The following is a 54,430-nucleotide window of genomic DNA, read 5'->3' as shown; positions in this document are numbered from 1 at the left end:
ACTGACCGGCCTGCCCGTCGCCGTCATCGGCGCCGGGCCCGTTGGTCTGGCTGCTGCCGCGCAGCTGCTCGAGCGCGGCCTCGACGTCATCGTCTACGAGGCGGGCGAGAGCGCTGGCGCCGCCGTGCAGCAGTGGGGCCACACCCGCCTGTTCTCGCCGTGGGAGTACCTGGTCGACGCGGCCGCCGGGCGCCTGCTCGACGCCGCCGGCTGGGAGGCGCCCGCGGCAAAGAAACTGCCCACCGGGCACGAGTTCGTCCGCGACTACCTCGCGCCCCTCGCCGCGACCCCGCAGCTCGACTCCGTCATCCGATACCGCTCCCGCGTGCTGGCTGTGACCCGCGAGGGCATGGACCGCACTCGCTCTACCGGACGCGCGGGCACCCCGTTCCTGCTGCGTCTGGACACTGTGGAGGGCGCCGTCGACGTCACCGCCCGCGCAGTCATCGACACCTCGGGCACCTACTCCACGCCCAACGCCCTCGCCTCGGGCGGCCTCGACCCGATCGGCGCCGCCGACGTCGCCGAGCATCTCAGTCACGCGCTGCCCGATGTGCTCGGCGCCGACCGTGCCAGGTTCGCCGGGAAGAGCGTCCTCGTCGTCGGCGCCGGCCACTCCGCTGCGAACACCCTGATCAAGCTCGCCCGACTCGCCCGCGAGGAGCCGGAGACGAGGATCACCTGGGCGATCCGCGGCACCAGCCCGCTGCGCGTCTTCGGCTCGGGCGACGACGAATTGGAGGAGCGCGGCAAGCTCGGCGGTACCGTCCACCAGCTCGTCCGCGACGGCGCGATCACCCTCCTGGACCGCTTCGAGATCGACCGCCTCGAGAAGACCACCACCGGCCGGGTCGCCGTCCTCGGGCGCCGCCGGAAGGAGCGCGAGAGCGTCGAGGCGGATGTCGTCGTGCAGGCGACCGGGTTCCGGCCCGACCTCGACATGCTGCGCGAGATCCGCGTCTCCCTGGACGAGATCGTGGAAGCGCCCCGCGCGCTCGCGACGCTGATCGATCCGAACCTGCACTCCTGCGGCACCGTCGACCCGCACGGCGTCGCGGAACTCGCCCACCCCGAACCGAACTTCTTCATCGCCGGCATGAAGTCCTACGGCCGCGCCCCGACCTTCCTCCTGGTCACCGGTTACGAGCAGGTCCGCTCTATCGCGGACGAGCTCGCGGGCGATCACGCCGCGGCCCGGCGGGTGCAGCTCGTGCTCCCCGAGACCGGCGTCTGCTCGACTGACATCGGATCCGCCGGAGGAAGCTGCTGCTCGTGATGGCGGTCCGGGCGATGCTCCCCGAGGACTGGGCGGCGGTCGAGGCGATCTACCGAGAGGGCATCGCGACCGGGCACGCCACCTTCGAGGCCGAACCGCCGACGTGGGAGATGTTCGATGCGGGGAAGCTCGACGTCGGGCGCCTGGTCGCCGTCGACGGCGACCGTGTCCTCGGGTGGGCGGCGCTCTCGCCCGTGTCGAGCCGGCCCGTCTACCGCGGAGTGGTCGAGCACTCCGTCTACGTCGCCGCCGCAGCCCGCGGCCGCGGCGCCGGCGCGGCACTCCTGCGGGCTCTCATCGAGACCGCGGACGCTGCTGGTCTCTGGACGATCCAGTCGAGCATCTTCCCCGAGAACACCGCCAGCCTCGCCCTCCACGACCGCGCCGGCTTCCGCCGCGTCGGCACCCGCGACCGGATCGCGCTGATGACTTACGGACCAGCCGCCGGTACCTGGCGTGACACGATCCTCATCGAACGTCGACGCCCGTCCTGACCGTCGCGGTAGGGGATCGCCCAGTGCGACACTTCCCACCCGAAGGTCAGAGGGTGGGAAACCAGCTCGAGTTGTCCACGATCCACAGCGACACGGAGTTCCAGAGCCCGGTGATGACGAGGACGCCGATCGCGATGAGGAGCACGGCGACGGCCTTGTTGGCGTAGGCGCCGATGCGGCGCAGCCAGCGGCGTGAGCGTGCTGCGCGGGCGAGGACGAGTCCGAGCAGGAACAATGGAGTGAGCATGCCGAGGAAGTAGACGAACCCCAGCGCGACGCCGAGTCCCACGGTGTCGATGTTGGAGGCGAGGCCGTAGGCGATCGCGAGGGACGGGCCGAGGCAGGGGTACCAGACGGCGGCGCAGCTGACTCCGAGCAGCAGTGCCTTCGCGGCCGAGCCGCCCGGAGTTGACGTTCTCGTGATCCAGGGGATCCGGAGGACGCCGAGGGAGTAGAGGCCGGCGGCGATGAGCAGTCCGCCGGCGATGAACGTGTACGGCGGCCGGGCGAGGTTCACGTTCGCGCCGAACGCGAGCAGCAACGCCACCGACCCGATCAGCACGAGAGCGGCCCCGACCGCGAACGCGAGGATCGACCACACCTGCCGAGACGGTCGAGCCCGTCCGTCCCCTGTCGAGGTGAGCGCGCCGACGATGCCGGGGAGGATCGGTGCGGCACAGGGGGAGAGCAGAGCGAGCGCGCCCGCGAGGAACGCGGTGCCGAGCTCGGGGAACATCCCCTCACCCTAGTTTCCGGAAAGGGCGCGCCCTGGTCCCGCGCTTCCTAGGCTGACCTCGTGACCTGGACAAGTCGACCGCGCAGCATCGCAAGGGTGACCGCTCGAACCCTCGCCATCACGGCCATCGCTGCCGCGGGCGCGGCCTCGCTGAGCGGGTGCTTCACCACCGCCGAGCGGCCGCCGCTCACTTTCGCGGACCTCGACCGGGCGGCGACCGACGCCGATACGTTCCCGACGCTGCCCCCGCGGGCCTCCTGGTCCGAGATGGACGAGACCAGCTCCCGGCTCGTCGGCCGAGTCGGAGACCGATCGCTGTTCCTGGCGCGCACGAGCGATCCGGAGACGACGTGCCTGACGAGCTTCGCTGACGAGGACACATGGGGCCAGAGCTGCGGGGCCGGCGGGTTCGACAGCGCGATCGGCCGCGACACGGTCCACGTCGTCCCGGACGGCGGGGGAGTCGAAGAGACGTGGACGCCGCTCAGCGAGAACGTCTACGTCGACAGCCCTGGTGCGCGGTGACGACGATCGAGGAGCTTCGACTGGCGCTCGTTCCCGTGTTCGAGGAGATGCTGCACGAGGACGAACGCTCGTCACTTCGGCTGCACTTCGTGCGGCTCGCAGAGTGGCCGGACGGTTCTCCTCTGAGTCCTGCAGATCGCCTCGAGGACGGCAGCGTCATCGCGCAGTGGGCTGTCCTCGACGAGATGGGCTCATCGCGAGAGCTTCAGAGCGGCGTCTCCGTGTCCGTCCTCGCTCTGGCCGTGCAGAGCGACCTTCAAGACTTCATCGCGGAGAGCTTCTTCGGGTGGGGACAGCTCAGGGGTACTTAACGCTCCTGCCACCTTCTGGCACCGGTCAACTCCGTCGGTAGAGGCCAGCGGCAGGCCACATCGATGAACTATCGAGACCTGGCCGCCTCCTCGATGAACCACTGTCGTCGTACGGTCTGGTCATGGGTGCATTGGTTCGGCGTCGCGTTCGGTGGTGGTGGCTCGCGATCGCGTTGGTTGCTCTCGTCGCGGTGGTCCTTCTCGCCGGTGACCGTTCGGGTAGCTGCGTGGAGTACGTGAACTCGCCAGGCGTGTGCACCAGCGTCAACGAGGATCCCCGTACCTGGGTCCTCGTCGGAATCGGCAGCCTGATCGTCCTCGGCGCACTGTATGGAGCGTTTCGGCGCCGGTAGTCGAGCCCCGGAAGCGGAGCGCGGCCGTCCCGTACGGGGGGGCGGTCACAGACGCATCCTGACGCAGCGGCTCCACCGCGGAGAGCGAGTGCGGTCGGGGATAGCTCTGCGATCCTGGACCGCTCCTGCGATCGGACGAGCCGCTTAGGCTGTCGCGCATGCGAGGGCGTGCAGTGATAGTGGTCGGGATCTGTGGGATCGGGTTGCTGATGCTCGGCTGCGCACGTGCCGAGCCGCAGAGGCTACCGGGGCTGGGGTCGAGTGAGCCAGCTCCAGAAGGGGCGGTGTATCGCTCCTTCTATCGAGGTGGTGTCGAGGCATTCGAGGCGAGTCGAGTCCGCTGGCTCGATGACGGAGATGGCTTTGAGCTGACCCTCACGGGAAGTGGGAACTGCCCGGTCGTCCCCGTCACGATTGAAGTCCTGGCCCCGGACCGCCTGCTGATCGAGACGAAGCAGCAGGTCGACCCCGCCGGATGTCAGGAGGACGCCGCGCTGTGGAGCTTCGTGCTCGATGCACCCGAAGGTCTCGACAGCACCGCGCCGGTCCAGGTTGACATCTCCGGCGAGCGGATCGCCTCTACCGAAGAAATGGCACCGCGACGATGAAGCGGAACCCGCCCGGAGCAGGACATCCCGTATGGGGATCGTCCACCGAAACGGTGATCTTGTAGGGAGTCGCTGGGTGCCTATGCCCCTCCGGCGTTGTTATCCGAGTAGGGCGTCCGCGGCGAGTTCAGCGAGCCGGTGGTCGCGTTCTGGCTCGTCGGCGGTGATGGTGATGACGGCGTCGAGTGCAGCGTCTACAACGACGTACTGTCCTCGTGCACCGTCGAGTCGCCAGCAGTCACGCGGTCCGTCCCAGCCCGCTAAGCCGTAGCGCGTGAACGGAGCGGGGCCGCCCGTGTCGATCCACGAACTGTGCATGCGGTCGATCCGTTGTGCACTGATCAACTGTCGGCCGTTCCACATCCCGCGGTCGCGGAGGAGCTGGCCGACGCTGGCTAACTCCTCCGTTCGCAGCTCGAGGCCGCTGCCGGCGATGATCCATCCGTGCGGGCATCGGTGCCACTCGGGATCGTCGATGCCCAGCGGTGTGAACAGCCTGGGGATCAGCCAGTCTCGGACGTCGCCGACGATCGCGCCCAGCATCCGCATCGCGACGTACGTGCTGGCGTCGGAGTACTGGAAGACGAGGCCGGGCCCGCGGGAAGGCTTGCTGAGCATGGCGTGTGCAAGGTCGGCTTCCGGCCAGGGGTCGCTCTCGAACCACGGGAAGTCGATACCGCTGGTCATCGACAGCAGGTGCTCGATCGTCACTCCGTCGACGTCCGCTCCGAGGGAGGCGGCTGGTAGCAGCTGTCCGACCCGCGAGGCAGGGGTCAGCAGTTCCTCATCGAAGGCGAGTCCAGCGGCCAGGACCGACACGCCCTTGGAGACCGAGTAGATGTTCGTGCGGTCGTCGTTGCGCCAGCGGTGTTGTCTCTGCTGATCACCGACCCGTATGACGACGCCCAGGGCGCGGAGCCCCTCTGCGTCGACTCCGCTTACGAAGCGGCTCAGTGCCAGGTCGACGTCGATCATTTCGCCATTCTGACGCCCCTGAGCAGATGAGCAGTGATTTCCTCGACCGTCCAACCGCACCAAGGTGCCGGGAGCGTTCCGTATGGGGATCGCTCATCGGGCGGCTGAGCGGACGCGTGCTCCTCCTGGCCGCGAGAGGATCCTCAAGCAACCGGATCCCGCCTCGCGTCACCCTGTCGATGGGCTCACATCGAACAGGAACACTGAGTTGAAGCGGAACTCTTTCACCGGGCTGTTCTCCCACGCTTGCCCGGCGGAGCTCAGCAGCCGCCGGAAGGTCGCTCGTTCCAGCGGTTCGTCGGCGAGGATGAACGCGGCGTGCTCGATGACGGTCAAGTAGGAGAAGGCCTGGAACCAGGACAGGTCGCGGATGTACTCGTGAAAAGCCGGCCAGTTCTCCACTGTGGTCGGGAACGAGAAGTGACGGCCGTACACGTCCCAGAGTTCGTCCGCCGTCCGCATCGCCCGCGCGTCGAGGCGGACGAGACCGCCGTCGTCCTCTGCCGACTCGATTGCGGTATCGAGGTCGGAGCTTGACCCGAGCGCATCGAACACCCAGGGCCGCCCTGTGAATGCTGGCATGACACGGATGATCCTCTACTGCCGGGAGCGCCGCCCGCCGGACGACTGCAACTGTCCTGCGTCCCGTATGGGGATGGTCGACCGGACGGCCGGTAGGGGTCGTTCTCACATGCTCGTCCGCGCGGTCGACGTGAGGAACGGGGTGGTTAGTACCGGCGGATAGAGACGTTTTCACCGAGGCTCGTCCAGTCGAGGCCATCAGCGTCGTCCGGACCGGCGCCATCGGTGTGTATCTGAACGACCCATGCTCCGTTCAGCGACAACTCATCCCCGCAGCCGCTTCCGTCTTCGTTTTCGCCTTCTCCGTCCACGATCACGCACCGGCCTCCGGTCGTGATCTGCGACCCGATCCAGACGTCCAATCCGTCGGCTGAGCCGACGTAACGGATCGAGGCGGGGTCGTAGCCGTCTCCTACAGTGCCGACGTCGGGAAGAGCGTCTCGCTCGTCTTGTGCCCGCTTGAAATCGGAGTAGGCCTCGGTGTCGGGGCCGGAACACCCGGCCATGAGCGTCGTCGTGAGCGCCATCACTGCGGCTCCGGTCACCCACCTCAGGCGCGTTGTCGATTCCACCGCATCCCCCTGTGCCTCGTCAGCACAACGTACCGCGCTGCGAAGGAGAGGAGCGCTGGCACTGTAACGATGGGTCTTCTTCCGAGTCTCGCACCCACGGGAGAGTCGATGGAGCGTTCCGTATGGGGATGGTTCACCGGCACGCAAGGTTCTAGTTGTCCTTGACTCTGCGACCCGCGCCGCGCCCGTCTCCGCCGGCAATCCAGTCGTTGACCGCTCGAGCTACGTGAGTGTTGTGACTTGCGGCCCATGAGGGATCGTTGGATGCGGACGTGAAGGCGATCATCGGTGTGTGCCGGATGCGGCCGTGACGGTCGCGCCAGTGCAGGACCATCAAGCCGGCTTTTTGGCGCACTCGGATGGTCTGGTCGCGAGGGACGCGTCGGGACCACCAGACCCCGTGGACGGTGAGGTCGTTCTCTCGCAGGCTGACGCCGCTGAAAACAACCCACCGCGCAGCGAGCGGTATGACGACCGCGAAGATGACGATGAAGACCAGCTGCTCGTCCAGCGCGAGGCCGGGCTTCCATACTGTCGCTGCCGGCACGCAGATCAGAGCTGCGGGCAGGAGTATGCCGAAACGGAGCTGGATATTCGGGCGAAACCGCACGAGCGCTGATTTTAGGGGGCGCCCGCCCGTTCGTCGTTCCGCACAGGGGTCATTCAGTGGCCGGTGAGCGGGCGGGTGCTGCTCTCGCCCGCGCTGTGCGTCGCGGCCCAGAGCAGGGCGGCACCGGCGGCCCCCGTCGGTCTGTCGCGTGAGGCGTCAGCGAAGTCTCCGTTTCTCGACCGCATCGCCACAGGCCGCGTGTCCACAGCGCGTGACGCCCCGGCTGCGGATTACGGCTAGCAGCTAGCGAACGCCGCGGGCACGCTCGTAGCACCGGTAGAGCACGATCGCGCCGACGGCTGACACGACGAGTCCGATCAGAAAGCCCACGAGCAGGACCGGGCTGAGTTGGCCCCCGGTCTGATCCAGGTCCGCACGAACGCCGGCCTGAAACCCCGACACCGAGCAGAGGAAGGCGATCACGACACCCGACGCGAGCAGGCTCACGCCCTTAAGCACTTCCACCATGACCACCCCCGGTCGTGAAGCTACCGCAGAGTGTTCCACCCCGCGACCGCCTCGCCCCGTAGGAGGATCGATCAGCGGGACGCTTTCAGCGGACCGCTCGAAGAGGCTTGGCGTCGTCGTCGCGTGCTGGTGATGCCGCCAGGGTTGACCGCAGGTCTTCTCGTGCTCGTTGATAGCGGGTGCGTGCGGTGGACGCGGGGAAGCCGAGGAGTTGTCCGGCTTCGGTGATGGAGAAGCCGTCCCAGTGGATGAGGCGGACGAGCTCGGCCTGTTCTGGCGCGAGCCTGGCGATCGCGTCGCGCACGTCGACTCCTTCGTCGGCGGGGCGTCCTTCGGTGGGAGCGGTCGCGAGGACGCCGCGGAGCCGGCCGGAGAGGTCGGTTCGTCTGTTCGAAGTGCGGGTGCTGTTCGAGAGGACGTTCCGGGCGATGCCGAAGAGCCACATCCTCGACTCCTCCGCGGTGCGGGGGAGGGCGCCGACACGGCGCCATGCGGTGAGCATGACGTCCCCGAGCGCGTCGGCGGCGTCCTCGAGAGGGAGGCGGCGTTGCAGGTACTTGAGCAGGTCGGGCGAGGCGACGCGCAGAGCCTCACTGAGTCGCTCCGCCTCATCGGACTTCTGGCGGGTCACCAGGTCGCTCCGGGGCAGTGGGCCTCTCCGGCGATGCTGAGGTTCGCGGCGTCGACGGCGACGTCCTGCGCAGCAAGTTCGGCGTCGAGAGCGTTGCTGATGATGCGCCCGACGGCGGTCGAGTACTCCCGGTCGGCGTTGTAGAACTCGGTGCCGTAGCCGGCCGGCGTGCGGGATCCGTCAGCGTTGATGAAGGATCGGTCCTCGGTACGCAGCTGCGCGATGGTCGCCTCGAGCGCGCCGTCGCTGAGGAGGGCGTCGACGTCGGTCGTCTGGTAGAAGTTCTCGACCACGGCGACGGCCGCCGGATCGGTCCCTTGAACGTCTCCCATGCGCTCCTCACACTGGACGCCGCTGGGCAGCGAATAGGTGATCGAGGCGTCCGGCGTCTCCGCCCACGGCGACCACGCGCCCGTCGCCGCGGCGGCCGCGGTCGCCATGCCACCGAGCAGTACCAGCGACGCCACTCCGGCGACCGCAGGACGCGCCCAGCGGTGACGGTTGACGCGGGCCTCTGCCGCCGCGAGCTGCTGAAGCTCGGCCAGCTCGACAGCGACGTCGTTCGTCACTGTCGATGTGCGGGGGCTGGACTCATCCAGCAGGACGTCCAGGGGGTCTCGGTCAGGGGCGGCAGTCATGACGGGCTCCTTCGAAAGCGGGTTCATCCTGTACATGTCCACCCCACCCGCAAACGTCTGCCGCAGCATGAAACCGGCTCGCCGCCCTCGTCGCGGTGCCAGCGCCGACGCCGGACGTCAGGTCGCGAGGGAAGAAGCGAGTTCGGCAGGCGCTCCTGCGGAGCGGGGCTGCCACGACTCGAAGACGCCGTAGGCGATGATCCGCTCCGCGGTCGACAGCAGCGGATTGCAGCTCGTCATCGTGATCAGACGATCCGTCGGAACGACGTCGCTCGTCCAGGGGACCGGATCGATGACCTGCACTTCGGAGGGCTGCACGTATTCGAGGTTCCGGAACCGATAGGTGTACCAGCCGTCGGCGGTCTCGATGTAGATCGCGTCACCTAGTTGCAGCTCATCGATGAGGTGCATTCCTCCGCCGGCGGCGGAGCGGTGCGCCGCGATCGCGAAGTTCCCCATTTCGCCGGGCATCTGCGTTCCCGGGTAGTGGCCGATGCTGCCCACGTCGAGCACGTTCTCCGCGTCGACGCCCTCAGCGATCGTGCGCACCCACCCCTCGCCGTACCGGGGGATGTAGAGGTTGCCGAACGTGGTGTCCAGAGCTGCGACCGGCGCGATCACCGGGTCACCGGGGACGGCCGGCTCAGCGGTCGGCTCGGACGGCGCCTCCGCGGACGGCGCGTCATCGCCCCAGCTCTGGCGCAGCTCGGCCGCTTGATCTTCCTGCCGCCCTGCGATCACCGCATCGTTCCACCACAGCTGCCAGGCGAGGAACAGCAGAACGAGCACCCCTGCGGTCATCAGCAGCTCACCCAAGACGCCGAAGAAGGACAGGCGGCGACGAGCCGGACGACGTCGGCGCCGCGACACGTCCACGGATGACGAAGCAGTCATGCGCAGGAGTCTAGGTGTGCCGCTCTCACCCGCATCGCTGCTGGAGATCGTTCACCGAACGAGCGATCGCCCTAGTGAAGCTAGCTGCGCGGAGAGGCGTCGTTGTGCCAGTACGCGGCAATTGCCGAGGTTCGCCGCACTACCGCGTCCGCCGAGGCAGGCGCCGGCCACAGATACAGCGCGTACCGGTCAGGCGCCGGATGCGCTTCGTCGGCGACATCTTGTCGCCGGCCCTCTTCCATGCCGGAAGCGCACCACCGGGCCCGATAGGCGGACGCCGTGAGCTGGAACGACGCGGCGGAGTCCCCAGACCATCCGCTAAGCACCGCATCCGGTCCTTCGGGCTGGAAGCTCGCCTCGACGATCTCCTCCCACAAGCCGAGCTCAGGCGCTGTGTCCAACGTGCTGACTCGAACCTGTACGTACCCGGTGTGGATACCTGTCCGCATGAAGAGGGCGCCGGGCAAACTCGCTCCGCACAGCCCATTCTCTTGTCCGTCGAACGCATCACGAGGATCCTCAACCGACGCAGCGCCGGTTGTGAGTTGCAGCTGGGAGTAGTGCGTCCACACGGTTCCATCGAAGACGACTGGCATAACAGCCATCCTCCTCGACGTTCCCAGCGTCGCGTCCCATATGGGGATGGTTCAGCGGGCTGCTGAGCCGGCGGGTGCTGCTCTCTGCCGCGCTGTGCGTCGCGGCCGAGAGCAGGGCGACACCGACGGCTCCCCGCCGGTCTGGCGCGTGCGGCGTCAGCAAAATCCCCACTTCTCGACCGCACCGCCACAGTGGAGCCACCTGCGCACTGCCCGAGCGTCATCCGAGCTGGATGCTGCTGCGCAGTTCACCGCCACTCCGCGTCTCGAGCGTTCACCGGTCAGGTCCGGGCGATGCTCCTGGGGAGTGATGCCGTGTCAGCTGGTGGGGGAGACGTCCGGTGCGACGGTTTCCGGGAAGTCTGCCGGGGTGTGCGCCGTCTCGTGGGTGAGGGTGTCGACTGACCAGGTGCCCGCGTGTAGGCGCAGCGTCGCCTCCTGCGGGAACGAGTAGGCGTACTCCGGAGCCGCTTCGCCGGTCTCGTACGGGCTCCGCTGAAGGGTCGTGCTCTCGGTGAACGTCACCGTGGCCGAGTCGCCCGTGATCTGCACCGAGTCCAGCGACACGTCGGTCTCGAACGCCGTGAAGGACTCCCCGAGCTCGAGGTAGCGGTCTCGCTGAACGCGCAGCCGGGCGTCATCCTCCATGATCACCGCAAGCCGCCCCGGCGTCGAGGTCGATTCCGGGACGCCGAGGCCGGTGAGCTGCGGCGATCCTTCGACCAGGCTCTGAGCGTTCCGGTGCTCGAGGTCTGAGATCAGTGCCGTCGAGATCGCCTCGTTCTGCGACGACGAGGATGCGAGGCCGGCGATCACCGCTGCGCCGGCTCCCGCGACGCACACAGCGCTCAGGGCTAGGACAAGCACTCTGGCAGGGCGCACAGCTCTCTCCTCACGGGAAGCCGATGAGCGGCTGCAGCGAGCCTATCCACCACGGCGTGACTACCCGAGGAGGGACAGCGTCGTCGCCCCGATGAACGGGCTATGACGACGTCGGTTCGGAGGGCGTACGGTGACGGGCGTGGACGACGCCAGCGACCGAGCGAACCGGTGGGCGGTCGGCCGCGGTGTCGTCGTGCTCCTACCTGCCGCTTTGTGGACGATGCTGAGCAGCGTCCTAATGGGCTTCGCGACGGACTCGTGTGCAAGCGCGAGGCCCTGCGACCGCGGACTGGCTGATGCGGGCATGGCGGTCGGCTTCTTCGGCGCCCTCGGCGTCTCCGTGGCTGTGATCGCGGCGTTCCTCTTCAAAGTCGGGCCGCGCGGGGTCAGCGCGTGGATCCCGTGGACGGGCGTCGGGCTCATCGTCCTCACTGGCATGGCTGCCCAGCTCCTGGTTCAAGCTGCCACCTGAGCATTGTCGCGGCCTTGAATGTGCACGCTGCGGTCCCTGCCTGCCCTAGCGTTGCCTCATGGTCGCGTCTCGGCCTGAAATGCGCAGCGCCGTTCCGAAAGGGGAGTGTCTGTCGCGGGTCATCAAGAAGCCCACCGGCTCTTAGGCTGACCCGATGAGTTCCCCGGCACCGACCCGCCCGTTCGTGGGCGCTGCTCGCGTCGCCGTCGGTGCAGCGGCGATCGCGGTGATCCTCCACACCTACGCCTTGAGCATCGCGGCCGGCGATCCGAATCCGTTTGACTACTTCGGCTACTTCACGAACCAGACCAGCCTTCTCGCGAGCGCGGTGCTGATCGTCGCCGGATCGGTCGGGCTCGCCCGCCGTTCGACTCCGGTGTGGCTGAGCTACGTCCGCGGCGCGGCGACGGCCTACCTGATCGTCGTCGCCGTGATCTACAACACCCTCGTTCCCGGTACCGGGACGGCTCCGCCCTGGGTCAGCGCCGTCCTGCACGTGGTGCTCCCCGCGTTCGTCCTCCTCGACTGGATCGTCATCGCCGACCGCGGACCGCTCTCGTGGCGGCGGCTGTGGGTGGTCCTGCCCTACCCGATCGTCTGGGTCGTCGTCGTGCTCGTCCGCGGAGCGACCGACGGATGGGTGCCGTACGGCTTCCTGCTCCCCGAGAATGGGACGCTGTCGCTCGTCCTGCACGTCGCCGGCCTGACATGCGTGGTACTCCTCGCCGGCGCACTCGTCTGGGCACTGAGCCGACGCCGCACCTTCCACCTCATCTAGTTGATGTCCCAGCGGAGCAACTTCTTGACTCAGCTCAGTTCACAGATCAGACACTCACCCGCAGGTAGGGGCGCTGACCGGCCGCGGCGATTGAGGCGAGTGTCGAAGAGAGATCCTCGACGAGGCGGTGCACCTGCTCGGGTGACCATCCCTCGAGCTCGGACGACGCATCCTCCCACTGCCGCGCTGCGGCGGCACGACCCGTCTCACCTGCGGCGTCTAGCGCGCCACCCAGGCCGGTGCTGACTGCGATGACGAAGCTCTCGTAGTCATCGGTCGCCGCAACCGGCTGGTACTGCGCCGCGGGAACCTCGAGCGCTGGTGTCGAGGTCAGGATGCCTTCGAGCTCCCAGAGTTCGGTCGGATCTATGTCGCAGACGAGACCGTCCGATCCCGACAGCGCCGCGCCCGCCTCTTCATCGGAACCAGCACCAAACACACTCGCAAGAATTCCCATAGCAGTCAGCGTCTCACATAGCACCCAGCGTCTCACGTAGCACCCAGCGGTGCGCATGTGGCGGGGGACACGCGGTCGTGCGGTGCTACCTCACCTACGCCGAGGAACCAGGTCCGCAGGCTTCGCACGGCGGCTAGCGGAAGCGGTGACCCACCGTTCGTAGCACTGGAACAGCTGAATCGCGCCGACGGCTGAGACGACAAATCCGATCAGAATTCCCACGAGCAGGACTGGGCTGAGCTGGCCCCCTGTCTGATTCAAATCCGCACGAACGCCGGCCTGAAACTGCAACAGCGAGCAGATCACGGCGATCACAACACCCGACGCGAGCAGGCTCGAGCCCTTGAGCACTTCCACCATGACCACCCTCGGTCGTGAAACTACCGCAGAGTCTCCCACCCGACACCGCCTCGACCCTTATGGAGATCGTTCAATGGGCCGCTCCCGGCGGGTGTTGATCTCAGCCGCGCTGTGCGTCGCGGCCGAGAGCAGGGCGACACCCCCCCCCGCCGGGCTGTCGCGTGCGGCGTCAGCTCAGCGATGCCAGGTTCTGGCTGGCGAGTGGCAAGCGCGCTAGGTCTCAGGCGGGTATTCTCCGCGCGTGGACCTGAATGACCGATCGAGCGCGGAGTTGGAAGAGATGATCACGGCAGTGTGCCGTCGAGTGCGTCGACGAGCGCGGGCCAGTTTTGACTTCGGTCTGGCGGCCGGTCTCGCGGGAGGCCTGCTGCTGGGCAATCTTTTCTTCGGGGGCCCCTCCACGCAGGCTCTTACCCCGATTTCCGTCGGCTTGCTCGTCATTACGGCGCCGCTCGCGGTAATCGCTACCTACATGAACACGGTGAGGCGTGCCCCGGACTTACAAAGCATCCATGACCTGCAGGAGATTCTCTTGCGCCGAGAATCTGCTTCCTGAGCGCGCCAGGTCCACATCTAATCGTTAGGCTTCTCACCTGCTGTCTGGCGCCCCTCCTCTCGGCCGCGGTTGTTAACCAGTAATAGGGTCGGCTGGTGGTCGTGCCGTGCCGTCATGCTGAGCACGTGTCCATCAGTTCGCGGGTGTTGCGTTACGCATCCGCCCATGCGCTACTGCTCGTCGTCGTCGCGATCGTGTTGCTGAACACGTGGCCCGACTTGTGGGACGAACCGCTCGTTCTCGTCGTCCTCGTTCCACTCATGGTCATGGCAACGGCTTACCCGAGCTTGCGTCACCAGCTTCCTCCTGAGAGGAGCGTGCGCGAAGGGCAACAGGAGGGCCGTTCCATCCGCGCCGCTGCGTCCAAGGGCGCTCACTCCGCTGACCTAGAGCCGGCCGAAGCGCCGGGGCTTTTCGACTCGCCCGCTCGCCAAGCACTCATGGCAGCAACAGTCACCGCCGCCGTGGTGATCGTGCTGGCTCTAATCAGCGTCGTGCAGCCGGCGCTAGATCGAGGGTGACGTCACTGTCGCTCCTAGAGCCAGGAACGTCCCGTCGCGGGATGGTTTACCCGACAGCGAGCCGGGTCATCCCGCTTAGGGTTGTCTGGGCGACGGTCACCCGCCGCTCGTGACTTGCAAGACGGTCGAGGAGTGTACGTGTCTCGCGCGGGCGTAGCGCTGCCCGTGCCGACCACAGACTGGACAGTCTGTCGTCGTGCCGCGATGTCATGGTCGCTAGTAACGGTTGAAGCCACTCGATCGAAGGGAATACGTGTCTAAGAGGCCACCACCGCAAGACCGGAACTTGTCCGACATCGAGTTCAAGGCCGCCCTTGTGCGGATGGGTCATCGATTCGCACGCCATTACAGGTTTTGGCTCGAAGGAGAGATTGGATCGGACGAGGACTTGGCCGCGATCCTGCGGACGCTCATCGACGATGACGTGCTGGGGCGAGCGATCAGGCAGTTCAAGCTCACGTCGCCACTGGTGGCGGTCGGCTCTGACGCCGACGATCAAAAATCTACGTTGTTCTCCGTAGGCGCCGTCCTCATCCCGGAAGGGTTCGATGAGCTGCCCGAGATTACACACTCGCAGATTCCCTACTCCGTTTGGCGCAACCGGACATGCCTGGTTGTCGATGGGGTGCCAGGTAAACGGGTTAACACTTGGAGAAGTACAGTGTCGATGATCGCAAACACATTCGGCTCGCACACCTCACCAACTATCTCGCCCGTCCTCGATCGAACAAGACTCAACGTCTTTGGCGACAGCTCGATCGCTGACTTTCTGTTAAAGAATGCCGCGGACGTAGCCCATGTCGTGCTGTCATCAATATTCGAGCAGCTCTCGCTCAAAGCGTCTGGTATGGCGGACATCGATATATCGGAGCAGAGGCCTGTCACCCTGGCATGGCTGCGCGCGCACGATCTCGGATCACAGGGCGAGGTGCGAGTCATTCCAGGAATCAGGGCCGGCGTAAAGCCGGGTCTGTACCCGGTGATCGATCTGCTACTGAGAGACGAGGCGCGCATGCATATGTCCGTGTTCGTCTCTCCGCCCGCACCGCCGCTCCTCGTCACGGACGTGCGGGGAATCGATACGCCGGTTCTGGCATAACGGGTACCCACGCCTCCAGCGCCCGCGGGAGCGGCAAACGTCGTGACGTCATCGGGTCTGCGCCGTCACTGCCTCGTCCTGGTGCCGCCGACGTTCGGGCTGCCACCGAAGAACGCCCGTCAACGCGTCTGCTGTCGAAGAACCGAGGAGCACCGAGGCGCTGTCGAGCGTGAGCTCCGTTATGACCTCCGTGGCCAGAGCCAGACGGACGGTGGTCACTCCTCCAGCGATTTGTATAGCTTGTCCTTTAGCTGTTTCGACGAATCAAATTGCTCTACTCGACCAGCAACTGAACGACAGGTTTCCTGGTGGAACGAGGTGGCATGAGCCGACTGCCTCAATCGCTCAAAATGGATCGCTCTCGCTGCTTTCTCCGAATGTCAATAATCGCAAAATGAGTTCTGGCTCCTTCGAGGCGGGTTCCAAGTTTATCGTGGCTTCGACTGCTACACGGCGTACTGCCCCCACCTCGACATAGCGTTCATTCAAGTTTCCCCAAAACTCCAAGTCGGCACTGTTCTCTAGGATGTACCAGTCCGAGGAGTACATCTCACCCGTGATAGATAATTCGACAGCTTGCGAAGCACGGTGAGGTGACGAGTCACTGACTATAGGCCCGCCAATAAGATCCACGGCAACGATATGAGCATTTTCCAGTTCTCTTGGAAGGTCTAGGTCGCCATATTCACTTTCTACGACGCCCCCCTCGCGCGGATCATACTGCCATCCCACCGACTTACCGATTAGAGTAAGCGCAAGGGAAATGATCTTATTGGAGACGTCGGCCCGCTCTTTGGTAATTTTTGTCTTGATCTGCTCGATCCGAATGATGGCTTGTTGAAGTGTCTGTGCTTGCATTACACGACCGTCGTTGCTGCCATCGTCGCGAAGGTCTGATTCTAAATCGGTGTGCAGGCCACTTTTGTCGTCATTCAGAAATCCTTTGTCGTTGGAAATAAAGATCAACGTATCATCGATGTTGAGATCATTCGCGACCGCGCGGACGCCTTCCCAGATAATGTAGTCCCTGAATCCGATGGACTGTGTCGTTCCGTGTACTTCGACTTCAAGGAAAGGGCGCCGCCGCTCTAATTCGCGCTTCACAAGTACGTCAACTTCGACTCGTGGGTACGAGTCGATGACTACATGATCGGCAGCGAACGTCTCACTCAGGCGGTCGTGGATTTCCGCACGAAGCAAGTTCAAGCTACTGGACACTTGGCCAGAAATCTTTCGCATTTTCTCCGGATGCCCGCGACTTCGCTTGCGCACGACGGTCTCAACCGACTGCTCAACCTCGGCTACGTCGTCCATCTCCTGGCGGCGAAGTTCTGCAACTACGACCGGTGAAATGCGCAATTCGCCCCCAATGGTCTTGAGTTCGCCAAGGAGCTGCTGGGCCTTCCCCTGCAGATAGGGGTTGCCGTTCAATGCGTTTGCATCCGGGTAGACAATAATCACTCGGCCATCATGCCGTGTAATCACGTACGACGTGGCGAGCAGCCTCCGTAGAGGCTTCGGAGGGTGGTCGCGACAAGGGGTCGTCGCGCGGACGTTCGGCGTCGGCTTCAGTGTCGCTTCTCGTAGATGCCTGCACAACGCGTCGCGCCACCCCGGCACTCGTGCAGACGACCGTGAACATTCAGATGCTCAAGGTCCCCTGCACAACTGACGCGAGCGCCGCCGAATTGTTCCGCAGAGGGATGGTTCACCGGGCGCGCGAATTTCAAAGCGAGCACGGTCCGCGGTCGACCCGGGAGCCTCGTCGTGACTGCTCGTGCACCTCACCGTCCCGAGTGTCGCCGAGGACCTCTGGAAGGTTTCGGGGGATGCGCAACACCCATCCCCTCGTGAGTAGACGGTGAAGAAGTTCGGTGCAGCTCGTTAGAGGTCGGTGAGGGCTCTCGTGCCGGCCTCGATGTTCTTGTAGCGGCAGACTTCAGTCACGGTATCGAGACGAGTGACGAGCCGCTTCTCGCGGTCGACTGTCATGGTTCCGAGTAAATGGGCATCGGCCGGGTGTTGAAGCCGGATCACGGTTTCACGGTCCGCTCGGGTCGCCCCGACCATCCGGTAGGCGTCGTTTGGCCGGCCCCAGACGGGCAGGTTTAGAGGAAACCCCAGGCGAGCGGCGAGAGGTTCTGGCATCAGCTGGTTCGTCGACAGGTCCCGAGGGTCACCTGCTGCGATGTACCGGCCGGTCGTCGCGTTGAGCGAGTCGGTCACGCCAGTCCGGTCATCAACGCACAGGTACGACGCCTGCCCGGGCCAAAATTCGAGCTGATACGTCTCGATACGACCGCGCTCCTGGCGGGTAGCAGTGCATCGGTACGAGAATCGCTTTCGCCAGTTGGTCATGATGGCGATCGCCTCAACGAGGACGTCGAACTCGCTCCAAACCCTGGAGGACACCCCCGATCGATCACCTTCCCGGGCCTCTCGGCCGCCGACGTGTCCGAAGCTCGAGTCAGCCTCGCTCATGGATCCGTTCAGTTGTTCAGCGCCCATCTCTCGACCCTTGCACGATCGTCCGTGGGCGTCCTCTGAGCCACACTCTCCGTCGACCTTCAATCAGCGACACCAGGGTGCTGCGGGTTGTCCCGTATGGGGATGGCCGACCGGACGTTGGCGAGGGGGATCCCCCTCCCCCCGGCACGGCGGCTCCCTGTCATCAACTTGCGTCGAGTTCCGCCGGCGATCGCCCGTGTGGCTCGAAGGTGATTTCGGCAACGTCTGCGCATTCGGCGCTGATCAGGTCGAGGGAGTTCCAGAAGTACTGGTTCTTTGACTGGTCGCCGCCGAGGACGGCTAGAAGGTTCTGTTTCCCGAGTCGAGCCGCGTCGGTGGCGGTGTCCGTGGAGGTGGAGTAGTCGAATGAGTCGAATGCTTCGTTGAGTTGGGTGCTCGTGGTGGGTGAACGCTCTGCCGCGAAGGATGTCCAAGCGTTCTCGAGCGCAAGACACGGGGTAGCGTCCTGGTCGTCTGCTAACTGCGCGCAGCCGCCAGCCGCGAGGATTGCTGCGAGGAGGCCGAGGGTGAAGCCGACCGCTCGACGGTGCCGCTTCGGCGGGAGGTGGATCGGTCTTGCCTGGCTCATAATGCCCCCCGTCGCGTTCAGGTCACCCTACTTCGACGGGTACGGGTTCAAGCGAGGTCCGAGTCTCGCGCCCAGGGGAGAGTCGATGAAGCGTCCCGTATGGGGATCGGTGACCGGTACACGCAGACGCGACATCGAGCGCCGCGAAAATCCGCGGTGCTGAGTGTGTGAATTTCGACGTTTGGTGGCGGCGTTTTGATGCCGTTCCGTGTCGTATGAGCTCAGCGGTTGTGCGTGGTTGCGTGCGGGTTCGTGGTGAAAGGTGAGCTAGCGGGAGGGTGAGCGCCGGTCGTCGTCGTGTGGGCGTAGAGCTATCCAGAGACCGCAGCGGCGACACACGTACGCGGCGCCTCCATTGAGGGCGTGGACGTGACGCCTGTTGCGGAGCTTGCCGCAGCAGGAGCAGACGACTCGGCTGTCAACGGTCACGGGAGCTGATCGTGTCGGCGGTCCCAGCCCTCCGGCAGAGGCGGTTTACGTAGGCGAACGCTGACGCGAGTGGGTCGCGTCTCGCAAGCATCGATGGGCATGGTCCGATCATCCTCCCGGCGGGTTCTCCCCGCTCGGGTCTGGTGCGGAACGGGAGCAGCTAGAGCATGGAGCCGAGGTCGGAGCCGAGGGAGGGGTAGGTGGCGGTCATCGATTTGAGCTGTCGGGTGGTGAGGCGGAGCTTGATGGCGAGACTGAGGATGTTGATCAGTTCGGCGTAGCCGGGGCCGAGGAGGTGTGCGCCGAGGATCGTGTCGGTGGCCTTGTCGATGATGATCTTCGTCGCGGCGGTCGTCTCGCCGATGCGGTAGTTGGAGTACCAGTCGCTGGTGTCGAGGTGTCGCACGGTGATGTCCGCGCCGCTGGCTCTCGCGTCGCGTTCGAGCGCGCCGACGCGGTTGAGTTCGGGGATGGTGAACACGGTGGTGGGCACGGCCGTGTAGTCGGGGGTCGTGGTGGTGCCCTTGAGCATGTTGGAGGCTGCGACCTTGCCCTCGAACACGGCGACCGGGGTCAGGGGTCTTCCTGGCGTGTCGGCGCAGTCGCCGGCCGCGTAGACCGCGGGGTTGGTGGTGCTTTGAAGGTGTCCGGTGACCGTGATTCCGCGGGGGGTGGAGGCGATGTTCGCGGCGTCTAGGTTCAGGCCGTCGAGGTTCGCCACTCGCCCGGCGCCGTGCACCACGAGGTCGGCGCCGATCACGAACGTCTCACCGTCGCGCTCGAGCGCGACGTCGAGACCCGCTGCGGTGGCAGTGACGCTGCGGATGGTGGTTGCGAGCTGCACGGAGATGCCCGTGCTCCTGGTGCGCTCCACGAGCAGGTCGACGAGGTCCGGGTCGAATTCCTTCAACGGGTGCTCGCCGTGATCGATGATCACGCAGCTCGTTCCGGCGCGGGCGGCGATGTGCGCGAACTCGAACGAGATGAACCCGCCGCCCACGAACACGATCCGCTCCGGAAGCCGATCGAGCTCGAGGAAGTCGCTGCTGTCGATCAAGTGCTCATGCCCCGAGAACGTCAGCGGCCGCGGGCGGGCGCCGGAGGCGATGAGGAACCTCTTCGCCTGGTGTCGCGTCCCGTCGACGTCGATCTCGTTCGGGCCGGCGAACCGGGCGCTGCCGTGGAATGTCGCGACCCCGTTCCCGACGAGCTCGTCCTCCATTCCCTGAGGGACCCCATCGGTGAATCCTCGCTTGTGGGCCATCAGCGCCGGCCAGTCGATCGACACCGCGCCCTCGGTGATGCCCTTGCCGCGCATCAGGTGGGCGGCGTCGATGACTTCCGCTCCACGCCGGAGGATCTTCTTCGGATCACAGCCGCGCAACGCGCACGTCCCTCCGTAGGGAAGGGCGTCCACGATGCCCACGCGCCAGCCCTGAGCGGCGCACTTGTTCGCAGCCGTCGTGCCGGCCATCCCGGCACCGATGACGAACAGGTCGAACTCCTCGCTCATCGCATGCTCCTTCCCGCCGGCAGCGTTCGTCGCGGTCGCACTCCCCTCGCTCATGCGGCGGAGAGGGCGGAGCGCAGCTGCTCCATCGTCGGCGCGCCCGCGAGCCCGTCGGGTGTGACGTAGATGCGGCAGGCGAGCCCGACCGTCGCGTTCGGGTCGGGGAACAGGTCAGCGCCGTCCACCACCAGGCTCGGCGAACCGTGGAAACCGATCGCTTCCGCCTGCTCCACCGACTCCACCAACAACGGCGTCACAGTCAGATCGGGCCGGTCCTGGGCGAGGTCCGCGAGGCGCGCAGCGGCGACCGTCCAGTTCGGGCATCCATCGAAGTACTGCAAGGTGATTTCCACGACCCGACCGTAAACCCTGCACCCGACTACAAGGTCAAGTGGTGGAATGAGGTCATGCGAATCGGAGAACTTGCCCGCACCACCGGAGTGAGCGCACAGACGATCCGGTTCTACGAACGCGAAGGACTCCTGCCCTTCCCTGAGCGGGAGACGAACGGGTACCGGCAGTACGACGACGACGCCGCTTCTCGGTTGCGATTCATCCGAGCGTCCCAGACCGCCGGCCTGACCCTCACCGACATCAGCAGCGTCCTCGCCCTCCGACAGGCCGGAGAGACGCCCTGCGAGCACGTCACCACCCTGCTCACCAGCAGGCTCGATGACGTCCGCGCCCGACAGCGGGAACTCGCGATCCTGGAAACCGAGCTGGAGCACGCCCTCGACGCGAGCCGTGCACTCGACCCCGCCGACTGCACCGCGAGCAGCGTGTGCCAGATCATCACGGGCTCTCACAACGAGCTCCCGTAAACGAACGTCGGTGGCACACCGCCCAGGACCACTCCACCGTCCGGCGAGTCGTGTTCAACGGCTCGTGTCCGAGAGCTACGTACCGCGAGGCACGTCCACAGTACAGTCGGCCCATGGCATCGATCGGATACGCCCGAGTCTCGACCAGGGACCAGAACCCGGATGCGCAGACTGACGCGCTGACGGCCGCCGGCTGCGAGAAGGTGTTCGTGGAGCACGCCTCCGGGGTGCTCGCGAAGCGACCCGAGTTCGGCAAAGCGCTCGACTATCTGCGTGAGGGCGACTCCCTCGTGGTGACCAAGCTCGACCGTCTCGGCCGGTCGGTGCGGAACCTGAAAGAGGTGGCCGACGATCTGCAGCAGCGGGGGGTGGGCTTGAAGGCGCTCTCGCAAGGCATCGACACGACCACTCCCGGCGGGCGACTGTTCTTCCACATGCTCGCCGCGATCGCAGAGTTCGAACACGACCTCATCGTGGAACGCACCCACGACGGCCTCGCCGCCGCTCGCGCTCGCGGACGCAAGGGCGGCGGGCGTTTCAAGATGACGCCCACGAAGGCGAAGCAGGCTCGCGCGATGTACGACGAGAAGACCTACACGGTCCAGCAGATCGCAGACACCTTCGGTGTCTCTCGCGGCACCATCTACCGCCACCTGACCGAAGACCGCTGACGCCGAACTGCGCCACGAAGCGGCGTCAGAACGCCGCCACTGAGCGGCAACATCCACAGCTGAGTGTCCCGTTAGACCCGTCCGGTGATTTGTTCGGTAGGGGGGCGTCAAACGGGATACTGGTCCAATGGCTGAGCTGATCGGATACGCCCGCGTCTCGACGGACAAGCAGGACGCGCAGGCGCAGCGTGACGCGCTGCTCGCGGCCGGTGTGCCGGCGGAGCGGATCTACGTCGACGCCGGCCTCACCGGCAGCAACCGCGAGCGGCCCGCGCTGCGCGAGGCCCTGGCCGCGTGCGACGCTGGCTCGACTCTGTTCGTGACGAAGCTCGACCGCCTCGCCCGTTCGATCACCGATGCGCGCGACATCGTGGACGAGCTCACGCGCAGGGGAGTGCGCCTGAACATCGGCGGGTCGCTGCACGACCCGAACGACCCGATCGGGCGGCTGCTGTTCAACGTGCTGGCGATGATCGCGGAGTTCGAGGGCGACCTGATCCGCGCGCGCACGAAGGAGGGCATGCGGGTCGCCAAGGCGAAGGGCCGGCTGCGCGGCCGCGCGCCGAAGCTCTCCCCGAAGATCGAGGCGCACCTGGTCGCGGAGTACCGCTCCGGGAACTACACCGTCGCGGAGCTGTCGGAGCAGTTCGGTGTGACGCGCTCGACGGTCTACCGCGCAGTCGAGCGGGCGACCGTCTCGGAGTTCCGCGCTGTGGACGTCACGCTCCCGCTTCCCGCAGCGGAGTAGCCCTCAGCCGCGAGTGACCAAATGGGCATCTAAAGCGGCGTGTCGCGTCGCGCTAATCACAGCCACAGCTCTACGTTAATCACATGGCTACGACGCGGCGTCCCCGAGGAACGATGGTGGAACCCACCAACGTTGCCTGGACCGTCGAGAAGCAGGCGCGAGATCGCTTCAACGACATGGCGTCGCACGCCAACGTGTCGTCGGCGGTGTTCTTCGAGCGCCTGGTCGAGCACGTGCAAAGCGAGCTGACCGACGAGGGTGTTCCCTCGTGGTGGCCGTCGCAGCCGACCCTTCTTTCCGATGAGGAGCTGCCCATCGACACCCGTTAACGCATTAGGCCCGTCGCTCTCGCGACGGGCCTAGAAGCCTTGGCTTCCCACCTCGCACAGTTTGGCGACTCAGAGGTGTGAAGCAGTCCCACCCAAGAACCGGTTACCAGCCGGGCCTTTGGTGTACCCGCCGGAACGTACCCGGAAGGAATGACCACATCGTAACAGCGGAGTTCGTCTCCGTGCACTCCCGACCCACCCTTTTTTCAGGGGAGCGGTCGGTCGAGCTTGCATCCGAGACGTCACAGGCGGCCGCGTCGCGGCCGAACAAATCGCGGTCGGGCTCGTGGAGCCCCGAGCCGGCACCGGGCGCCTACGCGCCGCTGCCGTGCTGGACGTCCGGTAGCGCGTGGTTCGACGCCGTGTTGGACGCCCTGGCAACGCCCGAGGGCGAAGCCGTGCGAGCGGCTGTGAAGGTCGCACCGCACACGCTGCTGCTCGTCGCTCAGGAGGACATGCGCTCGGCCGACGTCGGTACGGGACGCGGCGTCACGACAGCGCACCAGACGGTCGCGGATCGCCTGGGCATGTGCAAGAGGACCGTGCAGCGCGCCCGAGAGATCCTGCTGCTGTTGGGCCTCGCCGCAGTCGTCATCGAGGGCCGATACCTGTGCGAAGGTGAGCGCGTTGCCGCGCAGCTCGCGCACGGTGGCCGCCAGCTCCGCATGGCTTCCACGCGGGCGCTCGTGATGCCCCGTGCGGCTGCCCTGCGCGCCGCGTGCGCGGCGCCGGCTCCGGTTCCGTCCCGCGTCTCGCAGGGCGGCCGGATCACTCGATCTGTGGAGAATGTCCACCTACCCCGTAGGCGCCACGTTCCTCCTACAGCTCCAGTTAAGAAGATCCCACCAACGCGCGGTGGACCGCGCTTGGAAGCCGCTTCGCGGCAGCCCGGACGAGGAAGTGACACACGGCGCAGCTCGATCGGTCGGCCGGCGGTTCCGAGACCCATTGAACTTCAACGCTTCGCCGCTGCGCTGGCTCAGCGCATCCCTTGGCTTGCTCGCGGTGTGCACGTCGGTCACGTGGTTGGGATGCTCGAGCGGTCAGGGATCGACGTCTCCGAGTGGAGCGTCGAGGGGCTGATGTTCGCTATCACTGCCTGGCTGACGCGGGACGGTCGCCGCGTGCCGGACACGTTCACCAGTCGCAACGCTCTCGGGTTCTACGGCTGGGCGATCCGCCAGGTCATCACCGAGCACTCGCGGTTCGACCAGGCTCGTCGTGACGCTGCGGCGGAGCGGGCCGCTGACCAGCAGCGACGCGCCGCCGAGCGAGCCGCGGAGGCTGCACGGCTGGCGAACATCGACCAGGACGAAGTGGATCGGGTGATCGCTCAGATGAAGCGCGATCAGCACGAGTACGAGCGGGCAGCTCGGGAGCGCGAGGCGGCACGCAAGCGCGCCGCCGCCGAGGCTCGCGAGGAACTTGCGATCCGTACCGCGGAGCTACGATCACGGGGCTGAGCACGCACCGAGGCCATCCATCCGATAAGCGGCGCGATGCCGGAGATGGGCAGCCGTCAGGAGTGCCCCGCAGGGGCATCCCGAAGGGACGCGGAGCGCTCTTGACGGGTGATCAGCGTAGGCAAGAGTGAAGCGTCGGATGGACGGCCGGACCGCAGTCGGCGCGATCAGCCCGGGAACGAAGAAGCCCCCGCGAGCTGTGCTCGAGCGGGGGGCTCCGACGCGAGCGAGGGGGGTCGCTGCGTCACGGTCGACGTTACGTGTTCCGTCCTACCGCGGTGGGGGCTTGCGGGACCGACGAAGGCGATCGTCCGGTCGCTCAGGCTGCGTCGTCAGTCGATTCCGTAGCGCTGTTTTCCGTCGAGTCGCCGGGAGCGCTGTCGCTCCCCGGTGAGCGACGCGAACGAGGTGCACGGCCGCGGGACTGGTCGGGCCGCGGTACTCCGGCTGCGCGGAGTTCCTTCTCGGACCACCCGGTAGCGAGCGCATCGGCCCACGCCCTCGTGTGCCGACTTTGCGCGTCAGTGAGAGCCGCGCGTGCAGTGTCAGTGTCGTTCGCGGCGGTGACGATCGTGCGCACCGCTGCGACTCTCTTCTCGACACTCGCTTCGAGCAGCCGGCGTGCGGCGTCGGCGGCGTCCTCTGGGTTCCTCGTGTTGTCGCTCATGGGATCAGGCTACATGCCCAAATGGGCATCCGGAAGGCGCCGCAGCGTCGCCCATCCGGAGGCTGTTCCTTCCCGCGACGGGTGCCCGTTCGTGGAGCCGCTTTGCTGCACCATCGCTACGCTCGGGCAGAGCGGTTTTTGGAGCAAGCTGTCCGTTTACCGCTGGTAAATGGCTTGCCGGGCTGGCGCTGCGTTGGCTCCGGGTGCACACTAGAGGTGTGGTCCCCGCCGGGTGGCGGGTTCGCTGCGCTGGCAAGGGAAGGGCGGGTGGTTCGAGTGTCGGAGTCGACTCCTCGACGGTTGTTCGCTCGGAAAAGGCGCGAGAACGCACCCGAGGGGGCACGCGAGAAGTACTACCGCGTGTACGTCACCGCCGAAGAAGATGCGGCGTTGCAGGCTCGCGCAGTTGTGGCCGGCGACATCACGGTTCCGCGACTCTTGTTCGAGTCTGCGATGAACGCGCAGGTCCGCACGGACGCCGAGTGGAAGAGCGCAGTGGCCGAGCTGATGCAGGTTCGCGCTGACCTTGGCGGCATGGCTCGTAACCTCAACCAGCTCGCGCGGTTCGCGAACACCGAGGGGCAGTTCCCCGCACAGGTCGAGGACTTCCGAGCGCAGTTCGCGGCACTTGTCCCGCAAATCAGCGCAGCGTGCCGTGCAGTGGCCGGCAAGTGATTCCTAACGTCACCTACGGCTCGCAGATGGGCGGGCTGATGACCTATCTCGCTGGCCCCGGTCGCTCGAACGAGCACACCGAGCAGCACCTGGTCGCTGGCGACTCCGCGATCATGGCGCTGTACGGCTACGAGGTGCTGGACCGCGACGCAGCTCTCGCGATCGCACGCGATCTTGACGAGCCGGCCGAGGTGTACGGCACGAAGGTCATGCGGTCCGTGAAGCAGTTCGACCGTGCGACGGGAGAGCCGATCGTGGATCCGTCGACGGGCAAGCAGGCCGTCGTGAAGCAGGACGTGCACGTGTGGCACTGCTCGCTCTCTCTCAGTGCCGAAGAGGGCACGCTGACGGATGAGAAGTGGGGAGCGATCGCCACCGATTTCGTGCAGCGCATGGGGTTCGCCGGCGACGACATCGGGAAGGCGAACGCGCGATGGGTCGCGGTTCGTCATGGCGCGTCGAAGAACGGCAACGACCACATCCACATCGCCGTCTCCCTCGTGCGCGAGGACGGGACGAAGGCGCACATCCCCTACGACAAGCGGCTCGCTCAGAAGGTCAGCCGTGAGCTGGAACGCGATCACGGTCTGACGCAGCTGCACCCCGAGGGGCGTGAGCTCGGAGAGCGCGGGATCGTCCCCGGAGCCCGCGAGGCGGCCCGCACACGCAACGCGGTTGAGCCCGACGTGCGCCGCCTCGAGCGCAGCGTCCGCGCTGCTGCATCGTCCAGCGTCGATGAGGGCGAGTTCGTGCGTCGGATGCGTCAAGAGGGGCTGCTGGTGCGCCCGCGTTTCGCGGTGGGCCGCAACGACGTCGTGCAGGGCTACAGCGTGGCGCTGCGCCCCGAGAAGCATGAGCCCGTGCGCTGGCACGGCGGCGGGACCCTCGCGCGCGACCTGACCCTCCCGCGACTGCGCGAGGGGTGGCCGGACGAGCCGTTGAAGGCGACAGAAGCGGCCGAGGAATGGCGCGCGACGTCGAAGAACCCGTGGCGCTATCAGCCGGTGAACCCGGGCCGCGAGGTTGCCGAGCCCTCGCCCGATCTGTTCGCGAAGTACGCCGCCGACATGGACCGGTTGCACCAGTACATCAACTCCGTCGACCCGTCCGACCGGTCGACGTGGGCACACGTGGCGCGTGAGACGGCCGGCGCCTACGCCGCGTGGTCGAGGCGCATGGAACCCACCCCCGGACCGCTCGCGGACGCTGCGCGATCGCTCGCGCGGTCGGCACACCTGCGCGCCCACGAGACGCGACCGCGACCCGCAGCGATGCCCTCGAGCGCGCACACCACTGCGCTGATCCTGGCGGCCGCCGGCAAGAAGAAGAACGCGGCCGCTGAGCTGCTGCTGCTGCACCAGCTCGCCCGCATGACTCACGCGATCGCTTCGGCGCACAAGGCCGCCGGTGACGCACGTCGGATGAGCGAGCTGTCGCAGACGCTCCGCGGTCAGTTGACCGCAGTGCGAGACAGCTACACGAAGCAGGACACCGCGAACAAGGCCGAGGCGTGGGAGGCCCAGCGGGCCGCTCTGCCGCCCGAGCTGCGGCAGTCGCGCGAGGCGGTCGCCGCGTCGTTCCCGACCGGGAGCCCGGTGCCGACCAAGCTCACGCCGCGCGAGCAGGAGAGCGCCGACGCGCTCCTCGCCAAGCGCGCCCGAGACGCCCGCGAGAAGCCCGGTCACGACCGCGGCGGACTCGACCGATAACCAGGCACGACAGCCATAGGGGGAGGAAGTCATGAGTGACGATGAGGTCGGCCAGGAGGTCGGTCAGAACGTTCGAGTAGCACTGACGATCGCGATGCAGATGGGCGAGAAGTTCGCCCGCCTGCGGGAGGAGTTGGCGCGCGACGCGCAGGCTCGATCGGCAGCTCAGGCGCGCGAGCTCGCTGCGCGGTTCGACGCCGAGCGGGGTGCCGCACGAGCAACGTTGCAGGTCGTGGACCGGCCGGAGTGGTGGGATCGCGCGAGCATCCAGGACGTCGCCCGCGTCGCGGAGACGGCTCAGGCGTGGAAGGGCCAGGACCCCATCGCGGAGCGTGCCGCGGCCGTCGTGCAGCGCGAGGTGATGGAGCGCTACGGCGTCGACACTGCCGTCCTGCGCGACGCCGCCACCCGCGGAAAGTCCGAGCTGGATCTGGCGAAGGAATGGGCGGCCACGTCTGCGCCGGAGCACTACCACCGCCACGACGAGGACCGTCTCACCATGCAGGTCGGGGACCGCACGGAGCCGGACACCGGCGCGCAGCGCGCCCTCATCACCGACTACCGCGCCGCTCTCGCCGGCGACGTCGCGACTGTCGAGCTGTCGGTGGCCGAGGAGTGGAAGCGGGACACGGACCCCGCCGGGTTCCAGGGATACCGCGTCCAGACGTCGATCGACTGGAACGACGCCGGCCAGGTGTCCACGCCGGACCCCGCGACCGTCGCAGCCGCTCGTGCTGCACTGGTCGAGGAGTGGAAGGACGCTGTTGCTCCCGAGCGCGCGCGTGCCGGCACCGAACTGACCGAGGCGCAGGTGCTCATCGCTGAGGCGGACCGGCTCGACCGCGCCAACGACGCCCGATCCGACGCAGCAGCTCGAGAGGTTCCCGGCGCGGCCGACGTCGACAACGGCCAGGCCGTCATGGCTGCCGAGCTGGAAGCGCGCGCCAACGACTACGACCGCGATGCCGCCGCCGGCGGCACCGAGCACGCGAGCCCGGACGAGCTGCGCGAGCTCGCAGCCGACGCCCGGGCGCAGGCGCAGCTCTACCGCGACACCGCCCCCGCCGAGCGCCAGGACGCCGCTCAGAGCGCCAACGGCACCTCAGGCGACCCCACGACCCCGGCGTCCGATCCTCGTGCGTCAGCGGCGCGCGAGGCGGGCGAGGTGGCCTACGACAGCTCGGAGCGTCGACAGGCCACCGTTCACGCGATGGAGTCCAAGGGAGTCCCGCCGCACCTGATCGAAGCGCGGATGAGCGCTGACAGCGCCCACGCGACCCCGGCCAGCTCCGCTGTTACCTCGAAGGCGGCCACGAGCACCGTCCCGTCGACGCGGCGCACCCGCGGCCGCGGCCAGGGCGCCGACCGTGGGGACCTCAGCAGGTAACCGCCACCACGCGCGAAGAAGGGGAGCACCGACTGGTGCTCCCCTTCTTCTTTGCCGTTCAGGCGTTGGTGCCCGCAGGCTCTCCCTCGGTCGTCCGCTCGGTGTAGAGCGGCGGCTGACGGTCGGGCTCGAACAGGCCCTCGACGGGACGCTCGTAGGGCAGAGGTTCCCCGACCCGGTTCTCGTCCTGCGAGTCCGCGAACGGCCCGTCTGGGGAGAGCAGAGCGGTCATGTGCGGATCGCAGTGGTTGATCCACCAGGTGCTCATCCCGGCTTTCTCGTCGGCTCTGGCGGCCTCCCACGCTCGCCACAGGGCCTCGATGCGCTGCTGCGCCTCCGCGCTCGACCACCAGGCGGCTTTCCAGCGCAGTCCGCTGCCGGAGCCACCCCGGATGACGCGGCGCCGGTAGGTGCCGATCAGCTGCTTGCGCACGAACTCATCCGCTGACCCAAAGAACGTCGTCGGCTCCTCCTCTGCGCCCTCGTAGGCTCCCGGGGTGAGGTCGTCGTCGTCCACGCCGCCGTAGATGTCGCTCATGATCCCTCCACCGGGGCGAGCGGCCGGTCAGCGCCCGGCGCCGGTGCTGGTGCTGCCGGTGCAGCGCCGCCGGGCTGGTTCCGCGCGATCGATGCGTTGATACCCGCGACGAACTCCTTGGGGCCGTCGAACCACGGCACCGTGCGCAGCATCGCTGCACGGGAGCCGGAGGACATCATGATCGCTCGACCGGTCTTGCGTCCCTTCCGCGGGATCGGGAGCGTCGCCAGCTCCGCGACGTCGAGGATCTTCTCTCGCTTCAACGCGGTGGTGGTCGAGCGCACGCCCTTGTTCATGCTCGCGGAGGTCGTCTCGCGGTCGTAGGTGCCGATCAGATCGGACACCATGCCCAGGAACTCCGGCTCGGAGATTCCGCCGGCGTAGAGCTTCACGTTCGCGGCCGACCAGAGCTTCAACATGCCCTCCTTGCCGAATACCCCGATGCCCTGCGACCAGGACTGGAACACCGACATGATCGGGATGCCCCGGGAGCCGTAGTGGCTGTAGAGGTCGGGGAGGTCCCGCCAGCGGCAGACGTTCGCGGCCTCATCGAGCACGCCGAGCATCGGCGTCTGCATCCGGCCGCCGGGCGACACCGCTGCCAGCTCCTCCGCCGCCTCGACCGTCGCGGCGGTCAGGGCAAGGACGAGAGGGCCGGCGCTGCCGGCGCCCTCCTTGGACAGGCTGTAGAGCGTCCCGGTCGAGCGCACGAACGCGGCCGGATCGAACTCCGGGCGCGGGTCGTTCTCGCCCTGCCGGTTCACCCACTGCCGGGTGCCGGAGTCCTTCAAGCAGGACGCCATGCGGCGGGCTGTCGAGTAGACCGATCCGCGCTCCCTGTGCTCGAGGCGGGAGGAGCCCTGCACGCTGCGTGCCATCAGGGTCCATTCACTCGCTGCGAGGATGTCGCCGGCCGTCTCGTCGCCCGGGGTCGTCGTCCACTCGTAGACGTCGGTGATCGGGCGGCCGTCGATCGCCGCCGCCAGAAGGAAGCCCGCGAGCAGTTCGCGGCCGGAGGGCTCGAAGTGCGCATCGGTTCGTGCGCCGAGCTCGCTCGACCCCGACGCGAAGTGCTGCGCGAGCTTGGCCGCCTTGGTGTCGTCGGTGACGTAGGACAACGGATTCCACCACCAGGACGCCGGCTCGACGGCGACCCGCTGCGGATCGAACACCCAGACGTTGCCGGCCTGCGCACGTAGGTCCCGCGTCGCATAGAGCACGTCCGGCTTGTTCGACGTCGTGACGACCGCGCCCGGCGCATTGGCGATCGCCGGGATGACGAACGATGTCGACTTGCCCACACGGGGACCGGCGAGCAGCAGCGTCATGTCCTCGAACGAGGCGTAGAGCGGACGGCCGTCCGTCAGCAGCGCCCCCACAGGGACGCCGAAGGAGTCGGGCACACCGAGACGCGCCGACTTCTGCTTGGCCTCCTTGCCGCGCATCTGACGCAGCTCGTTCGGCGTCGCCATGTGGCGGGCAGCCCAGTCGAGCGGGGTGCGGTGCTTGCCGCCGCTGGACTTGATCAGCAGGAAGAACACGACCAGCACGACGAGAACGGCGCCGATGCCGCCCGCAATCCACGTCGCAGTCGCAGGCCAGACGAGGCGGCCGCGGAACACGTCGACCACGACGCTGACGAAGTTCGAGGGGTCGGTGCTCATGTCGGGGTTGACCCCGTCCGCCTGTGATCCGACGCGAATCGCGATGTATAGCCCCAGGATCACCACGAGTGCACCGCCGGCCGCGATCGCTATCCCGAACCCGCCGCCGGCCTTCCCCGGCTCTCTGCGGCGGTTGTTGGTCATGCTCATCAGTTCGTCCTCTCGGTCGTGTAGATCGGGCCGACCCACCGCGGGGTCGGGTCGTCGTCGGGTGCCTGTTGCGTGGTGCCCCAGTGCACGAGGGCAAGACCGCGTTCTACGAACTCGATCGGAAGGTCCGCGGCGTGGAACTCATGCCAGGGCGAGCTGGTGACGCAGGACCACAGGTAGCCCTCGAACGCGAGGGTCGAGGGGCAGGTCATGGCAGCGCGGGAATCATCACGGCGGCGACGGTCGCCGCGCCGGCTGCGGTGAACAGCCAGCCGGCGATTGAGAGCGCGTGTGGCCGGGTCAACGTGCGTTGCGTCCAAACGTCGGTGCCCTGCACGACGACGTGGCACAGGCTGCCGAGGCCGAAAATCACGACTCCGACGAAGCCCAGCCAGAGGTTCACGGCAGGATCTCCACCACGACCGGATCGGTCGCCAGCGGCTCGTTCGCGCGTCCGGCACGGGAGGTGGTGTGCCAGAGCTTGTTGGTGTCGTTGACGTCGAGCTCGGCGCTGGTCAGCTGCACCCGGATCGGAATACCGGGCCGGCCGCCCACCTTGATCAGGAACCGGCCGCGCCCGGGAGGCTCCGACTCATGTCCCGATACCGGGTCCCACGCGGGCGGGTCCTGCCAGCTCGTCAGCATCGCTTGTTCCGCGTTCGACATCGGCACTGCGGAGGTCAGCAGCGGCATTTCCGCGCCGGGGAGCCCGCCGCAGATCACCATGCCGGAGCGCTCCACGAAGCCCTTGGCCTTCATCTGATCCTCCTGCGAGGACAGGGCCAGCAGGTCGCTCATCGTGTGGCTGATCATCGCCAGGCCGACACCGCGGGCACGGTTCAGGCGGGTGAGCGCGTCGACGCGATCGACCATGCCCTTGCCCGCGCGCAGCGCCCGCCACAGCTCATCGAGGATCACGAAGTAGTGCCGGCGCGGTTCCAGCCCCGCTTCTGCGAGGGCGGAGGCGACGTTGACCGTTCCGAAGCCGGCGGACCAGCAGGCGAGCAGGATGCTGGCCTGCAGATCGCCTTCGGAGTCATCGATCGAGGACACGTCGTAGACGACGGGGCGGTCCCGGCGCATCGGGGTGGTGGTCTGGCGGGAGAAGATTTCGCCCAGCCGGCCGCCGGTCGTGAGGCCGATGAGGGAGGCTTCGAGGTTCTCGGTGATCGCCTTGTAGCGGGCGAGGTCGCCGCGGTCGAGGGCGACCTGGCGAATCTCGTCGGGCGCTGCCTGGATCACGGCCAGAAGATCCGCTAGGACGGGGATGCCCTCGTGCGTCTCGTCCAGGTACTTCAGCGCCCGGTCGATGATCGTCTCTTCCCGGTCGCTCGGCGGCTCGGAGCGGAGGATCGTCAGCAACGCGGCGATCATCGTGTGCCGGCGGCCGTGAGCGTCCGCGAGCACCTGCGACGCGAGGCGCTGCGATTTCACCGCGTGCTTGCGCTCCTCCGCCGAGTTCTCGCCGCGAGCGTCGAGCTCGGAGGCGCGCTCGAGGGCCTGGTCGGCGTCGTCGCGGAGTCGCTGCGCGGCGACCGTCGCCTCGCCCGGGTCGAGGATGTTGAGGTAGCCGCGGCCGCGGCCGAGGGTGATGACCTGGCCGTCGAGGGCGCGGATCAGGTCCACGTAGTCGGGCTTCAAGTCACCGAGGACCAGCGGGAGGGTGCCGTATCCGGCGAGCCCGGTCGCCATGCGGCGGGTGAGCGAGGACTTCCCGAGGCCCGGCTTACCGAGGACAAACATCGACGGATTCGAGATGAGCTGCGCCCGCTGGAACCAGCTGATCGGATCGCACAGCACCGACGCCCCGGTGGCGAGGTTCTTCCCCAGCGGCACGCCGATCATGGGAGTTCCGGTGCCGACCGAGAACGGGTACAGCCCGCACACCTGCACGGTCGTTGCGCGGAACTCATCGGCGGGCTGGATCGAGACGGCCTGCCCGCCGCCACGTCCCAGCCACCCCGTCGAGGTCGGGCGCATCGGCCGGATCGGCGCGACGTTCTTCTCGACCTTTTGCTTGCCGCCCTGGTGCGGGATCGCCCGCTTCTTCCGCGACCGCTTCGAGGGCTTCTCGCGCGCCAGCGGTGATGCCGCAGCGCGAGCCGCAGCAGCCTCCTCCTCCTCTTTGCGGGCTCGGCGGGAGCCGGCACGGCTGTACGTCGACGCCGACGCGGCCTCCGCCGTCGACGGAGCGCCGACCGCACCCGTGGGCACGGCCGTGTCGAACACGTCGACGTCGAGAGCTTCCTGCTCCTCATCGACTCCGCCGGCGCCGGTGGGCAGCTCGTCGGCATCCGTGGAGACGTCATCGGGCGTCTCGTCGCGGTGGCGAGAGAAGAACTTGGTGCTGATGATGCTCACTGGGAACCTCCGGCAGTGATCGGGGCGGGGCGGTGGGACTTAAGCGGGGACGGCACCGGACACTCGCCCGGTGCCGTCCCCTGCGCGCTCATCGAGGTCACAGCGCTTCTCGGACCTCGTTCGGGATGCGCAGGTGTCGCGGGAGGACCAGGCCGAGCGGGAGCGCGGCGGCGAAGGCGGAGTCCTGCGATCCGTAGGCCGGTCGCATCCGCAGCCGTGCGGCGGAGGTGAGGGAGTCGACGGCGGCGCGCGCTTCGGGCTCCTGCGTGCGCTGCATCGTCGTGGCGGTGACGATCAGGCCGAAGTTCATCAGCCCGGCGCCGGAGGCTTCCTCCGCGGCTGTCGCCTGCGCCGAGCGCGTCGAGAGCGTCGAGCGGGCGGTCGGCTTGGTCGACGCGGAGGAGTTGAACTGCGCGGCGTTGAGGTCTGCCTCCACGAGCGCTGCGGCGCGGGCGGGGTCGATGGGGCGGTAGAGCAGGGTGACGCGCTTGCGGGCGATGTCGCGGTGCGGGGCGAGCAGGCGGGCGAGGATTCCGGCCTGCACGACGCCGCGCGGCGGGGCGGTCATCGTCCACGACGTCGACACGGCACCGTCGTGCCGGTACGAGTCCCAGTGTGCTTCTGCCGCGGCGGGGCCGACGTCGGTCCAGGACAGGTCTGCCGTCTCGCCCGCTGCGCGGGCCTGGTCGATCAGGACTGCGGCGTCGGGGTCGTAGGCGGTGCGGATGACCTCGCACAGCTCCTGCGCGTTCAGAGGCCGAGCAGCGCCGGCGCCGGTTGCTGCGAGGGAGTTCGTCAGACCGGGAATGCGCGCGGAAAGATCCGCAGCCACTTCCTTGGCGTTTCGGCGCTTTCCGCCGATCCGAGCCGTGGCCGTGAAGGTCAGTGCGATGTACGCGCGGATGGTCGCGGAGCCGACCGGGTAGCTGTCCACGACCTCAGCGAGCATCGCTCGAGCGAACAGCGGGGCGTCTGGGTCCATCGACCCTTCGACCTCCCCGCGCAGCCGGGTGCCGGTGTCCGGAGCCGTCTCGACAGTGACGGAGGCGGCTTCGATACCGGGCTCGTCTCCGAGGTTGGCGAGCCAGATGCCGTACTCCGCGACCTGGTTGTTGATCTGCTCCTGATCCACCAGCGCGGCGCCGTCCGGCTCCGTCGCCAGGACCACGGTGAAGTGCTTCGTCATGGGGGTGCTGATCAGGGCGAACCGGCGGCCGTGGGAGTCCTCGTGCTCGGTGAGCTGCGAGGGTGCGGCCAGGCCAGGCAGCTGGAACGTCCCCCACTTCGCGCGGCCGATCGGGCCGGAGCGGTAGATGTTCGCTCCCTTGCTCTTGGTGCGCCACCAGTTCACGCGGACCACCGTCCTTCCTAGGGCTGACTGCCCGTGCTTGTCCTTGACCGAGACGGTCAGGAGGATGCCGCCGAAGACCCCGGCGACGATGAGTGCCGGCCCGAGGCCGGCGAACATGGACGCGACGATCGAGGACAAGATGCCCACGAACATCACGAGGGTGGCGAGCTGCCCGAGCCCGCCGAGGCCGGCGGTCTGGGGCTTTCGCCAGTTGCCGTAGGTGCGAGCCTTGACCGGCTCGGGTGCGGTAGTGGTCATGGTCTAGCTCCCGTTCTGGTTGCTGCCGGTGGCGTCGTCGGTGGCCGACTTCACGGCTCCCGCCGCGTGCTTCGCGCCTTCGGCGGCCTTCATCGCGACGGCGACGCCGGCGCCGATCGGCCCAGCGGCGGCCACGCCTCCCGCGGCCGCTCCGCCTCCGGCTGCCGCTCCGGCACCCGCTCCGGCACCCGCTCCGCTTGTTGCAGCTCCCGCACCGCCGGTAGGCGCCGCACCCGCGGCACCCGTCCCGGATGACGACGCTGGCGATCCCGGAGAGGAGTTACTTCCGGTCGGTCCGTTCGTCGACGAGCCGCCGCCTCCGCCTCCGGACTTTCCGCCCCCGTTGCTAGCCCGGATCGCACCGGTGGCAATGTCTCCGGCCCCGCTCACCGCTGCTGCGCCGAGCAGGAGTCCTGCGCCGCCGCCGCCACCAACCGAGGCGATAGCAGGAACGAGGAAGCGCATCAGCGCAGGTAGGGCAATGAGCGCGATCAGCATCAGTGCGAGGCCCGTGACAATCTGGAAGAGGCCAGTGCCGTCCGACTTGAACAGGTCGGTGCCGGTCATCCGGAACGCGATCGCGTAGACGATCGCGGCGGCGGGCTTGTAGAGGATGAAGGCGAGAGTCCAGGCCATCGCCTTCTTGAACCACTGCTGACCGATTTCGGTGTTCGTCGCGGCCGCGGCGATGGGGAAGATGCCGGCGAGGACGACGAGCATCGCGCCGCGGAAGATCATCAGAGCGATCTGGATATAGGTCATCAGGACGGCGAGCATGCCGAGGAAGAACAGACCGATCAGGCCGATGGGCGCGGTCGCGGTGAGGCTGATCATCGCGAAAATGTTGGTGCCGAAGCAGTTGCTCTCACCGTTGGTGACGTCGCAGTTGGTGGAGTTGTTGAGGATCCAGATGGAGAAGGCGTCACCCGCCTGCGTGGCGAGACGGATTACGACGAGGCCGGCCCCGGCGACAGCGATCAGCGTCAGCACGGAGCGGGCGAGGGTGCGCAGCTCGCCCGCGCGCTGCGTCCAGACCATGCGGCCCGCGGCGACGAGGATCGAGAGGATTGCAAGGCCGCCGGCGTACCACTCGAGCTGCCCCTGCACCCAGCCGACCACGCTCGAGGATTCATTGAGGTGCATCGCCAGCGGGAGGAACCCAGCTACGAGCGCGGATGCCGAGGAGAGCAGGAACACGGCGAGGATGATGACGCCGATGCGGCCCATGTGCGCCTCGCCGTCGCCGTGGCGACGACGGCTGCTCATCATCACGCCAGCGATGATGAGCGACATGACGGCGAGGCCCGCGGCGACCCACGTCACGTAACCGAGGATCGTCTCGAATGCCTCAGGCAGCGGCGGGGTTCCGCCGCCGTTGACGCCGCCTCCCCTGTCGACCACGGTCACCGGGGAGGGGACGTTCACCCAGAGGGTGCCTAGCGAGACAATCGCTTTGCCGTAGCCCTCGAGGATGTTGTTCACGAATTGCTGCAAGGCATCGTTCGATGCCTGAGAGACGATTTCACCGAGGCCCTGACCGGCCTGGCATCCGAGGTCCCAGAAGTCGCAGGGGGCGTCCGTAGCGGCGGCGGGGTTCACTCAACACCCGCCCATGGCACGTAGCCACCCAGGCTCTGCAGGGTGACCGGGCGGTAGGAGCTCTGGCCGTCGTCGGTGAGCTGGACTTTCCAGTCGCCCTCCGACCAGCGCAGCTCCGTTGCGATACTCATCTGTACTCCCGTGTTCAGGCGGAACGCGATATCGATCGTCGCGGCGTCGCCGGTGTAGGCCAGCGTCTTGAAACCGATGATCTGAGCGCTCAGTCCGTTGCTTGTGTTGGAGCTCTGGCGAGCCATTGCCGCATCGCGGCCAGGCCCGGGGACCGAGAGCTTGTCGGTGATGGAGTCGCCAAGGCTTCCGTTGGTACCCATCGCCCAGATGTTCGCCGTGGCGAACAGGGCACCCTCCACCGTGTGCGCGTAGCAGCGGCGGAGCCCGTCGCTGTCGGTCGCACCCGGGCCGACGTCGGCGCCTCCGGGAGCGGCCATCGTGCCGACGATGGTCCATTCGGTCACGGGGGCGGCGGTGAGGGTGCCGCTCTCTTCGTACCCGGGAAGTCCGCAGACGCTTGCGGCGTCCGCGTCGGCCTCGGGCGTCGCCGCGCTCGTCGGCGTCGCGGTGGTGGCGGGCGCGCTCTGCTGCCCGCCACCACCGCCGAGGGACGTGACAGCGAGCAGAATCGCCGCCAGTACGAGGACTCCGAAGATGATCGCTCCGAAGATGAATCCTCGACTGGTGAAGGGGCTGCGGGATCCCGTGTCGCTCATGACGTCGTGCCTTTCGTTGATCGGTTGGTTTCCCCGGGACGCTACGCGCCCATCAGGAAGCCAACGATCGTGAACGCGGCGGACACGATGATCACGCCGACGAGCAGGCGGCCGAGCCAGCCGCCGATTTCTCCGCCTTCGCCGCGGCGGGCGGAGACGGTCATGGTGACGCCGAGGATGATCAGGCCGACGACGGCGACGCCGAGGCCGACCCACTTGGCCCAGCCCATGACGGTGGTGAAGGCCTCGAACCCGGGGGGCATGCCGCCGGGGCCCGGGTCGGGCACGACACCGGCGAGGGCGCCGGCGGCGGTGATCAGCTCGGAGGAAAGAGCGAGAACAGACATGGTGTGCTCCGTTTTCTTGGTTGGTGGTGCGGGGTTATCGGTGCCGCCGGTTGGGGCGCCGAGAAGGTCCGGTTATCCGGCGAGGGTGAGAGGGGCGTCGGTGAAGCCCATGTCGAAGTGCAGGTGGTTCGGGGTGTCGTAGAACCCGCCGATGTTCGTGTAGTGGGTCGAGCGGCACTGGATCTGGCCGGCCCGCGAACCGTTCGGCACCTGGGGGTCGAGGACGCTGAGCAGCTGCAAGGCGTTCGCGTCGCAGCCCGTAGTGGCGGTGCCGTTGAATGCGGTGAAGTCCACCGCGTGACCGCCGCCGTCGATGTAGTGGGAGGAGGCGGTGCCCGCCCCTAGCCCGGTCTCGTTCGTGCACTTGCGGTTGAGGTCGGAGACGCCCACCGTGTCGAACGTGTTCAGCGCAATGGTGATGATCTGGAGGATGCGGACGTCGAGGCCGCAGTCTGCCGACGCGGTGCCCGCGGCGACGTCGCGGACCTGCTGCGCGTAGCGGTCCTCGAGGAAGCGCAGACGCCCCTCATCCATCGCCTTCACGAGGCCCTGCGCGAGAGCTTGCGCATCGCCGGAGATAGCCGCGCATCCGGCGGCCACGGGGGGCGGCGTGGCCGTCGACGTAGACACGGGCACTGCGGCCCCGGTCGTCGGGGCCGGGGTGCTGCCGAGGCCGGCGAGGTAGGCCATGATCGCCACGGCGTCGGCGCGGTACTTCGTGTAGTGGTTCGGGTCGGCGTTGCGCTGGACTTTGTTGATCGCGATGGAGGGCTCCATCGTCTGCCAGCCCTCGACTGCCACGAGGCGGTCGTAGAAGAAGCCCGCGGAGGTCGTGGGGTCCATGCGCTGCTCGACGGTGCCCCAGCTCGACTGCTGCTGGAACAGGCCGATCGAGTCAGCGACCGAGCCGTCCGGGTTGATCGCCCCGTCCCCGTAGTTGATGTTCACCAGCGAGGACTCACCGATCGCCGTCTGCACGCCGAGCGTCTGCCCGTCCGCGCCGAGGCCCTTCGCGGCCCCGGCGTTGACGATCAGGCCCGCGTTGACGAGCTGATCATGGCCGTAGCCACCGACTCGAGCATCTGCCGGGATCGCGGCCACGTTGACCGGTCCCCCGCCCGGCAGACATGCCGCAGCGGCCGAGCCGCCGAAGAACAGCACCCACAGGAGCATCGCGATCGCGACGACGGGCACCATGATCGCTGCCAGCACCCCCACTCCCCCCTTCGCCACCGGGTTACTCCGATGCCAAGGGGGTGATCTGCTCGACAGCCCACGGAGAGGTGTCGAGGGGGCGGTGCACGTACACCGAGTAGTCGCCGGCATCCGTGGGGACCAGGACGCGCGAGGTGTAGGCACCGTCGGTGTCCCGAATCTGCGCGGTACCGGTGACGCCCGTGCAGGGCACGTTCGCCGGGTCGACGGTTTCGTAAGCAACCGCCGCAGCCTGCGACAGCACCGGGTACAGCTCAGCGATCCACGTGTCGTAGTCGAGGGACGGACGACAGAACAGTGTCACTGCGCGGGTCGCGAGAGCCGTCGAGTCGGTTTCGACATCCGGGTCAGCTTCGGCGTCGTGGTCGTGCGGCACCGACTCGGCATCGGGCGTCTCCTCAGCGGATGCCTCAACGGAGGGCGTGGCCGATACAGAAGGAGTCGAGCCTGAGGACGTTTGCACCGCCGGTTCGCTGCTCGAGCAACCCGCCAAGGCGAGCCCGACTGCGACGGCGACCGCGCCGAGCTGAACGCTGTTGCGCTGCCGTGTGTGCTTCATGCCGGTGGTCCCCTTCATCGCCGTGAGCACCAATCTAGACCAGAACTGCCCGTTTGGACACTCGAAAGTTGCCCAAATGGGACACTGCCTGTCTACACTGACGGCAGGCGACACCCGCCGACCTAGAATCGTGGTGTGGAGGTGGACTCAACGAACGTCAATGCCGCAATAGGCGAGGCCGTCAAGAGCGCCATCTACGAAGCCGGTTTCAACGTGAAGGCCGCGGCCGAAAGAGCCGGCCTCCCCTATCGGACCGTCCTTCGCTACATCAAGGGCGAGCGAGATATGCCGGTACCGGTACTTCTTGCCCTCGTGCACGCCACCAACGCCGACCTGGATGCACTCGTGAAGCAACTTCGCGGGCGCGTAGCCTTCAAGGAGTTGGTTGGCTACGTCGTAGACGGGAACACCACGGGTGAAGAATCCAGCGCACTCCGGCCCGCCGAACTGGCGCGCCGTCTCTCGCTCGTTTTCAACTCACGTGGCCTCGATGCGACCTCTTCCCGCACCAAAATCTCCGAGATCCTTCTCCTCAGCGGGGCCTCGATCGACCGCCAAGAATGGGGCCTGCTCATGACCGGGCAACTCCCCTCCGCGCCGAGAGTCGACGTACTCTTCGCCGTGGCCGAAGCACTCGACATCGACCCTGACTACCTACTTCGCGACGATCCCGAGCTGGTCGAAGCCGTGGAGGCGCGGCTGGGATTCGACGGTGCCATGCGCACCCTCGGCATCGAGCGCGTCGCTGCGCGCTCCCTCGGCACGATTGAGCCCGCCGAGCTGCGCGGCATCGCTGCCGTCGTCTCCGAAATCGTCACCGAGCTGCGCCGCTAGCGCACGCTCCGCCCCGCCGGGCTCGCAGCTTCGCCCTGCGCGCAATGCCGTCTAAAGTGGATGAGCTTGTCCCGGCCAGGCGAACGGAGTCCATCTATGGCGTCAGACTCCACGGAACGAGGCCGCGGCCGGTGGCGGATGCTCCGCCGCAACGGCCAGGGTCGCAGCGGCTCCATCGTCCAAGCCGCCGACGAGTTCGTAGCGCAGCTCGCCCTTCCCGCGGCCGCGACGTGGGATGACCTGCAAGCGGCTGTCGAGAAGGTCTACGGCAAGCCCATCTACTTGATCGCCTCCGCCAGCACTGCCCTCAAAACGGTCACCGGCTTGTGGATCGACACGGCCGAGTTCGGCACCGTCGTCTGCCGAGAGAGCGACGAGCTGCACTACCAAAGCCAGAACGCCTGCCACGAGCTCGCTCACATCCTCTTCGTCTACGCTCCCGACGCCTGGTTCAGCGAGCAGATCCCGCGCCTGGTGCACCCCGACCGCAGGGTCGGCGCCACGCACCTCTGCGCGCCTACCGACGATCCGGACAGTGTGGAAGCCAAGGCGGAGATTGCAGTCGAAGAAGTAGCCTTCGCCATGGTCCGCCGCATCCAAACACTCAATAGGACGAGCGAAGAAACGTATTTCGGATGATCCAGCAGGTATGCCTCGCGCTCCTCATCGCCCTGGTGATGGTGCGCGCGCCCCGTGCCATCGCGTCACCCGCCGGTCGCCCCGCGTTCTGGGCCACCGTCAGCGGCATCGTCGCCCTCTCCACCTACGGCTGGCCAGTCCCGTTCGACACCTACGACACCTTGTTGGGTGGATCCAACGTGATCACCCTCGTCCGCGACCTCGCGGCCACGTCCGCATTCTGGTTCTTCCGTGAAGCTCTCGGACGTCGCGCCGGCGGCGAAGGCCGCATCGGCAGCCGGTGGGGCCTCGCCCTCATGTTCGGCTCTTACATCGTCCCGTTCCTGCTCATCCGCGACCGCGGAGACACGAGCAAGGACTTCATCATCGATCGCCTCGACCAGACAGCCGTGTGGCTCTACGGATCGGCCTACATGGCGACTCTCGTGTGGTTGTCCGTCTCCTCGATCATCAACGCCCGCCGCAACTGGCGCGGAGTGCAGGTCGTGTTCACCACCGGCTTCGCCGTGACAACCGTGGGATGCCTGATCGAAATCGGCTTCCTTACCGCCTCGCACTTCGGATACGGCGGAGACGCCTTCCGTTACTCCGCATGGAACGCTGCAGAGATCCCCTTCTTTGTCGGGCTGCTCATCATCATGCTGGGCATCGGATGGACCGCGATCATTCTCCCCATCCGCCACCGCCTCGTCGTCGCTCGCGCGTCGCGCTACGCCGTCCGCCACAACCTCATCGAGCGGCCGACCATCACCACCTATCTCGGAGAGCGCCGACTCATCGCTCACGCTCAGCAGGTGCTCGTGAGCACCAAGAACGCTCAGGTTCGAGGGGACATCGACCTCACCCCCGCCGCGTGTGCTGCGCTCGAGCGCCTGCGGGCGCTCATCTCACCCGACCGGGCATTCATCCCTCGGGTCATCGGCGGCAACGGCATCGGGAAGGCCGCGTAGCCCCCGTGGGAGCCCTCTGGATCGCGATCCCCGCCGCCGTCGTCGGTGCCGCCGGCGCCGGGATCGTCGCGACCGTGGCCGGCCGCGTCATCCGACCCCAGCGCAGCAAGCCGACACCAATCGCCGCCGTTCCGGCGCCCGATCGCATCGTGCTCGCGCCCACGCCGATCACCAAGCAGGACGGTACCCTCGGGCTGCTCTACGACGACGAATCTCGGCACGCTGTTCTCGGCCCGATTCTGCGCACCGGAGCGGACGGCATCGAGCGAACGCTGACCGTCCCTCCCGGCAGCCCCTCCCCCGCCGCCGGCTCCGTCAGCCGACCAATCGGCAACGTGTTCGCCACGGCGAAAGAACTTGACCCCGAGGCCCGGGAGGTTCCGGTAGCAACCGAGCTGGGCGACGCGCCCGCGTGGTTGTTCCCCGGCGACGGAGACGCCGCGAGCACCTGGGCGATCCACGTTCACGGCAGCCTGTCCGGACGAGACGGCGCTTTCCGCTCCGTTCACGCCCTCAGAAGCACCGGGTACACCTCACTGGTCCCCTCGTTCCGAGGCGACGGAGAAGGCCCGCCTGCGCCGCTGGATGCCTTCACCCTGGGGCAGACGGAGTGGCCCGACGTCGACGCCGCGATCGCTCTCGCCCTCGAGCGCGGAGCCCGCCGCGTCCTGCTCGTGGGCTGGTCGAGCGGAGCGTCGATCGCTCTGCGCCTCGCTACGAGCTCGGCGCACCGCTCGCAGATCGCCGGGCTGATCCTCGTCTCCCCCGTCCTCAGCTGGCGCAGCAGCGTGCTCTACAGCGCCGCCAATGCCGGCGTCCCCCGCGTCATCGCCTCCGCGGCCGTAGCCGCCCTCGCGACGCCGATCCTCAGCCGCCTCCTCGGGTCGCCGGTTCCGTTGGACTTCCACGCTCTCGACTGGACCCGAGCGTCAGTGCAAGTCCCCGTGCCTGCACTCCTGATCCACTCCGAAGGTGACCGCACCACCCCGTTCAGCGACTCCCGTGCGTTCAGCCAGACGCACGAGCAGGCTCCTCTCGTGCCCGCCCGGCCCTCCGCTCACGCCCTCGAATGGAACGCTGACCCGGCTGTCTTCGAGAAGGCCGTCACAACCTGGTGCGCAGCCACGCTCTGACGCCCCGTCAAAAGCTAGATAGCCAGATACCTATATAGGTATCTGGCTATCTAGTACCACGCGGCTGGCTAGGCCAGCGGGTTGCGATCGCGGTACTCGCGCAGCGCCGACTCCACAATGTCGCGCTTGGTTCGTCCTGTTGCGACGCGCAGGTCCTCGACGTAGTACGACAGCTCCGCCTCGATATCGGCGTGCAGAACCTCCGTAGGAGCCTTCCGCGGCCGAGAACGAGGAGCCGTGGCACCCGTTCGCGCCGGGGCCGACGTCGCCGGTGCGGCCGCAGCAGGGGCCGGCGCCGGGCGCGGCTTCGAGTCAATCGGGTCGCGCCGGTCCGGCGCCGGCTGTGCCCGTCGAGCGGGAAGGCTCTGGGGGCGGTCCTCGTTGGTCATCGGATCACCTTTCGTGCGAGTTCTCGGTATGCCTGGGCGACGGGGGCTCCCTTGCGGAAGCGGCCGTACCAGTCGTGCGAGTACCGGACCTCCCCCACGATCGTCCGATGTGGAATGAGCGGCGTCAGCAGAAGGCCCGTCCCCCGCATCTGCTCGATGCTGTGGGTCGCCTCGCGCGGCGTTACCGTCTCCTTGTAGCCGCCGACGATGATGCCGGCCTCAGCGACCGCCTGGCGGCCGCTGGTGGCGTTGTAGCGCATCACGCTTTCCTGTGCCCCCAGGAACCCGTCTACGCCGTCCGCGGTCGGCGTGGCCGCGTAGATCACCGATTCGGCCGCCGTCAGAGCGTTGAAGATCAGTGAGCCGCCCTGGCGGTTCGGGCAGTCGATGATCACCAGGTCGGCAGGCACTCCCTCGAGCGAATCGGCCAGACGATGCCCGACCTCCCCCGGGTCGTCCGTCTCGCGGGCACTCACGCTGCGGTCGGACGGGATGACTCGAAGGTTCTCGTGGAACGGTGACGGCACGGCCAGCTCGTCCGCCCACCCCCGCGGGTCCTGGTTGCCGAGGATCGCGCCGACGTCGAGGCCGACGTCGACGGGCTGCGCGTCGAGCCACTTGGTCGTCGCCCCGCGCGGGTCGAGGTCGATCAGGATGACGCGCTTGCCGTCCTCCGCCGCCACTGTCGCCAGGGAGACGGCGGTGGTGCTCTTGGTCGCACCACCGCTCTCGCTGTAGATCATCATCGTCTGCATGGTCGCAACCTATCTTGATACCTACACAGATAGCAAGCTACCCAGATACCTATATAGGTATCTGGGTAGGACACGCCTGACCGAAACCTTTCGAGCCGCCCGCCGCCTGGGCCGTGATCGCATGTCGGTGGAGTCGACATACACTCGAACGCATTCGAACACACGTTCGACTAAGTGAGGGAGGGTGGCATGAGCGTCACCGTCGTGGACCGCATAGCCACACCGGCCGAGGAGGCCGTCTCCATCGCCTTCCTCGTCACCGGCGACGCGGTGGCCGCAGGCTTCCCGTCGCCGGCGCAGGACTACTTCGACGGCTCTCTTGACCTCAACAACCACCTGATCCGCGACAAGACCTCGACGTTCATCGTCCGCGTGTCCGGCGAGAGCATGACCGGCGCCGGCATCAGCGACGGCGACGAGCTCGTGGTCGACCGCTCGATCACACCGACCCACGGCAGCGTCGTCATCGCGATTCTCGACGGCGAGCTGACCGTCAAGCGGCTCGAACTGCACCGCGGGGGAGTGGTGCTGCGTGCCGAGAACCCCGACTATCCCCCGATCGTCGTCCCCGAGCTGAGCGACCTCCAGGTGTGGGGCGTCGTCACCGTCTGCCTGCACCGGCTCCACCGTGCGCTCTGAGCGCCGCATCGGCCTCATCGACGTCAATTCCTTCTACGTGTCGTGCGAGCGCCTGTTCGATCCCAAGCTGAGCGGGCGGCCCGTCGTCGTCCTGTCGAACAACGACGGCTGCGTGGTCGCCCGCTCTGACGAGGTGAAGCAGCTCGGCATCGAGAACGGCACCCCCTGGTTCAAGATCGAACCTCTGATCAGAGCCGGCCGACTCCCGGAGGTCATCGCCCGCTCGAGCAACTACGAGCTGTACGGCGAGCTGTCCGCGCGCGTCGTGGAGCTGCTGGGCCGGTACTCCGCCTGGCAGGAGGTGTACTCGATCGATGAGAGCTTCGTCGGAGTCGACGGCGATGTGACGGAGCGGGAGAAGATCGGCCGAGCAATGCGCGCGGCCGTCGCGAAGAACGTCGGCCTGCCGGTGTGCGTCGGCTTCGGGCTGAGCAAGACTCTCGCGAAGTTCGTCAACAAGGGCGGGGCGAAGAAGCACCCGAGCCTCGGGGGAGTGTGCGATACCGACTGGTACACCCCCGAGCAGATGGACGGCCTCATGGCCTCGCAACACGTCACCGAGCTGTGGGGCGTCGCCGGCCGCACCGCGAAGCGCCTCGCAGAGCTGAACATCCACACGATCCGCGACCTCCGCGACGCCGATCCCATCCTCATCCGCAAGAAGTTCTCCGTCGTCTTGCAGCGCTCCGTCTACGAGCTGCGCGGGATCGACTGCATCCCGCTCGAGGCCGCACGCACGGTCCGGGACCAGCTGATCTTCTCGCGCTCGTTTTCCTCACCCGTGACGACGATCGCGGACATGGAACAGGTGCTCTCCGTCTACGCGCAGCGTGCCGCGCACCGCCTCCGAGCGCAGGGGTCGGTCACCAAGACGATGAGCGTGTTCGCGTCGACGTCGCCTTACGCCGACGCGCCCTACGAGTCCGCCGGCGGCATGGCCGGCTTCCCCGTCCCCACCGACGACCCGGTGACCATCGTCAAGGCCGCCACCGGCACCCTTGTGCCCAGGCTGCGCGAGGGTGCGCGCTACGTGCGCGCCGGCGTCATCCTCACCAACTTGTCTGCGAAGGGCTCCCACGCCCTGCTGGACGTGTTCGACAACGACTTCGACACCAAGGGCCTCGGCGCCACGATCGACGCCGTGACGAAGCGCCACGGCCGCTCCGCGCTCGGCCTTGGCCTCGCCGGCATCCGCAAAGGACCGGTGTGGACGATGAAACGCGATGCGCTGTCGCTGCGCGCGACAACGCACTGGGGAGAACTGGCAACCGCGCACGCACGGTGACCTCTGTCGGCTGCTCTCGCGATGGGATAGAATGTTCTATAGGAGGTGGTTGCCGTGTCGATCGCTGAGAGGCCCAATGGGGACACTGTTCGCCGGCTACGCAGCTTGCAGGTCGTAACCCGCGTGTCGTACCTCCGCGCGTTGCGGACGGCGGCCGAAGGCACCACTCAGTCGCAGCTCGCCCGCGACATCGGCATCTCGCAGCCGTCGGTCAACAGTGCGTTGAAGTCTGCGGCCGCAGTGCCCGACGTGCGTCCCGGGTTCTCTGGCGCGACGCCCTACGAAATCGCCCAGCGCTACGACGCGGGAGAGCTGACACGGGAGCAAGTCATCGATGAGCTCGGCCGCTGGCCGTATCGTCCAGGCTCGCCCAGCGATGGCTACGACTGGACCACCTTGGACCCGGGGGAGTTCGAGGAAGTAGGTCGCGCTCTCACTGAGCACCTGATCGACGCGGACGCGTACGACGAGATCCTTGACCGCTACAGCGAGCAAGGTCGGTGACGGCGGAGGACTCGTCAGCGATCGCCGCGCACCGTGAGACGGTGCGCGCGTGGGCTCGGGCGGGAGGCCCACTGAGCCCTGCGAGTGAGCGCGCGACGGTCAACAACCGGGACTGGTTCACCCAGGAGTCGGATGGATCGGTCCAGCCTCGCGCTGCCCGCCGACTCATGCACGCCCGCCTCGTGAACGAGTACCGCGCTCACTTTCCCGACGTCCGCTCGGAGAAGAAGGCGATCATCCTCGCCGGCCCACCAGGAGCGGGAAAGTCGACAGTTCTCGCAGACGTGCTCGGCGCCGACCGCAGCGCGTGGCTCACGGTCGATGCCGACGAGTTCAAGCGAGCGCTGCTCACCGAGGCGATCAAGGACGGCAGCTACGACCGCGCCATTCTGCCGCCAGAGGTGCGCTCCGCCGAGGCGGCGGGGGAGAAGTTCTTCCCGCTCGAGCTGGCCTCCCTCGTGCACGAAGAATCCTCCCTCCTCGCCACCCAGCTCCGCGCTGCGGCGATGCGAGACGGCCAGAACGTCGTCATCGACACCGTGCTCTCCTCACCCGAGAAGGCAGTCGAGCTGGGGCAACGGTTCGCGGCCGCCGGCTACAGCGTCGAAGTGATCGACGTCGAGGTGCCGTTCGAGCTGTCGGAAGCGCGGATCGCCGGTCGGTGGCAGCAGTCCTACGAACGCGCCCTCGCCGGCGCCGATGAGCTCGGCGGCCGATGGGTTCCCAGCGAGTACGCCCGCAACGTCTACGCCGGCCCCGAGGGTCGTTCGTTCCCCGAGTTCTCCGCTGAACAGCTCGCAGAAACCGGCCCGACCGTGATGCGATTCCGCCGGTTCAACACCGCCGGCGAAGGACAGCCGCGCACTGTCGACGTCGACAAGTCCCGCACGGCGTTTGGACGCCCGCTAGTCGATACCGCCCTCGTGCAGACACGCGCAACAGCCGCTCAGAGCTTCCCCACGAGCAGGAAGCCGGCCCGCGGCCCCGAAATCGGAGGCCTCGGCCGCTAGTCGGCCCAGACGATCACGCCCGGGGTACTTCGCACGCTGGACGCTGTGTCATGCCCTGTACCCCGCTGAGCGCGTCTTAGACACCCGTTCCGGGGGCGCGAGGGTCCTCGCGCAGCGTCGCTGCGCGACACCGTGGGGAGGCCGCAGAGCGGCCCATCCTTCGGGTTTTCTTCACCTCTCCGCGGTCTCAACCTATTTCGCTCCACCGGCTGCGTGCCACCGATCCCGGACGCGCCCTGCGGGCTTATTTCGCCCGTAATCGGCGTCACTCCGCCGACTCCACTCAAACGGTTTTCCCCGCCGGAGAGGCAAAGAAAAACGATCAGCCAGAGGGAGACGCACCATGAGCGAGCAGCGCGGCACACGTACCGAGGTCATCACGAGCGAGAACCACGGACCCGGAGCGGAGGGCATCAGCCGGACCGCGCGTCAGGTGGTCATCGTCGGCGCCGGTGGCAACGACCCGGTGACCGAGCAGACGCCCGCCGTGCGCCTGGTCACCCGCAGCGGTGGCCGCGCGGTGGCCGGGGTGACGTTGCAGCACTTTGAGCCCGTCGAGCCGCTGCCCGCGGATCGCATCGGCTACATGGCTTCCGGTGCCTATGTCGTCGTGCCGGTCGCGGTCGCCCGAGCGCTCGACCTGTACCCCGCCGCCTACTCGCTGCACGACCGCAGCGAGACGCCCGCCGACTACCTCGCCAACGACTGATCACCGACCCGAGAAGGAGAACCGACATGCTCACCATCACCCACACCCCCGAGGCCGGAACGATCATCGAGGGCACCAGCCGCGGAGACGGCACCGCCGAGATCCTCAAGGCGGACGGCTGGCGCTGGGGCCGCTCCATCGGCGCCTGGTACGTCCCGCAGTCCCGCGACCGCCTCCCGAAGTGGTGGACCATCAACCGTGCCGCGACCGCGCTGCGCGAGGCCGGCCACGAGGTCACGATCGACGCTGACGAGACGTTCCGGCCTACTGCCGAGGTCGAGGCGGACAAGACCGAGCGCCAGGCCGCCCGCGTCGATGCGCTCGACGCGAAGGCCGACCGGCGCGCCGCGGACGCGAACACCGCCGACGCGGCCGCGCGCCGCGCGCTCGACCGGCTCCCCGAGGGAGGCGAGCCGATCAAGATCGGCCACCACTCCGAGAACCGGCACCGCAACGCGATCGCCAAGGCGGATGCCGCGATGGGCCGCAGCGTCGAGGCCGACCGCGAAGCCACCCGCGCCCGTGCCCGCGCCGACGTCGCAGCCAAGACCACCGATCACCGCTACGCGCCCGGAATGGTCGCCCGCCGCATCGACCGGATCGCAACCGACATTCGCGGGTACAGCCGGAAGATCGAGGGCAGCTCGCACAACTTCGGCGGCGGGTACATCGAGACGACCAGCCCCGCGACCGGTGCCTACCGGGAGCGACTGCTGACCCAGCGGGCGCAGCTCGAGGACGAGCACGCCTACTGGACCGCGGTCCGCGAGGCGCAGGCCGCCGCCGGAGAGGTCACGATCCACAGCCGCGACACGATCGCCAAGGGCGACATGATCAAGCACCGGTTCGGCTGGCACGTTGTGACCCGCGTGAACCCCAAGAGCGTGACCGTCGCTCTCGACTGGAACGACGGAACCCGCCCCTACAAGGTGAACTACGCCGACGTGCAGGGACACCACACCGCCGCCGAGGTCGAGGCCGCGCGAGCCGCCGCCGAGCAGAAGGCCACCACCACGGAGGCCGCCGCGGCGAGTTGAGGGGCGAGGGCCGGCCGCCGGGTCGGCCCGTGAGGGGCGACCCCCTCACACTCCCCGGCATCCCGTTCCGGGGGCGCGAGCTGCACTCGCGCAGCGGCGACGGAGCGCCGCCAATGGGAGGCCGCGATGCGGCCCATTCCACCCGTTTTCTTCACCTCTCCGCGGTATCAACCTATTTCGCTCCACCGGCTCCGTGCCACCGATAGCGGACGCGCCCTGCGGGCTTATTTCGCCCGCTATCGGCGTCACTACGCCGCCTCCACTCAAACGGTTTTCCCCGCCGGAGAGGCAAAGAAAAACGATCAGCCAGAGGGAGCACCCACACCATGCAGACCACCACCGACTTGCAGACCACGGCTAAGACCTACCTCACCCTCGCCAACACCCGCGCGGTCGATATCCGCGTCGTCGGCACCGACCCCAAGACGACGCCCTCGGTGCACGTCACCCGTCGCAAGTCCGGCGTCTGGGAGGCGTGGCACTCCGACGAGCTGCACGGCATCACCAGCGGCTCGTTCCGCCACTGCGTCGCGCACGCCCGCCGCGCAGCGATCCGCCGCGTCGCCCCGTTCCTGAACCGCTGAGAGGACCACACCATGACCCGCACCGACACCGGCCGCGCCACGGCTGAACAGCTCGCCCTCATCCTCGCAACCAGTCGCGACGAGGACCCGGAGAACGCCACCGCGACCGACGCGGAGATCCTCGCGCACACCCGCAACACGCTCGGACTGCCGGGGGAGTGCGGACCCGGCGGGATGCCCGTCTACGACGACGGGACCGCCGAGGCGGCCGCGTTGATCGCGTTCCTGACGCCCGCCGAGTAGCGCGGGGGAGGGGCCGACCTTCGGGCCGGCCACGAGGGGCGACCCCCTCGCGCTCCCCCGTGTTCCGCCGAAGGCGGGGCGCGAGCTCCGCACGCGCAGCGGTGACGGAGCACCGCCGGCGGGAGCCGCTACGCGGCGCGTTTCCAGGTTTTCTTCACCTCTCCGCGGTTTCAACCTATCTCGCTCCATCGGCTGCGTGCCACCGATCCCGGACGCGCCCTGCGGGCTTATTTCGCCCGGGATCGGCGTCACTCCGCCGACTCCACTCAATTGGTTTTCACTCGCCGGAGAGGCAAAGAAAAACGATCAGGAAGAGACGACAAAGGCCCCGTAGTTGGGTTAGAACCACGGGACCTGTCGCCTCAATGATCGCACACCGATCAAGGAGAACCCATCGTGACTATCACCACCGGAACCGGGACCGTCGAGCACATCGACCCGACCACCCTCGTGATCGAGGCGAACGTGCGCACCAGCGCTCCCGTGACCAAGGATTTCATGGCGTCGATCCGCGAGAACGGCGTCATCACCCCGATCCTCGCCCGCCGCGACGAGCACGGAAACGTCATCGTCCGCGCCGGACAGCGCCGCACCCTCGCCGCCCGCGAGGCAGCCGTGCCCACGGTCCCCGTCTACGTCGTGGAGGGCGACGACACCACCGCGGACCGCATCATCCAGCAGATCATCGAGAACGACCAGCGCGCCGAGCTGAGCGTCGCAGACCGCACCGCCGCTTGGGCGCAGCTCGCGTTCGAGGGCATCACCGCCTCGCAGATCGCCAAGCGCACCGGAACCAAGACCGACGCCGTGAAGAAGGGCCTCGCCGTTGCGGAGTCCGCGACCGTCGCGTCCGCTCTCCACGAGCACGAGCTGACTCTCGATCAGGCCGCGGTCCTGTTGGAGTTCGAGGACGACGCTGACGCCCGCGCCCACCTGGTCGAGGTCGCCACCAACGACCCGACCCAGTTCGACCACACCGCGCAGAGCCTCCGCGAGGACGCCGCGGAGAAGGCTCGCCTCGCCGCCGTCGAGCAGGAGCAGATCGCGAACGGCTTCCAGGTCCTCACCCGCTCCGACGCCTACGGCGAGGGCAGCCCGTGGGTGCCCCTCCGCAAGCTCCGCACCGCGGACGACGCGCAGGTCACCGCCGAGCACATCGCCGCGATCCCGGTCCGCGGCGCGCTCATCGACACCCGCTGGAACGGCGACATCGACGTGACCCACTTCGTGCAGGAGCCCACGGAGGCTGGATTCACCTACGCCTACCGCGGCGACGTGCCCGCCGCGGCGCTCACCCCCGAGGAGGCGGAGGAGGAGCGCGTCGAGAAGTCCGCGGAGCGGAAGGTGCTCATCGCCAACAACAAGGCGTGGACCGCCGCAGAGACGGTCCGCCGCCAGTGGATCGCCACGTTCCTCAGCCGCAAGACCCTCCCGAAGGACGCGGATCGGGTGATCGCTCTCGGGCTCACCGCTCACCGGTTCGCGGTGTCCTCCGGGATGAGTAACGGCAGCGACCTCGCCCACACGCTGCTCGGCATCGACCGCCCCTCCGGCTACCGCACCGACGCTCTCGCCGCGCTGGTCGAGGCGAACCCGGCGAAGGCCCGGCTGGTCGCGCTGGCGGTCGTGCTGGGAGGTCAGGAGGCGAACACGAGCAAGGAGTCGTGGCGACGCGGCGACGAGCGCGCCGCCGCCCACTTCCGCCAGCTCGCCGAGTGGGGGTACGCGCTCTCCCCGGTCGAGCAGGTCGTCACAGGCGAGAGCACCCCGGCTGACGCCGCCGGGATCAGCTAGCCGCTCCGCGAGGACCGGCATCCGCCGGTCCCCGCACCCCCGCTCCCGACTCCTGCAGAAAGGCCCACCATGACCACCACCACGACTCCCGCCGTCGACGTCGACGTGTGGGGACACACCCCGGCGCTACGCGACGCGCAAGCCGCCGTCGACGCGGCCACCGCCACCGGCGACCCCGACGCAATCGCCGCGGCCGCGCGCGCGCTGATCGTCGCCGCGGCCGCGCACGCCTGGCCCACCGCGACCGCCCTCGTTTTCAAGTACGAGACGACCGGCCCCATCGCCCACGTCTGGGGACTGTGGAGAGTCCTCGACGCCGACCGTCAGACCCTCCGCGAGTGGGAGGACGACCCGGGCGGCATGAGCGATGAGTCCGAGGAGGAACTGGTCGCCCTCGACCTCATCAGCAACCGCCGCGAAACCCTCGACTACACCGACTTCGGAAAGCCCATCGGCTCCACCGTCCTGATCCTGCACACCCTCACCCTCTGAGCGCGGGCGCGGGCCGCCCCGGACCGGGCCGGCCCGTGAGGGGCGACCCCCTCACACTCCCCGATGTTCCGCCGGCGGCGGGGCGCGAGCTCCGCCCGCGCAGCGTCGACGGAGCGACGCCCGGAGGTCGACCGGCTGCGCCGGCCGCCGTTGGTCGCCGTGCGGGCTCACACCCTTTTTTGCCGTGAAGCCTTCGGCGGCTCCCTCCGCTTCGCTGCGGTCGTAGCTACCTACGGGCTCCGTTCAAGTGGCTGCGCCACCGACTCCTCCGAGACTTTCAGCACGCGGTCGCTGCGCTCCCTTATTTCGCGCCGAAACTCTCTCCCCCCTCGCCCTGCGGGTTGCACTGCGCCCTCCGGTTGCTAAGGCGGAAAACCGCCTTCCAGCTCGAGCAGACACGGCCGCTGGCGTGATCGGCGTTGCGACGAGCCGTGCACCGGTCAGCGCATCTCGTGCGCGATCTCCAGGAACGCCGCCGCGGACGACCCGATGCGATCGGACCAGATGGCGCGGAGGGGTCGCACGAGTGCTGGTCCGCGGAGGGGCACTCGTATCAGTGAGCGCGCGGCGAGATCTGTTTCGACGGTGAGGATGCTCATGACTGCGGGCGCGATGCCGGCGCGGGCGTTCGCTCGGATGATCGCCGTCGTTTCAAGGATCGCGGCGGGAGTCGTGAGTGCGAGCCCGGCGTCGTGGAGCCATGCTTCGAGGGTCGTCCGGGTGCCGGAGCCTTCCTCTCGTGTCAGCAGTGCGGTGCCGGCCAAGTCCTCGGCGCTGATACTCGCCGCGCGTGCCCAGGGGTGGTCGGGTGCCACGACGACAGCGAGTTCGTCCTCCGTGACCACGTCAGAGGAGAGCGTGGCCGTGGACGCTGGTGTCTCGACGAATCCGAGTTGCGCGGCACCGGATCTCACGAGCTCTGTGACCGTGGCTGAATTGCCGGCGATCAGCTGCACACTCACCTCGGGTGTGCGCTGTCGGAATTCGAGGAGCCAGCGTGGGAGCAGCAGTTCGGCGATGGTCTGCGACGCCGCGAGAACCAGTGAGCCGGTCGGCTGTCGCAGTGCTGCCGCGCCCGCCTCGAGGCGGCGGGACGCCTCGAGGACCGGGCCGGCCAGCTCGAGCACGAGCCGGCCCGCGTCGGTCATCAGGGACCCGGTCGGAGAGCGGCGCACGAGCGGCTGCCCGATGGCGCGCTCCGCGACCCGCAGACGCGCCGAGACGGCCTGCTGGGTGACGCCGAGGGCTTCGGCAGCGCGGGAGAGCGAGCCCGCCTCGGCGATGCGCTCGAGCACCTCCAGCGTGTCGAGATCCAGGATCCGGTCCGTCAATCGCCGCGTCGCCACAAGCACTCATTGTGCCCCGCCAACCCGATCGCTGTATCGGCTGGTGACGGCGATGCTCAGGCTGGAGTCATGACAACTCTCTCCCCCGCCCGCGCATCTTCCTCGATCGGGCATCCTCCGCGGTCGAGGCGCTTGTTCCGGGAGCTGGAGCATCCGGGACTGATCGTGTCGAACCTGACGCCGAACTGGTTCGCGTCGATCATGGGCACCGGCATCGTCGCGGTCGCCGCCGCGTCCCTGCCCCTCCAGTTCCCCGGACTCCGCACCGGGGCCACCGTCGTCTGGGCGATCGCCGCACTGCTGCTCGTCGCGCTGACGGTCGCGACCGGGCTGCACTGGGTCCGCTACCGCGGTACAGCGGTGAGGCACCACCTGAATCCCGTGCTCTCGCACTTCTACGGCGCGCCGCCCATGGCG

Annotated in this window: 64 protein-coding genes and 1 pseudogene (1 of these 65 cut by a window edge); 33 read left to right on the top strand and 32 right to left on the bottom strand. The window is 67.7% G+C overall.

Translation table 11 applies throughout. The features are described 5' to 3' along the window. Together HQQ82_RS19355 and HQQ82_RS19350 are read left to right on the top strand one after the other, a co-directional pair. Nucleotides 1-1,276, top strand: the 3' portion of a protein-coding gene (locus HQQ82_RS19355; protein WP_173235993.1) for an NAD(P)-binding domain-containing protein. It extends 44 nt beyond the left edge of the window; only the last 1,276 of its 1,320 coding nucleotides appear in the window; its start codon lies beyond the left edge, outside the window; it ends in the stop codon at nucleotides 1,274-1,276. Next, nucleotides 1,276-1,770 (top strand): GNAT family N-acetyltransferase, encoded by a 495-nt coding sequence (locus HQQ82_RS19350; RefSeq protein ID WP_254071684.1) that lies wholly within the window; start codon nucleotides 1,276-1,278, stop codon nucleotides 1,768-1,770. Before HQQ82_RS19355 ends, HQQ82_RS19350 begins: the two co-directional genes overlap by 1 nt. Before the next feature lie 46 nt (nucleotides 1,771-1,816). On the opposite strand, the gene HQQ82_RS19345 is transcribed toward HQQ82_RS19350, so the two are convergent. After that, entirely contained in the window at nucleotides 1,817-2,506 is a 690-nt protein-coding gene (locus HQQ82_RS19345; RefSeq protein ID WP_173235991.1) for a cytochrome c biogenesis CcdA family protein, read from the bottom strand. 96 nt (nucleotides 2,507-2,602) lie between these two features. On the opposite strand from HQQ82_RS19345, the gene HQQ82_RS19340 reads away from it, so the two are divergent. The 3 genes from HQQ82_RS19340 (at nucleotide 2,603) to HQQ82_RS19330 (ending at nucleotide 4,303) form a co-directional block, all read left to right on the top strand. Next, nucleotides 2,603-3,031 (top strand): hypothetical protein, encoded by a 429-nt coding sequence (locus HQQ82_RS19340; protein ID WP_173235989.1) that lies wholly within the window; start codon nucleotides 2,603-2,605, stop codon nucleotides 3,029-3,031. After that, nucleotides 3,028-3,342: a hypothetical protein gene (locus HQQ82_RS19335; RefSeq protein ID WP_173235987.1), complete on the top strand. Its 315-nt coding sequence runs from the start codon at nucleotides 3,028-3,030 to the stop codon at nucleotides 3,340-3,342. The genes HQQ82_RS19340 and HQQ82_RS19335 overlap by 4 nt, the downstream gene beginning before the upstream one ends. A 637-nt stretch (nucleotides 3,343-3,979) precedes the next feature. After that, a complete protein-coding gene (locus HQQ82_RS19330; RefSeq protein WP_104288855.1) occupies nucleotides 3,980-4,303 on the top strand; it encodes a hypothetical protein in 324 nt (107 codons plus the stop codon). A 99-nt stretch (nucleotides 4,304-4,402) separates the two neighbouring features. Here HQQ82_RS19330 and HQQ82_RS19325 read toward each other — a convergent pair whose 3' ends face one another. The 10 genes from HQQ82_RS19325 to HQQ82_RS19280 all read right to left on the bottom strand — a co-directional run bounded on the left by HQQ82_RS19325 (nucleotide 4,403) and on the right by HQQ82_RS19280 (nucleotide 11,085). Then, nucleotides 4,403-5,278 carry a serine hydrolase gene (locus tag HQQ82_RS19325; RefSeq protein ID WP_173235985.1) on the bottom strand — a complete coding sequence of 292 codons (876 nt, stop codon included), beginning with the start codon at nucleotides 5,276-5,278 and terminating at the stop codon, nucleotides 4,403-4,405. A 168-nt stretch (nucleotides 5,279-5,446) separates the two neighbouring features. Beyond that, the gene (locus HQQ82_RS19320; RefSeq protein ID WP_173235983.1) at nucleotides 5,447-5,860 is read right to left on the bottom strand and encodes a barstar family protein; all 414 of its coding nucleotides are present in this window, start codon (nucleotides 5,858-5,860) and stop codon (nucleotides 5,447-5,449) included. 146 nt (nucleotides 5,861-6,006) lie between these two features. Then, the gene (locus HQQ82_RS19315; RefSeq protein ID WP_173235981.1) at nucleotides 6,007-6,405 is read right to left on the bottom strand and encodes a hypothetical protein; all 399 of its coding nucleotides are present in this window, start codon (nucleotides 6,403-6,405) and stop codon (nucleotides 6,007-6,009) included. Nucleotides 6,406-6,583: 178 nt separating this feature from the next. After that, the gene (locus tag HQQ82_RS19310) at nucleotides 6,584-7,042 is read right to left on the bottom strand and encodes a hypothetical protein (protein ID WP_104336188.1); all 459 of its coding nucleotides are present in this window, start codon (nucleotides 7,040-7,042) and stop codon (nucleotides 6,584-6,586) included. Between the two features lie 243 nt (nucleotides 7,043-7,285). Continuing rightward, nucleotides 7,286-7,510: a hypothetical protein gene (locus HQQ82_RS19305; protein ID WP_146079300.1), complete on the bottom strand. Its 225-nt coding sequence runs from the start codon at nucleotides 7,508-7,510 to the stop codon at nucleotides 7,286-7,288. Nucleotides 7,511-7,595: 85 nt separating this feature from the next. Further along, nucleotides 7,596-8,141, bottom strand: coding sequence for an RNA polymerase sigma factor (locus HQQ82_RS19300; RefSeq protein WP_104336190.1), 546 nt, complete (start codon nucleotides 8,139-8,141; stop codon nucleotides 7,596-7,598). Further along, a complete protein-coding gene (locus HQQ82_RS19295; protein ID WP_216848814.1) occupies nucleotides 8,138-8,815 on the bottom strand; it encodes a hypothetical protein in 678 nt (225 codons plus the stop codon). Before HQQ82_RS19295 ends, HQQ82_RS19300 begins: the two co-directional genes overlap by 4 nt. A gap of 81 nt (nucleotides 8,816-8,896) precedes the next feature. Beyond that, complete coding sequence (locus HQQ82_RS19290; RefSeq protein WP_104277483.1) at nucleotides 8,897-9,673, bottom strand: class E sortase; 777 nt, start codon at nucleotides 9,671-9,673, stop codon at nucleotides 8,897-8,899. 80 nt (nucleotides 9,674-9,753) lie between these two features. After that, nucleotides 9,754-10,269 (bottom strand): hypothetical protein, encoded by a 516-nt coding sequence (locus tag HQQ82_RS19285; protein WP_104234405.1) that lies wholly within the window; start codon nucleotides 10,267-10,269, stop codon nucleotides 9,754-9,756. A gap of 318 nt (nucleotides 10,270-10,587) precedes the next feature. Beyond that, nucleotides 10,588-11,085, bottom strand: a complete 498-nt coding sequence (locus tag HQQ82_RS19280; protein WP_173235977.1) for a hypothetical protein — start codon at nucleotides 11,083-11,085, stop codon at nucleotides 10,588-10,590. Between the two features lie 205 nt (nucleotides 11,086-11,290). Between HQQ82_RS19280 and HQQ82_RS19275 the strand changes: the two genes are divergently transcribed. Both HQQ82_RS19275 and HQQ82_RS19270 read left to right on the top strand, forming a co-directional pair. Further along, complete coding sequence (locus HQQ82_RS19275) at nucleotides 11,291-11,623, top strand: hypothetical protein (RefSeq protein ID WP_173235975.1); 333 nt, start codon at nucleotides 11,291-11,293, stop codon at nucleotides 11,621-11,623. 154 nt (nucleotides 11,624-11,777) lie between these two features. Next, complete coding sequence (locus HQQ82_RS19270; protein ID WP_173235973.1) at nucleotides 11,778-12,401, top strand: Pr6Pr family membrane protein; 624 nt, start codon at nucleotides 11,778-11,780, stop codon at nucleotides 12,399-12,401. Nucleotides 12,402-12,447: 46 nt separating this feature from the next. Here HQQ82_RS19270 and HQQ82_RS19265 read toward each other — a convergent pair whose 3' ends face one another. Together HQQ82_RS19265 and HQQ82_RS19260 are read right to left on the bottom strand one after the other, a co-directional pair. After that, entirely contained in the window at nucleotides 12,448-12,858 is a 411-nt protein-coding gene (locus HQQ82_RS19265; protein WP_173235971.1) for a hypothetical protein, read from the bottom strand. Between the two features lie 90 nt (nucleotides 12,859-12,948). Continuing rightward, nucleotides 12,949-13,218: a hypothetical protein gene (locus HQQ82_RS19260; protein WP_104248173.1), complete on the bottom strand. Its 270-nt coding sequence runs from the start codon at nucleotides 13,216-13,218 to the stop codon at nucleotides 12,949-12,951. A gap of 241 nt (nucleotides 13,219-13,459) precedes the next feature. Between HQQ82_RS19260 and HQQ82_RS19255 the strand changes: the two genes are divergently transcribed. The 3 genes from HQQ82_RS19255 (at nucleotide 13,460) to HQQ82_RS19245 (ending at nucleotide 15,394) form a co-directional block, all read left to right on the top strand. Next, nucleotides 13,460-13,774: a hypothetical protein gene (locus tag HQQ82_RS19255; RefSeq protein WP_146076581.1), complete on the top strand. Its 315-nt coding sequence runs from the start codon at nucleotides 13,460-13,462 to the stop codon at nucleotides 13,772-13,774. Between the two features lie 125 nt (nucleotides 13,775-13,899). After that, nucleotides 13,900-14,295: a hypothetical protein gene (locus tag HQQ82_RS19250; protein ID WP_173235969.1), complete on the top strand. Its 396-nt coding sequence runs from the start codon at nucleotides 13,900-13,902 to the stop codon at nucleotides 14,293-14,295. Nucleotides 14,296-14,581: 286 nt separating this feature from the next. Further along, complete coding sequence (locus HQQ82_RS19245; RefSeq protein ID WP_173235967.1) at nucleotides 14,582-15,394, top strand: hypothetical protein; 813 nt, start codon at nucleotides 14,582-14,584, stop codon at nucleotides 15,392-15,394. Between the two features lie 345 nt (nucleotides 15,395-15,739). Here HQQ82_RS19245 and HQQ82_RS19240 read toward each other — a convergent pair whose 3' ends face one another. The 5 genes from HQQ82_RS19240 to HQQ82_RS19220 form a co-directional block, all read right to left on the bottom strand. After that, nucleotides 15,740-16,855 carry a PIN domain-containing protein gene (locus tag HQQ82_RS19240; RefSeq protein WP_173235965.1) on the bottom strand — a complete coding sequence of 372 codons (1,116 nt, stop codon included), beginning with the start codon at nucleotides 16,853-16,855 and terminating at the stop codon, nucleotides 15,740-15,742. Nucleotides 16,856-17,278: 423 nt separating this feature from the next. Beyond that, a complete protein-coding gene (locus tag HQQ82_RS19235; protein WP_216848813.1) occupies nucleotides 17,279-17,902 on the bottom strand; it encodes a hypothetical protein in 624 nt (207 codons plus the stop codon). 163 nt (nucleotides 17,903-18,065) lie between these two features. After that, nucleotides 18,066-18,491, bottom strand: coding sequence for a hypothetical protein (locus HQQ82_RS19230; protein WP_173235961.1), 426 nt, complete (start codon nucleotides 18,489-18,491; stop codon nucleotides 18,066-18,068). 589 nt (nucleotides 18,492-19,080) lie between these two features. Continuing rightward, on the bottom strand, nucleotides 19,081-20,433 hold the full coding sequence (locus HQQ82_RS19225) for an NAD(P)/FAD-dependent oxidoreductase (RefSeq protein WP_104338096.1): 1,353 nt from the start codon (nucleotides 20,431-20,433) through the stop codon (nucleotides 19,081-19,083). Between the two features lie 50 nt (nucleotides 20,434-20,483). Further along, the gene (locus HQQ82_RS19220; protein ID WP_173235959.1) at nucleotides 20,484-20,783 is read right to left on the bottom strand and encodes a thioredoxin family protein; all 300 of its coding nucleotides are present in this window, start codon (nucleotides 20,781-20,783) and stop codon (nucleotides 20,484-20,486) included. A 54-nt stretch (nucleotides 20,784-20,837) separates the two neighbouring features. Between HQQ82_RS19220 and HQQ82_RS19215 the strand changes: the two genes are divergently transcribed. The 8 genes from HQQ82_RS19215 to HQQ82_RS19180 all read left to right on the top strand — a co-directional run bounded on the left by HQQ82_RS19215 (nucleotide 20,838) and on the right by HQQ82_RS19180 (nucleotide 28,900). After that, nucleotides 20,838-21,251, top strand: a complete 414-nt coding sequence (locus HQQ82_RS19215) for a heavy metal-responsive transcriptional regulator (protein ID WP_173235957.1) — start codon at nucleotides 20,838-20,840, stop codon at nucleotides 21,249-21,251. Nucleotides 21,252-21,364: 113 nt separating this feature from the next. Then, a complete protein-coding gene (locus HQQ82_RS19210) occupies nucleotides 21,365-21,922 on the top strand; it encodes a recombinase family protein (protein WP_104338094.1) in 558 nt (185 codons plus the stop codon). 127 nt (nucleotides 21,923-22,049) lie between these two features. Further along, nucleotides 22,050-22,670, top strand: a complete 621-nt coding sequence (locus HQQ82_RS19205) for a recombinase family protein (RefSeq protein WP_104305026.1) — start codon at nucleotides 22,050-22,052, stop codon at nucleotides 22,668-22,670. Between the two features lie 116 nt (nucleotides 22,671-22,786). Further along, nucleotides 22,787-22,999, top strand: a complete 213-nt coding sequence (locus tag HQQ82_RS19200; RefSeq protein ID WP_146082602.1) for a hypothetical protein — start codon at nucleotides 22,787-22,789, stop codon at nucleotides 22,997-22,999. A 362-nt stretch (nucleotides 23,000-23,361) separates the two neighbouring features. After that, nucleotides 23,362-24,462: a hypothetical protein gene (locus tag HQQ82_RS19195; protein WP_173235955.1), complete on the top strand. Its 1,101-nt coding sequence runs from the start codon at nucleotides 23,362-23,364 to the stop codon at nucleotides 24,460-24,462. Nucleotides 24,463-25,489: 1,027 nt separating this feature from the next. Beyond that, the gene (mobC, locus tag HQQ82_RS20715) at nucleotides 25,490-25,804 is read left to right on the top strand and encodes a plasmid mobilization relaxosome protein MobC (RefSeq protein ID WP_173235953.1); all 315 of its coding nucleotides are present in this window, start codon (nucleotides 25,490-25,492) and stop codon (nucleotides 25,802-25,804) included. Then, entirely contained in the window at nucleotides 25,801-27,513 is a 1,713-nt protein-coding gene (locus HQQ82_RS19185; protein WP_173235952.1) for a relaxase/mobilization nuclease domain-containing protein, read from the top strand. Before mobC ends, HQQ82_RS19185 begins: the two co-directional genes overlap by 4 nt. A gap of 31 nt (nucleotides 27,514-27,544) precedes the next feature. Continuing rightward, entirely contained in the window at nucleotides 27,545-28,900 is a 1,356-nt protein-coding gene (locus HQQ82_RS19180; RefSeq protein WP_146084500.1) for a hypothetical protein, read from the top strand. A gap of 58 nt (nucleotides 28,901-28,958) precedes the next feature. On the opposite strand, the gene HQQ82_RS19175 is transcribed toward HQQ82_RS19180, so the two are convergent. The 11 genes from HQQ82_RS19175 to HQQ82_RS19125 all read right to left on the bottom strand — a co-directional run bounded on the left by HQQ82_RS19175 (nucleotide 28,959) and on the right by HQQ82_RS19125 (nucleotide 39,688). After that, nucleotides 28,959-29,438, bottom strand: coding sequence for a DUF4913 domain-containing protein (locus HQQ82_RS19175; protein ID WP_173235950.1), 480 nt, complete (start codon nucleotides 29,436-29,438; stop codon nucleotides 28,959-28,961). Beyond that, nucleotides 29,435-31,102, bottom strand: a complete 1,668-nt coding sequence (locus tag HQQ82_RS19170; RefSeq protein WP_254071681.1) for a type IV secretory system conjugative DNA transfer family protein — start codon at nucleotides 31,100-31,102, stop codon at nucleotides 29,435-29,437. Before HQQ82_RS19170 ends, HQQ82_RS19175 begins: the two co-directional genes overlap by 4 nt. Nucleotides 31,103-31,251: 149 nt before the next feature. After that, nucleotides 31,252-31,464 carry a hypothetical protein gene (locus HQQ82_RS19165; protein ID WP_104277469.1) on the bottom strand — a complete coding sequence of 71 codons (213 nt, stop codon included), beginning with the start codon at nucleotides 31,462-31,464 and terminating at the stop codon, nucleotides 31,252-31,254. Then, nucleotides 31,461-31,655, bottom strand: a complete 195-nt coding sequence (locus HQQ82_RS19160; RefSeq protein ID WP_104277468.1) for a hypothetical protein — start codon at nucleotides 31,653-31,655, stop codon at nucleotides 31,461-31,463. Before HQQ82_RS19160 ends, HQQ82_RS19165 begins: the two co-directional genes overlap by 4 nt. Next, nucleotides 31,652-33,613, bottom strand: a complete 1,962-nt coding sequence (locus tag HQQ82_RS19155; protein WP_308470833.1) for an ATP/GTP-binding protein — start codon at nucleotides 33,611-33,613, stop codon at nucleotides 31,652-31,654. The genes HQQ82_RS19160 and HQQ82_RS19155 overlap by 4 nt, the downstream gene beginning before the upstream one ends. Before the next feature lie 97 nt (nucleotides 33,614-33,710). Further along, nucleotides 33,711-35,222, bottom strand: a complete 1,512-nt coding sequence (locus tag HQQ82_RS19150; protein ID WP_173235946.1) for an SCO6880 family protein — start codon at nucleotides 35,220-35,222, stop codon at nucleotides 33,711-33,713. A gap of 3 nt (nucleotides 35,223-35,225) precedes the next feature. Beyond that, the gene (locus HQQ82_RS19145) at nucleotides 35,226-36,821 is read right to left on the bottom strand and encodes a hypothetical protein (RefSeq protein WP_173235944.1); all 1,596 of its coding nucleotides are present in this window, start codon (nucleotides 36,819-36,821) and stop codon (nucleotides 35,226-35,228) included. Then, nucleotides 36,818-37,549, bottom strand: a complete 732-nt coding sequence (locus HQQ82_RS19140) for a hypothetical protein (RefSeq protein WP_173235942.1) — start codon at nucleotides 37,547-37,549, stop codon at nucleotides 36,818-36,820. Before HQQ82_RS19140 ends, HQQ82_RS19145 begins: the two co-directional genes overlap by 4 nt. Nucleotides 37,550-37,590: 41 nt before the next feature. After that, entirely contained in the window at nucleotides 37,591-37,896 is a 306-nt protein-coding gene (locus HQQ82_RS19135) for a hypothetical protein (RefSeq protein ID WP_104277465.1), read from the bottom strand. Nucleotides 37,897-37,968: 72 nt separating this feature from the next. Then, nucleotides 37,969-39,108 (bottom strand): hypothetical protein, encoded by a 1,140-nt coding sequence (locus HQQ82_RS19130; protein ID WP_173235940.1) that lies wholly within the window; start codon nucleotides 39,106-39,108, stop codon nucleotides 37,969-37,971. Nucleotides 39,109-39,133: 25 nt separating this feature from the next. After that, nucleotides 39,134-39,688, bottom strand: coding sequence for a hypothetical protein (locus HQQ82_RS19125; RefSeq protein ID WP_173235938.1), 555 nt, complete (start codon nucleotides 39,686-39,688; stop codon nucleotides 39,134-39,136). A 117-nt stretch (nucleotides 39,689-39,805) separates the two neighbouring features. Between HQQ82_RS19125 and HQQ82_RS19120 the strand changes: the two genes are divergently transcribed. The 4 genes from HQQ82_RS19120 to HQQ82_RS20710 all read left to right on the top strand — a co-directional run bounded on the left by HQQ82_RS19120 (nucleotide 39,806) and on the right by HQQ82_RS20710 (nucleotide 43,226). Further along, entirely contained in the window at nucleotides 39,806-40,504 is a 699-nt protein-coding gene (locus HQQ82_RS19120) for a helix-turn-helix transcriptional regulator (RefSeq protein WP_104277462.1), read from the top strand. A gap of 138 nt (nucleotides 40,505-40,642) precedes the next feature. Then, nucleotides 40,643-41,143 carry a hypothetical protein gene (locus tag HQQ82_RS19115; protein WP_173235936.1) on the top strand — a complete coding sequence of 167 codons (501 nt, stop codon included), beginning with the start codon at nucleotides 40,643-40,645 and terminating at the stop codon, nucleotides 41,141-41,143. Beyond that, complete coding sequence (locus tag HQQ82_RS19110; protein ID WP_173235934.1) at nucleotides 41,140-42,093, top strand: hypothetical protein; 954 nt, start codon at nucleotides 41,140-41,142, stop codon at nucleotides 42,091-42,093. The genes HQQ82_RS19115 and HQQ82_RS19110 overlap by 4 nt, the downstream gene beginning before the upstream one ends. Nucleotides 42,094-42,098: 5 nt before the next feature. Next, the gene (locus HQQ82_RS20710; protein WP_173235932.1) at nucleotides 42,099-43,226 is read left to right on the top strand and encodes an alpha/beta fold hydrolase; all 1,128 of its coding nucleotides are present in this window, start codon (nucleotides 42,099-42,101) and stop codon (nucleotides 43,224-43,226) included. A gap of 68 nt (nucleotides 43,227-43,294) precedes the next feature. On the opposite strand, the gene HQQ82_RS19100 is transcribed toward HQQ82_RS20710, so the two are convergent. Further along, a complete protein-coding gene (locus HQQ82_RS19100) occupies nucleotides 43,295-43,615 on the bottom strand; it encodes a hypothetical protein (protein WP_146082607.1) in 321 nt (106 codons plus the stop codon). Further along, nucleotides 43,612-44,358, bottom strand: a complete 747-nt coding sequence (locus HQQ82_RS19095) for a ParA family protein (protein WP_254071687.1) — start codon at nucleotides 44,356-44,358, stop codon at nucleotides 43,612-43,614. The genes HQQ82_RS19100 and HQQ82_RS19095 overlap by 4 nt, the downstream gene beginning before the upstream one ends. Before the next feature lie 201 nt (nucleotides 44,359-44,559). On the opposite strand from HQQ82_RS19095, the gene HQQ82_RS19090 reads away from it, so the two are divergent. The 10 genes from HQQ82_RS19090 (at nucleotide 44,560) to HQQ82_RS19045 (ending at nucleotide 52,667) form a co-directional block, all read left to right on the top strand. Beyond that, nucleotides 44,560-45,009 (top strand): LexA family transcriptional regulator, encoded by a 450-nt coding sequence (locus tag HQQ82_RS19090; protein WP_173235930.1) that lies wholly within the window; start codon nucleotides 44,560-44,562, stop codon nucleotides 45,007-45,009. Next, nucleotides 44,999-46,294, top strand: a complete 1,296-nt coding sequence (locus HQQ82_RS19085; protein WP_173235928.1) for a Y-family DNA polymerase — start codon at nucleotides 44,999-45,001, stop codon at nucleotides 46,292-46,294. The genes HQQ82_RS19090 and HQQ82_RS19085 overlap by 11 nt, the downstream gene beginning before the upstream one ends. Nucleotides 46,295-46,348: 54 nt before the next feature. Further along, on the top strand, nucleotides 46,349-46,798 hold the full coding sequence (locus HQQ82_RS19080) for a hypothetical protein (protein ID WP_104277455.1): 450 nt from the start codon (nucleotides 46,349-46,351) through the stop codon (nucleotides 46,796-46,798). Between the two features lie 182 nt (nucleotides 46,799-46,980). After that, a complete protein-coding gene (locus HQQ82_RS19075) occupies nucleotides 46,981-47,808 on the top strand; it encodes a zeta toxin family protein (protein ID WP_258067409.1) in 828 nt (275 codons plus the stop codon). 343 nt (nucleotides 47,809-48,151) lie between these two features. Continuing rightward, nucleotides 48,152-48,517, top strand: coding sequence for a hypothetical protein (locus HQQ82_RS19070; protein ID WP_173235926.1), 366 nt, complete (start codon nucleotides 48,152-48,154; stop codon nucleotides 48,515-48,517). 26 nt (nucleotides 48,518-48,543) lie between these two features. Continuing rightward, complete coding sequence (locus HQQ82_RS19065; protein ID WP_173235924.1) at nucleotides 48,544-49,554, top strand: DUF3560 domain-containing protein; 1,011 nt, start codon at nucleotides 48,544-48,546, stop codon at nucleotides 49,552-49,554. A 326-nt stretch (nucleotides 49,555-49,880) separates the two neighbouring features. Next, complete coding sequence (locus tag HQQ82_RS19060; RefSeq protein WP_173235922.1) at nucleotides 49,881-50,138, top strand: hypothetical protein; 258 nt, start codon at nucleotides 49,881-49,883, stop codon at nucleotides 50,136-50,138. A gap of 12 nt (nucleotides 50,139-50,150) precedes the next feature. Continuing rightward, complete coding sequence (locus HQQ82_RS19055; protein WP_173235920.1) at nucleotides 50,151-50,381, top strand: hypothetical protein; 231 nt, start codon at nucleotides 50,151-50,153, stop codon at nucleotides 50,379-50,381. Nucleotides 50,382-50,777: 396 nt separating this feature from the next. Then, on the top strand, nucleotides 50,778-52,175 hold the full coding sequence (locus tag HQQ82_RS19050; protein ID WP_173235918.1) for a ParB/RepB/Spo0J family partition protein: 1,398 nt from the start codon (nucleotides 50,778-50,780) through the stop codon (nucleotides 52,173-52,175). Nucleotides 52,176-52,244: 69 nt separating this feature from the next. Next, entirely contained in the window at nucleotides 52,245-52,667 is a 423-nt protein-coding gene (locus tag HQQ82_RS19045; RefSeq protein ID WP_173235916.1) for a hypothetical protein, read from the top strand. Nucleotides 52,668-53,107: 440 nt separating this feature from the next. Here HQQ82_RS19045 and HQQ82_RS19040 read toward each other — a convergent pair whose 3' ends face one another. Next, a complete protein-coding gene (locus HQQ82_RS19040) occupies nucleotides 53,108-54,013 on the bottom strand; it encodes a LysR family transcriptional regulator (protein ID WP_173235914.1) in 906 nt (301 codons plus the stop codon). 165 nt (nucleotides 54,014-54,178) lie between these two features. Here HQQ82_RS19040 and HQQ82_RS19035 point away from each other — a divergent pair. Beyond that, nucleotides 54,179-54,430: pseudogene (locus HQQ82_RS19035) on the top strand (C4-dicarboxylate ABC transporter); the annotation flags it as partial.

Origin of the sequence: Rathayibacter sp. VKM Ac-2856 (assembly GCF_013205055.1) — a bacterium.
Classification (GTDB): domain Bacteria; phylum Actinomycetota; class Actinomycetes; order Actinomycetales; family Microbacteriaceae; genus Rathayibacter.
Note: the sequence above shows the minus strand (reverse complement) of the source record. Positions and strands in the feature narration are given on the sequence as shown.

Excerpts from the sequence above, each read along its gene's own strand:
- HQQ82_RS19350 (WP_254071684.1), top strand. The coding sequence starts at position 1,276 with ATGGCGGTCCGGGCGATGCTCCCCGAGGACTGGGCGGCGGTCGAGGCG.
- HQQ82_RS19345 (WP_173235991.1), bottom strand. The coding sequence starts at position 2,506 with ATGTTCCCCGAGCTCGGCACCGCGTTCCTCGCGGGCGCGCTCGCTCTG.
- HQQ82_RS19325 (WP_173235985.1), bottom strand. The coding sequence starts at position 5,278 with ATGATCGACGTCGACCTGGCACTGAGCCGCTTCGTAAGCGGAGTCGAC.
- HQQ82_RS19320 (WP_173235983.1), bottom strand. The coding sequence starts at position 5,860 with ATGCCAGCATTCACAGGGCGGCCCTGGGTGTTCGATGCGCTCGGGTCA.
- HQQ82_RS19305 (WP_146079300.1), bottom strand. The coding sequence starts at position 7,510 with ATGGTGGAAGTGCTTAAGGGCGTGAGCCTGCTCGCGTCGGGTGTCGTG.
- HQQ82_RS19295 (WP_216848814.1), bottom strand. The coding sequence starts at position 8,815 with ATGTACAGGATGAACCCGCTTTCGAAGGAGCCCGTCATGACTGCCGCC.
- HQQ82_RS19290 (WP_104277483.1), bottom strand. The coding sequence starts at position 9,673 with ATGACTGCTTCGTCATCCGTGGACGTGTCGCGGCGCCGACGTCGTCCG.
- HQQ82_RS19285 (WP_104234405.1), bottom strand. The coding sequence starts at position 10,269 with ATGCCAGTCGTCTTCGATGGAACCGTGTGGACGCACTACTCCCAGCTG.
- HQQ82_RS19270 (WP_173235973.1), top strand. The coding sequence starts at position 11,778 with ATGAGTTCCCCGGCACCGACCCGCCCGTTCGTGGGCGCTGCTCGCGTC.
- HQQ82_RS19265 (WP_173235971.1), bottom strand. The coding sequence starts at position 12,858 with ATGGGAATTCTTGCGAGTGTGTTTGGTGCTGGTTCCGATGAAGAGGCG.
- HQQ82_RS19260 (WP_104248173.1), bottom strand. The coding sequence starts at position 13,218 with ATGGTGGAAGTGCTCAAGGGCTCGAGCCTGCTCGCGTCGGGTGTTGTG.
- HQQ82_RS19235 (WP_216848813.1), bottom strand. The coding sequence starts at position 17,902 with ATGGGCGCTGAACAACTGAACGGATCCATGAGCGAGGCTGACTCGAGC.
- HQQ82_RS19230 (WP_173235961.1), bottom strand. The coding sequence starts at position 18,491 with ATGAGCCAGGCAAGACCGATCCACCTCCCGCCGAAGCGGCACCGTCGA.
- HQQ82_RS19225 (WP_104338096.1), bottom strand. The coding sequence starts at position 20,433 with ATGAGCGAGGAGTTCGACCTGTTCGTCATCGGTGCCGGGATGGCCGGC.
- HQQ82_RS19215 (WP_173235957.1), top strand. The coding sequence starts at position 20,838 with ATGCGAATCGGAGAACTTGCCCGCACCACCGGAGTGAGCGCACAGACG.
- HQQ82_RS19210 (WP_104338094.1), top strand. The coding sequence starts at position 21,365 with ATGGCATCGATCGGATACGCCCGAGTCTCGACCAGGGACCAGAACCCG.
- HQQ82_RS19205 (WP_104305026.1), top strand. The coding sequence starts at position 22,050 with ATGGCTGAGCTGATCGGATACGCCCGCGTCTCGACGGACAAGCAGGAC.
- HQQ82_RS19180 (WP_146084500.1), top strand. The coding sequence starts at position 27,545 with ATGAGTGACGATGAGGTCGGCCAGGAGGTCGGTCAGAACGTTCGAGTA.
- HQQ82_RS19175 (WP_173235950.1), bottom strand. The coding sequence starts at position 29,438 with ATGAGCGACATCTACGGCGGCGTGGACGACGACGACCTCACCCCGGGA.
- HQQ82_RS19170 (WP_254071681.1), bottom strand. The coding sequence starts at position 31,102 with ATGAGCACCGACCCCTCGAACTTCGTCAGCGTCGTGGTCGACGTGTTC.
- HQQ82_RS19165 (WP_104277469.1), bottom strand. The coding sequence starts at position 31,464 with ATGACCTGCCCCTCGACCCTCGCGTTCGAGGGCTACCTGTGGTCCTGC.
- HQQ82_RS19150 (WP_173235946.1), bottom strand. The coding sequence starts at position 35,222 with ATGACCACTACCGCACCCGAGCCGGTCAAGGCTCGCACCTACGGCAAC.
- HQQ82_RS19140 (WP_173235942.1), bottom strand. The coding sequence starts at position 37,549 with ATGAGCGACACGGGATCCCGCAGCCCCTTCACCAGTCGAGGATTCATC.
- HQQ82_RS19135 (WP_104277465.1), bottom strand. The coding sequence starts at position 37,896 with ATGTCTGTTCTCGCTCTTTCCTCCGAGCTGATCACCGCCGCCGGCGCC.
- HQQ82_RS19125 (WP_173235938.1), bottom strand. The coding sequence starts at position 39,688 with ATGAAGGGGACCACCGGCATGAAGCACACACGGCAGCGCAACAGCGTT.
- HQQ82_RS19115 (WP_173235936.1), top strand. The coding sequence starts at position 40,643 with ATGCTCCGCCGCAACGGCCAGGGTCGCAGCGGCTCCATCGTCCAAGCC.
- HQQ82_RS19110 (WP_173235934.1), top strand. The coding sequence starts at position 41,140 with ATGATCCAGCAGGTATGCCTCGCGCTCCTCATCGCCCTGGTGATGGTG.
- HQQ82_RS19100 (WP_146082607.1), bottom strand. The coding sequence starts at position 43,615 with ATGACCAACGAGGACCGCCCCCAGAGCCTTCCCGCTCGACGGGCACAG.
- HQQ82_RS19095 (WP_254071687.1), bottom strand. The coding sequence starts at position 44,358 with ATGATCTACAGCGAGAGCGGTGGTGCGACCAAGAGCACCACCGCCGTC.
- HQQ82_RS19090 (WP_173235930.1), top strand. The coding sequence starts at position 44,560 with ATGAGCGTCACCGTCGTGGACCGCATAGCCACACCGGCCGAGGAGGCC.
- HQQ82_RS19070 (WP_173235926.1), top strand. The coding sequence starts at position 48,152 with ATGAGCGAGCAGCGCGGCACACGTACCGAGGTCATCACGAGCGAGAAC.
- HQQ82_RS19065 (WP_173235924.1), top strand. The coding sequence starts at position 48,544 with ATGCTCACCATCACCCACACCCCCGAGGCCGGAACGATCATCGAGGGC.
- HQQ82_RS19060 (WP_173235922.1), top strand. The coding sequence starts at position 49,881 with ATGCAGACCACCACCGACTTGCAGACCACGGCTAAGACCTACCTCACC.
- HQQ82_RS19055 (WP_173235920.1), top strand. The coding sequence starts at position 50,151 with ATGACCCGCACCGACACCGGCCGCGCCACGGCTGAACAGCTCGCCCTC.
- HQQ82_RS19045 (WP_173235916.1), top strand. The coding sequence starts at position 52,245 with ATGACCACCACCACGACTCCCGCCGTCGACGTCGACGTGTGGGGACAC.